60 protein-coding genes and 4 tRNA genes (1 of these 64 running past the window's edge) are annotated in these 57,476 nt (G+C 42.4%); 32 read left to right on the plus strand and 32 right to left on the minus strand.

All coding sequences use genetic code 11. The features are described 5' to 3' along the window. From ACESPU_RS18265 to nusB, 9 genes are all read right to left on the minus strand, one after another. A protein-coding gene (locus ACESPU_RS18265) for a pyruvate formate lyase family protein (protein WP_158532313.1) crosses the window boundary here: on the minus strand, positions 1-363 show its 5' end (the start). It extends 1,917 nt beyond the left edge of the window; the window shows 363 of its 2,280 coding nt (coding positions 1-363); it begins with the start codon at positions 361-363; its stop codon lies off the left edge, out of view. Between the two features lie 65 nt (positions 364-428). Then, a complete protein-coding gene (locus ACESPU_RS18270) occupies positions 429-1,169 on the minus strand; it encodes an N-acetylmannosamine-6-phosphate 2-epimerase (RefSeq protein WP_005854869.1) in 741 nt (246 codons plus the stop codon). An 11-nt stretch (positions 1,170-1,180) separates the two neighbouring features. Further along, complete coding sequence (locus tag ACESPU_RS18275) at positions 1,181-2,146, minus strand: ROK family protein (protein WP_005864930.1); 966 nt, start codon at positions 2,144-2,146, stop codon at positions 1,181-1,183. A gap of 144 nt (positions 2,147-2,290) precedes the next feature. Continuing rightward, positions 2,291-3,115: an alpha/beta hydrolase gene (locus ACESPU_RS18280; protein WP_008780201.1), complete on the minus strand. Its 825-nt coding sequence runs from the start codon at positions 3,113-3,115 to the stop codon at positions 2,291-2,293. Positions 3,116-3,236: 121 nt separating this feature from the next. Then, positions 3,237-3,674 (minus strand): DUF5606 domain-containing protein, encoded by a 438-nt coding sequence (locus ACESPU_RS18285; RefSeq protein WP_005864934.1) that lies wholly within the window; start codon positions 3,672-3,674, stop codon positions 3,237-3,239. A 211-nt stretch (positions 3,675-3,885) separates the two neighbouring features. Next, on the minus strand, positions 3,886-4,467 hold the full coding sequence (coaE, locus tag ACESPU_RS18290) for a dephospho-CoA kinase (RefSeq protein WP_373133584.1): 582 nt from the start codon (positions 4,465-4,467) through the stop codon (positions 3,886-3,888). Further along, positions 4,460-5,473 (minus strand): YbbR-like domain-containing protein, encoded by a 1,014-nt coding sequence (locus ACESPU_RS18295; RefSeq protein WP_005864938.1) that lies wholly within the window; start codon positions 5,471-5,473, stop codon positions 4,460-4,462. The genes coaE and ACESPU_RS18295 overlap by 8 nt, the downstream gene beginning before the upstream one ends. Before the next feature lie 14 nt (positions 5,474-5,487). Continuing rightward, the gene (yajC, locus tag ACESPU_RS18300; protein ID WP_005854879.1) at positions 5,488-5,802 is read right to left on the minus strand and encodes a preprotein translocase subunit YajC; all 315 of its coding nucleotides are present in this window, start codon (positions 5,800-5,802) and stop codon (positions 5,488-5,490) included. Positions 5,803-5,864: 62 nt separating this feature from the next. Next, positions 5,865-6,791: a transcription antitermination factor NusB gene (nusB, locus tag ACESPU_RS18305; protein WP_005864942.1), complete on the minus strand. Its 927-nt coding sequence runs from the start codon at positions 6,789-6,791 to the stop codon at positions 5,865-5,867. A gap of 223 nt (positions 6,792-7,014) precedes the next feature. On the opposite strand from nusB, the gene ACESPU_RS18310 reads away from it, so the two are divergent. Beyond that, on the plus strand, positions 7,015-7,404 hold the full coding sequence (locus ACESPU_RS18310) for a DUF3276 family protein (RefSeq protein WP_048927666.1): 390 nt from the start codon (positions 7,015-7,017) through the stop codon (positions 7,402-7,404). 107 nt (positions 7,405-7,511) lie between these two features. Here ACESPU_RS18310 and ACESPU_RS18315 read toward each other — a convergent pair whose 3' ends face one another. Continuing rightward, positions 7,512-7,682, minus strand: a complete 171-nt coding sequence (locus ACESPU_RS18315) for a DUF362 domain-containing protein (protein ID WP_005854886.1) — start codon at positions 7,680-7,682, stop codon at positions 7,512-7,514. A gap of 153 nt (positions 7,683-7,835) precedes the next feature. On the opposite strand from ACESPU_RS18315, the gene ACESPU_RS18320 reads away from it, so the two are divergent. Then, positions 7,836-8,537, plus strand: coding sequence for a porin family protein (locus tag ACESPU_RS18320; protein WP_008778155.1), 702 nt, complete (start codon positions 7,836-7,838; stop codon positions 8,535-8,537). Here the strand turns inward: ACESPU_RS18320 and ACESPU_RS18325 are convergent. The 3 genes from ACESPU_RS18325 to rsfS form a co-directional block, all read right to left on the minus strand. Next, a complete protein-coding gene (locus ACESPU_RS18325; protein ID WP_005854890.1) occupies positions 8,524-9,357 on the minus strand; it encodes a phosphatidate cytidylyltransferase in 834 nt (277 codons plus the stop codon). The two genes, ACESPU_RS18320 and ACESPU_RS18325, sit on opposite strands and share 14 nt — an antisense overlap. A 142-nt stretch (positions 9,358-9,499) precedes the next feature. Continuing rightward, the gene (gene ftsH, locus ACESPU_RS18330; RefSeq protein ID WP_009018234.1) at positions 9,500-11,554 is read right to left on the minus strand and encodes an ATP-dependent zinc metalloprotease FtsH; all 2,055 of its coding nucleotides are present in this window, start codon (positions 11,552-11,554) and stop codon (positions 9,500-9,502) included. A gap of 30 nt (positions 11,555-11,584) precedes the next feature. Further along, positions 11,585-11,944, minus strand: a complete 360-nt coding sequence (rsfS, locus tag ACESPU_RS18335; RefSeq protein WP_005854895.1) for a ribosome silencing factor — start codon at positions 11,942-11,944, stop codon at positions 11,585-11,587. Between the two features lie 287 nt (positions 11,945-12,231). Here rsfS and ACESPU_RS18340 point away from each other — a divergent pair. Continuing rightward, positions 12,232-12,302, plus strand: a tRNA-Gln gene (locus tag ACESPU_RS18340). 33 nt (positions 12,303-12,335) lie between these two features. Continuing rightward, positions 12,336-12,406, plus strand: a tRNA-Gln gene (locus ACESPU_RS18345). Positions 12,407-12,469: 63 nt separating this feature from the next. Here ACESPU_RS18345 and ACESPU_RS18350 read toward each other — a convergent pair. The 3 genes from ACESPU_RS18350 to dnaG are packed head-to-tail and all read right to left on the minus strand — an operon-like array spanning position 12,470 to position 16,786. Continuing rightward, positions 12,470-13,786, minus strand: a complete 1,317-nt coding sequence (locus tag ACESPU_RS18350; RefSeq protein WP_009018235.1) for an ABC transporter permease — start codon at positions 13,784-13,786, stop codon at positions 12,470-12,472. Beyond that, entirely contained in the window at positions 13,783-14,655 is an 873-nt protein-coding gene (locus tag ACESPU_RS18355) for an ABC transporter ATP-binding protein (protein WP_008780206.1), read from the minus strand. The genes ACESPU_RS18350 and ACESPU_RS18355 overlap by 4 nt, the downstream gene beginning before the upstream one ends. A 13-nt stretch (positions 14,656-14,668) precedes the next feature. Continuing rightward, positions 14,669-16,786: a DNA primase gene (dnaG, locus tag ACESPU_RS18360; RefSeq protein ID WP_057326703.1), complete on the minus strand. Its 2,118-nt coding sequence runs from the start codon at positions 16,784-16,786 to the stop codon at positions 14,669-14,671. Positions 16,787-17,011: 225 nt separating this feature from the next. Between dnaG and ACESPU_RS18365 the strand changes: the two genes are divergently transcribed. From ACESPU_RS18365 to ACESPU_RS18460, 20 genes are all read left to right on the plus strand, one after another. Beyond that, positions 17,012-17,548, plus strand: a complete 537-nt coding sequence (locus ACESPU_RS18365) for a UpxY family transcription antiterminator (RefSeq protein ID WP_122114779.1) — start codon at positions 17,012-17,014, stop codon at positions 17,546-17,548. A 166-nt stretch (positions 17,549-17,714) separates the two neighbouring features. Then, positions 17,715-18,011 (plus strand): nucleotidyltransferase family protein, encoded by a 297-nt coding sequence (locus ACESPU_RS18370; RefSeq protein ID WP_005864960.1) that lies wholly within the window; start codon positions 17,715-17,717, stop codon positions 18,009-18,011. Positions 18,012-18,132: 121 nt separating this feature from the next. Next, positions 18,133-18,387 carry a DUF86 domain-containing protein gene (locus ACESPU_RS18375; protein WP_227154518.1) on the plus strand — a complete coding sequence of 85 codons (255 nt, stop codon included), beginning with the start codon at positions 18,133-18,135 and terminating at the stop codon, positions 18,385-18,387. A 174-nt stretch (positions 18,388-18,561) separates the two neighbouring features. Continuing rightward, positions 18,562-18,891 carry a hypothetical protein gene (locus ACESPU_RS18380; RefSeq protein WP_005864966.1) on the plus strand — a complete coding sequence of 110 codons (330 nt, stop codon included), beginning with the start codon at positions 18,562-18,564 and terminating at the stop codon, positions 18,889-18,891. 481 nt (positions 18,892-19,372) lie between these two features. Continuing rightward, complete coding sequence (locus ACESPU_RS18385; RefSeq protein WP_217799582.1) at positions 19,373-21,307, plus strand: nucleoside-diphosphate sugar epimerase/dehydratase; 1,935 nt, start codon at positions 19,373-19,375, stop codon at positions 21,305-21,307. Between the two features lie 420 nt (positions 21,308-21,727). Then, positions 21,728-22,663 carry a DegT/DnrJ/EryC1/StrS family aminotransferase gene (locus ACESPU_RS18390; protein ID WP_373133586.1) on the plus strand — a complete coding sequence of 312 codons (936 nt, stop codon included), beginning with the start codon at positions 21,728-21,730 and terminating at the stop codon, positions 22,661-22,663. Between the two features lie 11 nt (positions 22,664-22,674). Further along, positions 22,675-23,331 (plus strand): sugar transferase, encoded by a 657-nt coding sequence (locus ACESPU_RS18395; RefSeq protein WP_005864976.1) that lies wholly within the window; start codon positions 22,675-22,677, stop codon positions 23,329-23,331. Between the two features lie 104 nt (positions 23,332-23,435). Further along, positions 23,436-24,401 (plus strand): GNAT family N-acetyltransferase, encoded by a 966-nt coding sequence (locus ACESPU_RS18400; RefSeq protein ID WP_005864979.1) that lies wholly within the window; start codon positions 23,436-23,438, stop codon positions 24,399-24,401. Positions 24,402-24,403: 2 nt separating this feature from the next. Next, positions 24,404-25,315, plus strand: coding sequence for a 1-aminocyclopropane-1-carboxylate deaminase/D-cysteine desulfhydrase (locus ACESPU_RS18405; protein WP_227154456.1), 912 nt, complete (start codon positions 24,404-24,406; stop codon positions 25,313-25,315). Further along, positions 25,296-26,288: an ATP-grasp domain-containing protein gene (locus ACESPU_RS18410; RefSeq protein ID WP_227157568.1), complete on the plus strand. Its 993-nt coding sequence runs from the start codon at positions 25,296-25,298 to the stop codon at positions 26,286-26,288. Before ACESPU_RS18405 ends, ACESPU_RS18410 begins: the two co-directional genes overlap by 20 nt. An 8-nt stretch (positions 26,289-26,296) precedes the next feature. Next, a complete protein-coding gene (locus tag ACESPU_RS18415; RefSeq protein ID WP_227154455.1) occupies positions 26,297-26,875 on the plus strand; it encodes an acyltransferase in 579 nt (192 codons plus the stop codon). 39 nt (positions 26,876-26,914) lie between these two features. Beyond that, on the plus strand, positions 26,915-28,120 hold the full coding sequence (locus ACESPU_RS18420) for an EpsG family protein (RefSeq protein ID WP_057326714.1): 1,206 nt from the start codon (positions 26,915-26,917) through the stop codon (positions 28,118-28,120). 26 nt (positions 28,121-28,146) lie between these two features. Further along, positions 28,147-29,106, plus strand: a complete 960-nt coding sequence (locus ACESPU_RS18425) for a glycosyltransferase family 2 protein (protein WP_005864990.1) — start codon at positions 28,147-28,149, stop codon at positions 29,104-29,106. Beyond that, the gene (locus ACESPU_RS18430) at positions 29,103-30,206 is read left to right on the plus strand and encodes a polysaccharide pyruvyl transferase family protein (protein WP_057326706.1); all 1,104 of its coding nucleotides are present in this window, start codon (positions 29,103-29,105) and stop codon (positions 30,204-30,206) included. Before ACESPU_RS18425 ends, ACESPU_RS18430 begins: the two co-directional genes overlap by 4 nt. Before the next feature lie 15 nt (positions 30,207-30,221). Beyond that, positions 30,222-31,481, plus strand: coding sequence for an oligosaccharide flippase family protein (locus ACESPU_RS18435; RefSeq protein ID WP_005864995.1), 1,260 nt, complete (start codon positions 30,222-30,224; stop codon positions 31,479-31,481). Beyond that, positions 31,453-32,664, plus strand: coding sequence for a Coenzyme F420 hydrogenase/dehydrogenase, beta subunit C-terminal domain (locus ACESPU_RS18440; RefSeq protein ID WP_121963142.1), 1,212 nt, complete (start codon positions 31,453-31,455; stop codon positions 32,662-32,664). The genes ACESPU_RS18435 and ACESPU_RS18440 overlap by 29 nt, the downstream gene beginning before the upstream one ends. Positions 32,665-33,049: 385 nt before the next feature. Continuing rightward, entirely contained in the window at positions 33,050-34,303 is a 1,254-nt protein-coding gene (locus tag ACESPU_RS18445; protein ID WP_008778148.1) for a DegT/DnrJ/EryC1/StrS aminotransferase family protein, read from the plus strand. Between the two features lie 85 nt (positions 34,304-34,388). Next, positions 34,389-34,754, plus strand: coding sequence for a polysaccharide biosynthesis protein (locus ACESPU_RS18450; protein WP_057327321.1), 366 nt, complete (start codon positions 34,389-34,391; stop codon positions 34,752-34,754). 195 nt (positions 34,755-34,949) lie between these two features. Next, positions 34,950-36,662: an SWIM zinc finger domain-containing protein gene (locus tag ACESPU_RS18455; protein ID WP_129984563.1), complete on the plus strand. Its 1,713-nt coding sequence runs from the start codon at positions 34,950-34,952 to the stop codon at positions 36,660-36,662. Between the two features lie 20 nt (positions 36,663-36,682). Then, positions 36,683-39,976, plus strand: a complete 3,294-nt coding sequence (locus tag ACESPU_RS18460; RefSeq protein ID WP_158532992.1) for an AsmA-like C-terminal region-containing protein — start codon at positions 36,683-36,685, stop codon at positions 39,974-39,976. On the opposite strand, the gene rfbB is transcribed toward ACESPU_RS18460, so the two are convergent. Both rfbB and rfbC read right to left on the minus strand, forming a co-directional pair. Then, on the minus strand, positions 39,968-41,107 hold the full coding sequence (gene rfbB / locus ACESPU_RS18465) for a dTDP-glucose 4,6-dehydratase (protein ID WP_373133587.1): 1,140 nt from the start codon (positions 41,105-41,107) through the stop codon (positions 39,968-39,970). The two genes, ACESPU_RS18460 and rfbB, sit on opposite strands and share 9 nt — an antisense overlap. Before the next feature lie 13 nt (positions 41,108-41,120). Next, positions 41,121-41,678 (minus strand): dTDP-4-dehydrorhamnose 3,5-epimerase, encoded by a 558-nt coding sequence (gene rfbC / locus ACESPU_RS18470; protein WP_057317213.1) that lies wholly within the window; start codon positions 41,676-41,678, stop codon positions 41,121-41,123. A 166-nt stretch (positions 41,679-41,844) separates the two neighbouring features. Here rfbC and ACESPU_RS18475 point away from each other — a divergent pair. Then, positions 41,845-41,916: transfer RNA gene (locus ACESPU_RS18475), tRNA-Cys, on the plus strand. 51 nt (positions 41,917-41,967) lie between these two features. Next, positions 41,968-42,039, plus strand: a tRNA-Cys gene (locus ACESPU_RS18480). Between the two features lie 1,010 nt (positions 42,040-43,049). Here the strand turns inward: ACESPU_RS18480 and ACESPU_RS18485 are convergent. From ACESPU_RS18485 to ACESPU_RS18495, 3 genes are read right to left on the minus strand one after another with little or no spacing between them, the layout of a single operon-like run. Further along, positions 43,050-43,295, minus strand: coding sequence for a hypothetical protein (locus ACESPU_RS18485; protein WP_009275884.1), 246 nt, complete (start codon positions 43,293-43,295; stop codon positions 43,050-43,052). Between the two features lie 25 nt (positions 43,296-43,320). Beyond that, entirely contained in the window at positions 43,321-43,632 is a 312-nt protein-coding gene (locus ACESPU_RS18490) for an SH3 beta-barrel fold-containing protein (RefSeq protein ID WP_009275885.1), read from the minus strand. A gap of 31 nt (positions 43,633-43,663) precedes the next feature. Continuing rightward, positions 43,664-43,804, minus strand: coding sequence for a hypothetical protein (locus ACESPU_RS18495; RefSeq protein ID WP_172606896.1), 141 nt, complete (start codon positions 43,802-43,804; stop codon positions 43,664-43,666). A gap of 169 nt (positions 43,805-43,973) precedes the next feature. Here ACESPU_RS18495 and ACESPU_RS18500 point away from each other — a divergent pair, with 169 nt between their 5' ends. Continuing rightward, positions 43,974-44,222: a helix-turn-helix domain-containing protein gene (locus tag ACESPU_RS18500; protein ID WP_008779333.1), complete on the plus strand. Its 249-nt coding sequence runs from the start codon at positions 43,974-43,976 to the stop codon at positions 44,220-44,222. Between the two features lie 2 nt (positions 44,223-44,224). Then, on the plus strand, positions 44,225-44,776 hold the full coding sequence (gene fic, locus ACESPU_RS18505; protein WP_158532990.1) for a protein adenylyltransferase Fic: 552 nt from the start codon (positions 44,225-44,227) through the stop codon (positions 44,774-44,776). 222 nt (positions 44,777-44,998) lie between these two features. Here fic and ACESPU_RS18510 read toward each other — a convergent pair whose 3' ends face one another. The 10 genes from ACESPU_RS18510 to ACESPU_RS18555 all read right to left on the minus strand — a co-directional run bounded on the left by ACESPU_RS18510 (position 44,999) and on the right by ACESPU_RS18555 (position 51,837). Continuing rightward, positions 44,999-45,310 carry a hypothetical protein gene (locus ACESPU_RS18510; protein WP_158532989.1) on the minus strand — a complete coding sequence of 104 codons (312 nt, stop codon included), beginning with the start codon at positions 45,308-45,310 and terminating at the stop codon, positions 44,999-45,001. Continuing rightward, a complete protein-coding gene (locus tag ACESPU_RS18515) occupies positions 45,282-45,854 on the minus strand; it encodes a hypothetical protein (RefSeq protein WP_158532988.1) in 573 nt (190 codons plus the stop codon). The genes ACESPU_RS18510 and ACESPU_RS18515 overlap by 29 nt, the downstream gene beginning before the upstream one ends. 153 nt (positions 45,855-46,007) lie before the next feature. Next, positions 46,008-46,280, minus strand: coding sequence for a hypothetical protein (locus ACESPU_RS18520; RefSeq protein ID WP_009275889.1), 273 nt, complete (start codon positions 46,278-46,280; stop codon positions 46,008-46,010). 10 nt (positions 46,281-46,290) lie between these two features. After that, the gene (locus ACESPU_RS18525) at positions 46,291-46,896 is read right to left on the minus strand and encodes a hypothetical protein (RefSeq protein WP_009275890.1); all 606 of its coding nucleotides are present in this window, start codon (positions 46,894-46,896) and stop codon (positions 46,291-46,293) included. A 25-nt stretch (positions 46,897-46,921) separates the two neighbouring features. Then, positions 46,922-47,200 carry a hypothetical protein gene (locus tag ACESPU_RS18530; RefSeq protein ID WP_009275891.1) on the minus strand — a complete coding sequence of 93 codons (279 nt, stop codon included), beginning with the start codon at positions 47,198-47,200 and terminating at the stop codon, positions 46,922-46,924. 2 nt (positions 47,201-47,202) lie between these two features. Then, a complete protein-coding gene (locus tag ACESPU_RS18535) occupies positions 47,203-48,084 on the minus strand; it encodes a BT4734/BF3469 family protein (RefSeq protein WP_009275892.1) in 882 nt (293 codons plus the stop codon). Between the two features lie 146 nt (positions 48,085-48,230). Next, a complete protein-coding gene (locus ACESPU_RS18540) occupies positions 48,231-49,541 on the minus strand; it encodes a DUF3987 domain-containing protein (RefSeq protein ID WP_010183576.1) in 1,311 nt (436 codons plus the stop codon). After that, positions 49,534-49,875 carry a hypothetical protein gene (locus ACESPU_RS18545; protein WP_009275894.1) on the minus strand — a complete coding sequence of 114 codons (342 nt, stop codon included), beginning with the start codon at positions 49,873-49,875 and terminating at the stop codon, positions 49,534-49,536. Before ACESPU_RS18545 ends, ACESPU_RS18540 begins: the two co-directional genes overlap by 8 nt. 2 nt (positions 49,876-49,877) lie before the next feature. Continuing rightward, positions 49,878-50,177, minus strand: a complete 300-nt coding sequence (locus ACESPU_RS18550) for a helix-turn-helix domain-containing protein (RefSeq protein WP_009275895.1) — start codon at positions 50,175-50,177, stop codon at positions 49,878-49,880. A 337-nt stretch (positions 50,178-50,514) separates the two neighbouring features. Beyond that, complete coding sequence (locus ACESPU_RS18555) at positions 50,515-51,837, minus strand: site-specific integrase (protein WP_009275896.1); 1,323 nt, start codon at positions 51,835-51,837, stop codon at positions 50,515-50,517. A gap of 545 nt (positions 51,838-52,382) precedes the next feature. Between ACESPU_RS18555 and ACESPU_RS18560 the strand changes: the two genes are divergently transcribed. From ACESPU_RS18560 to guaA (ACESPU_RS18575), 4 genes are all read left to right on the plus strand, one after another. After that, complete coding sequence (locus ACESPU_RS18560; protein ID WP_122380896.1) at positions 52,383-52,748, plus strand: type II toxin-antitoxin system RelE/ParE family toxin; 366 nt, start codon at positions 52,383-52,385, stop codon at positions 52,746-52,748. After that, positions 52,745-53,056: a helix-turn-helix domain-containing protein gene (locus ACESPU_RS18565; RefSeq protein WP_158532987.1), complete on the plus strand. Its 312-nt coding sequence runs from the start codon at positions 52,745-52,747 to the stop codon at positions 53,054-53,056. Before ACESPU_RS18560 ends, ACESPU_RS18565 begins: the two co-directional genes overlap by 4 nt. Positions 53,057-53,572: 516 nt before the next feature. After that, positions 53,573-55,093: a glutamine-hydrolyzing GMP synthase gene (gene guaA, locus ACESPU_RS18570; protein ID WP_009275897.1), complete on the plus strand. Its 1,521-nt coding sequence runs from the start codon at positions 53,573-53,575 to the stop codon at positions 55,091-55,093. A gap of 51 nt (positions 55,094-55,144) precedes the next feature. Then, complete coding sequence (gene guaA / locus ACESPU_RS18575; RefSeq protein WP_005854978.1) at positions 55,145-56,452, plus strand: glutamine-hydrolyzing GMP synthase; 1,308 nt, start codon at positions 55,145-55,147, stop codon at positions 56,450-56,452. A gap of 88 nt (positions 56,453-56,540) precedes the next feature. On the opposite strand, the gene ACESPU_RS18580 is transcribed toward guaA (ACESPU_RS18575), so the two are convergent. Next, the gene (locus ACESPU_RS18580) at positions 56,541-57,278 is read right to left on the minus strand and encodes a DUF1080 domain-containing protein (protein WP_057327341.1); all 738 of its coding nucleotides are present in this window, start codon (positions 57,276-57,278) and stop codon (positions 56,541-56,543) included. Positions 57,279-57,476: the final 198 nt, after the last annotated feature.

Here is a 57,476-nt window from a genome sequence, read left to right on the forward strand (position 1 = left end):
ATAATCATATAACGCATCCACCCGTTTTCGTTCAGTTTCATCCAGTTGTAGCTGGAAGGCACGGAGTTTCTTGAATACGCAATAATGCCCGACACCCCCTAAGGAAGTTACGCATCCGAACCCGATCGGTAGGAAATCCGTACGTCCGGCGATCAAGTCTTGATCCGTGATCTTGCGAAATAGCGTGGGGTATAAAACTTTCAGGCATTCCTCTTCACGTATCTCTTTGGGTAGGGCGGCACAGGCTTTATGGACTGCCGTATACCGCTCCATGATCTCCAGTTGTACGATCAGAGGTTTCTCGCAAGGTAATTTCTTGCTGATCTCTACGTTTTGCGCCCCTTCTACATTGAAATTTGCCATATGATTATTGTTGTTAATATTGTGTAGAGACGGGGCATGCCCTATCTCTACAAGCAGATGATTTTTTAATGTTTGCTTCTTTCGGCTTCCCGCCAGTTATTTTGGTAACCGGTTAGTAAGTCCGTAAAACGTTTCGTGATCAAGTGCGGACGGGTGATCGCGCTACCTACTACTACGGAATGAGCTCCGAGGAAGATACATTTCATGGCATCTTCCGGCGAGTAGATATGCCCCTCCATAATGACATAGGCTTTGTCTTTAAAGTCACGGCACATACGGGCGAATTCTCGTAAATCCGGTTGCTCGATATGCTTGGTTGCTTCCGTATATCCATATAAGGTAGGGCCAACGATATCGGCTCCCATTTCTACGGCACGTACAGCTTCCTCATAATTGGATACGTCGGCGAAGATGATCGCTTCCGGTATCTCTTTCTTGACGATTGGTAGCAATTCGTATGCAGGGCGGCCTTCATGGGTTATTTGGCTCGTACAGTCCAAGGCGATAATCTCGGCTCCGGCTTCCCATACGGCTTTAGCGGCCTCTAAGGTTGGGGTGATAAACACATCCGTGTCATCGTGCCAGATTTTCCAAAGCCCGATTACTGGTAAATCCACCTCTTTTTTAATTGCCTTGATCTGCTCTGGGTCGTTGGCACGGATACCCACGGCTCCTCCCCATTGGGCGGCTTTTGCCATTTTTACGACAAAGTCTACTGAAAAAGTCGGATCATCGTGTTGTACTTGACAGGATACGATCAGTCCTCCCTTGAATGAATCTAAAAGTTCTTTCTTATTTGTTTTCATATTTTTTTTCGTTACATCGTTTTCTCTAAAAGCGCGGCGCCGATTATTCCGGCGTCATTTCCTAATTCCGCACGGATGACTTGGGGGATACCTATTTCCTCGGCGGCGAAGGTACAAGTATGTAGTTTCTCGTTTAAAGGTTTCAACAGCAGGTCACCTGCATGTGCGATACCACCCCCTAAGATGATTACTTGCGGACGGAAGATGGTTATGAACGTGGAGATTCCGGCGGCCAGTCTACTGATATAGTCATCGACGATCTGTTTAGCGAGGGAATCCCCTTGTTTAGCGGCCTCGAAAAGAATCTCTCCATTGACTTTATTTTCGTCTTCGCCGCAAAGTTTCCATATCAAGGTGTCCTTATTCTTTTGTAAGGTCTCTTTCATGATACGGATTAATGCGGTGGATGAGCAATAAGCTTCCAAACAACCTTTTTGCCCGCATGTGCAGCGTTCGCCATTGTATACCAATTTGGTATGTCCGAGTTCGGCTCCCATATTATCGGATCCGGAATAAATCTTCTTACCCATGATAATTCCGCCTCCGACTCCCGTTCCTAGCGTTAGCATGATGGCGTCGGTATATTGGCTGGCCGATCCGGCCAAGACCTCTCCATAGGTCGCGCAATTGGCGTCGTTGGCTATATAAGTAGGCAATGAGATATGCTTCTTTAAATAGTCGTAGATGGGGACATTCTTCCATCCGAAACAATTGGCATGTACCAAAAGGTTCGTCTTTGGATTTACGTAACTGGGCATGCCGATGCCCCAAGAAGAGATGTCTTCCATTTGCAAGCCTGCTTTGAGAACCGCTTTTTTGCTGACTTCCGCCATGTCGGTGGTGATCTCCTCGATTGTGCGTCCGGCTTGTGTCGGTATACTCTCCTTTGCGATAATCTGGTGATTCTCATCTACTACGCCAGCGACCATATTGGTACCGCCAACGTCCAGACCGAGATAATACTTGGTGCTTTCCATCTTTGCTCTTTATTTTATGAGGTCAATAGAGTGAATTATTTGTTGGCAAAGATAGAGGAGTTACCCGCCCTAGACAATGTGAGGTTTAGCCTAAAATAATGGACTATTTTTGCATAAGTGTTCTCGCAAGCTTACGAGAGTACTTTAGAGAAGAGGTGTTATCGAGAGGAGACTTCTGTAATAACCTTCAAATATAGTGTGACTGTGTTTCTTTATGTTTAAAGAATCATATCGTAGGTCGATTCTATTATTTTTCTCGATGATGGAGCAAGCCTCTTTTATCATGGGCTTGAAGTCTTCTTCTGTTTTATCTTTGTCTCCGTTGGCTAGGTAGATATATAATTTTTTTTCTCCTTGATAGGTTTCCGTGAACACTCGTAACCTATCAATCATCATATTTTCGCTGTATTTATAGTTCGGTGATATGGCTATAATATAAGGAAATAAGTCTGGGTGTTCCATCATCGCATAAGTGACGAATGTCCCTCCCAACGAATGTCCGACTAAAATCCTGTTATTTCCCGCATGGTATTTTTCTTGGATGAAAGGGATTATTTCATTCGTTAATGACGAGAGCATTTCTTTTCCATGTCCCGGGTTGTCATATCTTTTTACCGATAAGGAATCTGTGAAAGGCGGGGTCAGCTCACTTTGCCTGTTTGAATTAAATATTCCAACAATAATACAGGGTATGTTGGGATGTGTCAACTCGAATGTTGAACAAAATAAATTGAATGTGGGGGGATATTGTGCGTCTAAGACATAAATAGCGAGTAAAGAGTCTCTTTTAAGGCTACCATCTACTCCGCTTAAATAGACTTGCATTTCACGGGTCTCTTCAAAATAGTCTGAGTTGTAGATATATCGACTCCCTAATGCCTGCATCAAGTAGAAATCGGCTTGCGCATGTATCCGGCATATTCCTGAGAATAATACGATAAGAAAGAGAAGAACTGTTTTTGTTTTCATAAATAGTGATATCTAGAATTATGCAAATATAGCGAAAAATAAAGTCTTTAAGTATGTTTAAAAAAAGGACCGGACGATGGGTATCGAACGGTCCTTTCTTTAATCTTTATGTCGTATGCTGTTATTCAGCTTCTTTTTCAGCAGCTTCCTTTTCTGCCGGAGCATCTTCCGGGGTGAAGTCAGTGATACCTGCGTTGATCAAGATGTTATACCAAGAGAGTAGTTTCTTGATGTCGCTTGGATAAACACGCTCACGATCATAGCTAGGCAATACCTCGGCAAAGTACGCACGCAATTGGTCTGTCGTGGCTTTGGAAGGTACCAAAGAGGCGGTTTTTCCCTCTTCCTTGTTCTTTACGCTAGTCAATACCTCATGTAAAGGCACTTCTGTTTCATCCGTATAGATTGCGATATCGCCTAATGAGATTACTTTATCTTTTGCGTATGCGGGTACTCTCTTGTTATCAGTCAGCGATTCAACGATCAACATGTTTTTTCCATGGGAAACCAGTTTATACAGACCGGGTTTTCCCGAAATAGACAAAATAGTCTTCAACATAATGTTTTTTATTTTCTATTAGTGTTAAACTTCGAAGTGACAAAGGTAATAAGAAAAAGTGGAATTCTTCCGTCATGAGGACAGTTAACTTCGTTGGAGAAGTATCTTAGGTGCATCAACGAAGTATCTTAGGTTCGTTGACGAAGTATCTTAAGTTCATTGGATGATGAAGGTAAGATGCTGTAAAAGCCACTCGTCCCGCTATCGGTGATTATTGGGATTGAAGCCAACATAACAGTTTGCCTACTTGCGGTATAAGGGCCTGTCTATTGTCATTATAGATAACATAATCGGAGCGATCTTTCTTTTCCTCGTCCGATATTTGGCTGTTGATTCTGCGTTCGATTTCTTCTCTCGAGGCTGAGTCCCTTCCCAAGGCTCTTTCGATGCGGAGTTCTCTTGGGGCATAGACCATCAAGCTTATGTCTACCACTTTGTAGAAACCGGATTCGAATAATATGGCGGATTCGATGGCGCATAAAGGGGAAGTCTGTCTCTCCACCCAAGCCGAGAAATGACGGTTTACCTCAGGATGAATGATCTGGTTGACCTGTTGTAATTGTTCCGGATTATTAAAGATGTGGGAGGCTAGAAGTTTCTTGTTCAATCCCTCATTCGTATAAATCTCCGGACCGAAAAGGGCTGTTAATTTCTCACGGATAACCGGGGAGTTATTTGTCAGCCATTTACTTTCCTCGTCCGCTATGTATACGGGTACACTGGATAACGTTAATAAAGAGGCTACGACGGATTTGCCGCTCCCGATCCCTCCTGTAATACCTATTTTAATCATGCTTATTGTTGTGTTCCAAAATAAATTCTACCTTATCTGGCAATAAGGTTGCCGTATGTACCCAGTCTGGTTTCTTGGTGAGTTTGACGGGTAGGGTACCAGATACGTTTTGCTCCAGATCCTCAAAAGGTATATGAATCGAGAACATATCTTCCGAAAGTCCTTTGAATCGGGACAAGGGCACACTGCAAGTCACTTTTACGACCGCCGGAAACATACGTACCGTATAATGTGGCGGTATATGACTGCAAGAGACAGGTATTTCCAATGTCTTCTCCGTGTACTCCTCTATCGGAATCGTGATAGATACGTTTTCCGGATCGAAGTTAACGCCGTCTACTTTGATTAGTTGTACGGTTCTCGTAATGTTTTTATTCGCTTTTTTAACTTCAGTGAAAGCCGTCTTGACCGAGGTCAACGTATCTAAGATCGCTGCGGTGGCATAAGCGTTGATCTTTTGGGGATTGATTTGGATATCCCCGGATAATTGAAAGCCGGCTTCCATATGAATATCACCATTAAAAACGACCTGTATTTCCTTATGGACCCGCTGACTGAAATCCATATCTATTTGTTGCGGATCAAAACTTTGTAATGCCGTAGTGGCTATCAATTGTTTTTGAATATCGTTCTCGATCTGCCTTTTACTTACTTGAACCGAACCATTTTTCTCCTTCGTATTCTTCATGTTCACTTCGATCGGAGCAAACGATCTTCCAAAAGTATAGTTGAGTAAAACGCTACCCTTGTCTTTTACCTTTGCGGTAATCGTTTCCACCTCAGGGGCATTAAACGCTATATCGGCAGGTACGTTCTTATACTTAACCGGAAAAACAAGTTCTATCTCATATTCCTGCTGCAAGCTTTGGAGTAGCCAGAAACCGAAAGCCAAAAGGGCGAAAAAGAAAAAGACCAAGACCTCTTTCCATCTGTCTCCGTGGAAAAAAGCCTTAGTCTTTGCTTGGATAGACTTGAAGGAATTTTGTATGTTCTCAAGTCGTGACATATTCTGTAGTTAGATTATTTCTGCTGCTGAGCGTCTTCCGCTGAAGCGAAAATAGAAGTTTTATCTACACGGATACGTACTCCATCCGCTACCTCGATTAGCATATAAGTATCACCGATCTCTTTGATCTTTCCATAGATACCTCCGGCGGTAATCACTTTATCGCCTGTTTTCAACGCCTCACGTGATTTCTGGATTTCTTTTTGTTTCTTTTGTTGCGGACGGATCATGAAGAAATAGAAGATAGCTACGATAACTACCATCATCAAAATACCGGACCACTGACTTCCTCCAGCTGGAGTTTGAAGTAAAATACTGAGTAAGTTCATACTATAATAATCGTTTTACAAGTTAATATCAATAATGATATGCACAAATGTAATGATAATAATTAATCTTTGAGCAATAACTTCTCTTTTTTTAATTCGTTGACTATTGAATCCAGAATTCCGTTAATGAATGTTCCGCTTTTAGGTGTACTATAATACTTTGCGGCATCGATATATTCATTTAAGGTAACGTTGATGGGAATGGTCGGGAACGATAAAATCTCGGCTAAGGCGACTTGCATGATGATCAAGTCCATATTGGCGATACGTTCGGTTTCCCAATTCTTCATATGTTTGTCGATGCGTTCACGATATTCCTTACCTTTCAACAAACTTTGACGAAATAACTTGATTGCGAAAGCCTTGTCTTCCAAATCCTTGAACATTGGCAATAAGGCTTGTTTACTACCTTTCTTCTCCTCGAATTTCTTGATAGTCTTCAAGGCGAAAGTCTCTACGATCTCAATATCGTCGTTCCAGTAGATGCTTTTGTCTTCCAGATATTCCTCTATCATCTCGTTCCCACAGATTACTTTCTTGAAGATCTGGCGCCAGAACTCACGATCCGTCTCGTACGAGTCTTCTTCGTTTTTCAAGTATTCGGCGTAAATTTCAGAGCTTAAGATCGTATCCAATACGTTTTTAACAAACTCCTCGTCGTTACTCCATGAGAGACCTTGCTCGTCCACATACTTTTTCAACGTATCGTTTTCCGCTAATTGAGCGACAAAACGATTGTCTACGAAGCGTGTATTCGGGTTTAACTCCTCATCGGTAGGCATGTATTTGCACTTCCGGGTGTCAAGGATCCTTCTTTGCAGGTTGGTAACTTCGATAATTAGGAGTAAGAAATAATAATATAAGTCATATGACTTCTGAAGGCTGAAAAGCAATTCGTTTTCCGCAACTTTGAGGTCACCGTTTCCGTTTTGATAGTAAGAGTATACTATCTGTAAAACTTTAATGCGGATTAAAATTCTGTTGATCATCGTTTGAAGGAACTTCTTATTATAAATTAGGCTGCAAAGGTAGTCGTTTTTTCCATAAAAGAATCCGGATTTACTTAATTTTATATGTGTTAGATGATATTTTACAAATTTAGCCTCAATGGGCGTATTTTCGATCGTTAAAATAGTTGCTAATTAAAAAAAAATGCACATATTTGAAGCAAGTTATATAAAGTGGGTGGTTTTTTAACGAATGTTAGCTGTCATGGAAGAATCAAGGAATAAAAAACATGTTGAAGGTGGCGACAGGGAGATTCTATACTCTAAAGCCATTAAAGCGGGAAAACGGATTTATTATCTGGATGTGAAGAGGAATTTGAAAGATGACCTATTCGTTGCCGTTACGGAAAGTAAGAAAATTCAATCAAAGGATGGTTTGCAAATCTCATTTGAGAAGCATAAGATTTTCCTTTATAAGGAGGACTTTGAGAAGTTTATGGAGGGAATGCAAGATGTAATCAGTTATATCAAGAACTCAAATCTGAAGAAATCCGCGGAAGACGTGGTGGAACCTGAAGAGGAGGAAACGATTCATGGCGATTCCTCGGAGGAGGATATGGCTTCCGGTGCTATAAAGTTGGATATTGAGTTTTAATGTAACACGAAGAGAAAAAGATAACGGGCTGTTTTACTCATGGAGAGAAACAGCCCGTTATGTGTTAGGAGCTTTCCGCAAAGGAAAATCCTATTCTTTGCTGCGAATTATTCAGCCGGGTGGATAGCCTCTGTAGGACATGCGTCAGCGCAAGTTCCACAATCTGTACACATTTCAGGGTTGATGCTGTATTTATCACCTTCTGAAATTGCTCCTACCGGACACTCATCAATACAAGTTCCGCATGCAATACAATCATCGCTAATTACGTAAGCCATTTTTTTAAACGTTTAAATTGATAACTATTAGTAGGTGCAAAAATATAGCTTTCTTTCTATTTAAAAAATATCTACTGGCTTATTTTCTTCAAAAATCTTCTTTTTTGCAATATCTTTGTCGGGTTTTCGTTATTAAACAAAATAGGTTGAGATTTGAGACGATTATTACTTATATTATATGTGGTAAGCTTGGCTACCATGGGAGCCATGGCTCAAAAGGAAAGGGTGAGGAATCAGCCGTACGCTGATTTGAAATGGCTTCATCTGGGGTTTCATGTGGGTATTCACTCGCAGGATTTGTTATTGACCCATACCGGTGTCATGACCAATGGAGAGACTTGGTTCGCGGAGATTCCTTCTTACTCACCCGGCTTTAGTGTCGGGGTGATCGGAGATATGTATATGAATCCTTATTTCAATTTACGCTTCACGCCTTCTATCCATTTCGGGGATAAGAAATTTAAGTTTCGGGAACAGGCTACGGGAGAGGAATTCATCACGAACGTTCGTTCCAGTTATCTGAATTTCCCCTTAGACGTTAAATATACGGCTTTACGCTTGAATAATTACCGTCCTTATTTGATCGGCGGTATCTATGGCTCCGTGGATATAGGCCGTAAGAAAGGTAATCCGATTCTATTGAAAAGCACGGACTTCGGATTTGAGTTTGGCTTGGGATGTGATATCTATCTACCCTACTTTAAGTTATGCCCGGAGCTGAAATTCTGTTTCGGATTGGTTAACCTATTGGAGAAAGATCGTCCGGACTTGGTAGATCAAGCAAATATCAAATATACGGATGCCTTATCGAAAGCTACATCCCGTATGGTGATCCTGACATTTAATTTCGAATAAATAACTCGATATAGATATAAGCGGCCGGTATAGCCATCATTACGCTATCGAAGCGATCCAGCATGCCTCCGTGTCCGGGTAATACATGCCCGGAATCTTTCACGCCTAACGTACGTTTCATCAAAGATTCGATCAAGTCGCCCCAAGTTCCGAATACTACGATCGTGCCGGCTAATCCAAGCCATGTGTACCAGTTTGTGGCCGGCATGAACCAAGCGAATATTTGGGAGGTTATTAATACGAATGCCAACCCTCCGTAAAAACCTTCCCAGGACTTCTTGGGAGAGATACGTTCGAACAATCTTCTTTTTCCAAGCATAGATCCCACTAGATAAGCTCCCGTATCATTTACCCATACGAAAACGAAAATAGCCAAGGCAAAATAGGGGATATGTACGATCTCGCCCGGCGTATTAGGTACCGATGTAATAAAGTTTAGCAGAGAGAAAGAGCCTGCGCAATAGATTTGACCGAATAAGGTCAATGCCCAGTTATTGATTGGATTACTGGCTTTATCGTAAAGCTCGGTGATCATGGTATACATTAAGAATAAAAGATAGGGGAGAAATATATTGCCTCCAACCAAGCCATTGGCGTAACCGAATGTGGCGGCGAAGAGGTAGGCTCCCCCCAAGGAACTGACAAATCGTTTGATGGCGGCATTCTCATAATGTTTGACCAATCCGTAGAACTCCCATAGAGAAAGTCCGGTAATGAGTCCAAATACCGTAAGAAAATAATAGGAGTGGAAATAGATCGCACCAACCAATACCGCGACGAAAATGATGCCAGTCAATGCACGTGTAATCAGATTTTTCAAAACAATAGTGTTTTTGCTTGTTTGTAATTTTGGCTGCAAATATAACTAATAAATTGATAATACAGCAATAAGGAAGGCTGGATAGTAACTTTTGATCAAAGATACGCCCCAGCCTTACTTGTTATGAATGTCTTGACTTTGGTCAAGCTATTTTCCCTGTCTTGTTTTCTTCGGTAGGAGTATCGGTTACGTTTTCCATTGTTGCGTCCGCTTTCGCCTCCTTATCCGCATTCTCCTTGTTCTTTCCGTTAGCCTTTTCCTGCAACTCCAGAATCTCTTGGGAACGGGAGATCCAGGCGCGTTTCCCGAAGATATGCTCTACATCTTCCGAGTAGATTACCTCACGATCCAATAATACCTGCGCAAGTTTACTATGTCCTTCCTTATTCTCGGATAATATCCGTTTTGCCCTGTCGTATTGCTCATTGATGATCTTCTGTACTTCCGTATCGATCAATTTCGCGGTCTCCTCACTATAAGGCTTGGTGAATCCCCAATCCTGTCCGGTGGAGTCGTAATAGTTCAAGTTTGGAAGTTTATCGCTCATACCGAAGTAAACGACCATCGCATATGCTTGTTTCGTGACACGTTCCAAATCGTTGGATGCGCCTGTGGATATTTTTCCCAAGACTAATTCCTCTGCGGCACGTCCTCCTAAAGTAGCGCACATCTCATCCTGCAATTGCTCGCGGGTGGTGATCTGTCTCTCTTCCGGCAAATACCATGCCGCACCTAATGCCTTACCACGGGGAACGATTGTCACCTTAACCAGCGGATTGGCATGTTCCAACAACCAACTTAACGTAGCGTGACCGGCCTCATGGTTCGCGATACATTTCCGTTCTTCCTCCGTCGTGATCTTCGAACGTTTTTCAAGACCACCGACAATGCGGTCTACCGCATTCATGAAGTCTTCTTTCTGTACGAATTTCTTTCCGTTACGGGCGGCGATCAAAGCGGCCTCATTACAAACATTAGCGATATCAGCACCCGAGAAGCCCGGAGTCTGCCTTGCTAGGAACTCAGCGTCTACGCTTTCATCTATCTTGATCGGACGCAAATGCACCCCGAATATCTCTTTACGTTCATTCAAATCCGGTAATTCAACATGGATTTGTCGGTCAAAACGTCCGGCACGCAACAACGCTTTATCCAAAATGTCCGCACGGTTTGTAGCGGCTAAGATAATAACACCACTGTTAGAGCCGAAACCATCCATTTCGGTCAACAGCTGGTTCAACGTGTTCTCACGCTCATCGTTGCTATTCATATTCGCGTTCTTCCCACGGGCACGGCCTACCGCATCGATCTCATCGATAAAGACGATACAAGGAGATTTTTCCTTCGCTTGGCGGAATAAGTCACGCACACGGGAGGCGCCTACACCGACAAACATCTCCACGAAATCAGAACCAGACAAGGAGAAAAACGGCACATTAGCTTCTCCGGCAACAGCCTTCGCCAATAATGTCTTACCGGTTCCCGGAGGGCCTACCAATAATGCACCTTTGGGTATCTTACCTCCTAATTCGGTATATTTTTCCGGATTCTTTAAGAAAGAGACGATTTCCTCTACCTCTTGTTTCGCTTCCGCCAATCCGGCGACATCCTTGAATGTCACCTTGCGGTCATTATCTTTATCAAAAAGCTGAGCTTTTGCCTTACCAACGCTGAACACGCCACCCGGACCTGCGCCGGTACCACCGGACATACGTCTCATCAAGAACATCCATACACCGATCAATAAGATAATCGGGCCGAATGAAACCAAGAAATTCCAGATAGCGTCATCGCCTTCCTCGAACCGGACTTGTGTATCGATATGACTATCGGCTACCGCTTTGTCATAGAAATCGGAAAACTTGTCGGCCGACGGGATCTTTACGTATACTTTCGGAGAAACCCCGATTTTAGAAACGTCCATATTCCCAAAGACCTGTTCAGTCTTTCCATTTTTCACTGTAGCCTCCACCAAGTTCTTCTTGTTGTAGACTGTCATTTTATCGAATACGTTTTCCTGCGCTAGTTTCTGGAACTCTGTCCAGCCTAGCTCTTTCGTTCCCGAAGAATCATTTGTCATGTATAGGGCAACAAGCATGATGAAGATCAACCCGTACATCCAATACAAATTAAAGCGGAACATCTTAGGTTTCCCGCTCTTCGGTGTTTTATTAAACATGTCGTTTTTATTTTCCATAAGAGATTATCATCAAATATTTAGACCGGCTTAATCAATGTTAGGTACTTGTATAACCTTCGAGTCTGCCCAAAGGTTCTCCAAGTTATAAAATGCACGTTGTTCCGGCAAGAATATATGTACAAGAACCGTGCCATAATCCATGCCGATCCATTGAGCGCCCTGTGTACCGTCAATAGACAAAGGCTTCTCATTTGCATTCTTGCGTGCGAAATCCCATACGGAATCGGATAAAGCAGAAACTTGGGTAGGAGTGTTTCCCTCACAAATAACCATATATTGACAAATGGCACCAGAAGTCTGGCTTAAATCTACTGTTACAATATTTTTGCCTCTTTTTTCTTGAAGGCCTTCAACAATCGTTTTTACTAATTCTTTTGTTTGATCCATTTATTTCTATTGATATAATTTTCCAAGTCGCAAATATACTTCTTAATTCGTTACATACGTCTTTTTCTTTCATTAATATATGTGTAATACCTTGTTTGAGACTATCTCCTCGATCGTTATAAGCTTTTAAAAAAACACGTACGTCTTTTTGAGAAAACATGTACGTGTTTTATCCGAAAGACGTACGTGTTTTTTCTGGACATTTTTTTCGAAGGTTTATTTGCAAATTTTGAAAAAGTATATACCTTTGCATCCGCTAACAAGAGAGTTGGTGATTTGTTAAATATTGTTCTATGGTGTAATGGTAGCACAACAGATTCTGGTCCTGTTTGTCCTGGTTCGAATCCAGGTAGAACAACGTTTAAAGTTTACTTGACAATTTTGTAGAGATTGTTCTATGGTGTAATGGTAGCACAACAGATTCTGGTCCTGTTTGTCCTGGTTCGAATCCAGGTAGAACAACATAAAAAAAAGCCTCGTTATTCTATAAGAGTAGCGAGGCTTTTTGTTGTAGATATCATGTTTTTATTTGTAACGAAGCCATTTGGACATCTCCTTTATACTGGGTTTCTTACCATACATGAGAATGCCTACACGGTATATTTTGGCGGAAAACCAAGTGAAACCGATGGATGATATATACAAAAATCCAATAGAAAGTAGTATTTCCCACAAAGGCACCTCAAATGGCACCCGGACCATCATCACGATCGGAGAGGTGAAGGGGATCATGGAGCACCAGAAAGCTAATGGTCCGTCAGGGTTTTCCATGCTATAGATTCCCGCATAGAGGGCAAAAACCAAAAGAAGCGTGACTGGTAGCATGAATTGTTGCGTGTCTTCTTGGCCGTCTACAGCTGATCCGATAGCGGCGAATAAAGAAGAATATAATAAGTAGCCGCCTATGAAATAAGCGATAAACAAGATGCCTATCTCGGTGAAGTTAATCGTATGAAGCATCTCTATCCATTCATTTCCATGCTGCTGGGCTGCGATAGCCGTCATGTTAGGGGTTGTGTTAAGTGCCATGCTTGATTGCAAGATCTCGCTTTCCATACCTCCTCCCAAAAAGAAAGTTCCCCCGGTGATGAGAATAAAGGTCATAACCGCCCAAAGGAATACTTGCGTAAGCCCGACAAAACCGATTCCTATAATTTTACCCATCATTAAGTCGAAAGGTTTGACGGACGAGATCATAATCTCGATGATCCGGTTCGTCTTTTCTTCCATAACCCCTTGCATGACCATTCCTCCATAGATTAGGATGAACATATAGATAAGCATGGTGAAAATTACTCCGGTTATGGATGCCACTACGGACGAGGATTGCTTTTCGCTTCCGTCATCCCCCCATTTGATCGTTTGTATGTTGAAATCTACTTTACTTTCTTTTATGATCTCTTGTAGATTGGGGATATTGAATGTTGCCAGTTTGTCACTCTCTATCTGCTTCTTTAATGTCATATTGACGAGTCGGCTCAAATCCGCTGGGATTTGTTTCTTGGAATAGAGGGTTGCGTTTTTCGGATTTTTCTGCAAGTCGTCGGAGATGTTGAGAAATGCGAATATCTCCTTTTCCGACATTTGCCTGTACTTATCCATATCTTTGTCGCCGTTGATAAAACGATAGCTTTCCGTATCCTCGAACAACGGGGCGTATTTGCCGGTGGCGTCGAGTATGGCGACTGTATGAACCTCATCTCCCTTGATGGAAGAGAGCCATAGGGGGACGAACGCAAGTGCAGCGAATAGAAACGGTGTGAGGAACGTGAGCAGGATAAATGACTTTTTACTTACTCTCCGGAGATATTCCCGTTTGATGATTAATCCAATTTTGCTCATACCTTTGATGTGTTTGTACCGGAAACGGTGTTGATAAAAATGTCATTCATAGAAGGGATCTCCTCCGTGAAGGAAAGAATCTCATATTGGGACGCCAGCCGGGTAAGCCAATCGGAGTTACTGATATTTTCTTCCTTGCGTATCCTTAACTCCTCAATACCTCCAGTCTCCTTGCGTACATTTAATATATAGGTATTACTCTTAAACCGTTCCCGTACCTCCTTGACATTGCCGGACAGGACGACCTCAGAGCGATTGATTAAAGCAATCTCGTCACAAATCTCCTCAACGGAGGACATGTTGTGAGTTGAGAATATAATGGTATGTCCGGCCGCCTTCAATTCCAATATCTCTTGTTTAAGGCGATCGGCGTTGACCGGATCGAATCCGCTAAATGGCTCGTCAAAGATCAATAGCTCGGGTTCGTGTATCACGGTAATGATGAACTGTACTTTCTGCTGCATACCTTTCGACAGCTCTTCCAGTTTGCGATTCCACCAAGGCATGATGTCAAATTTCTCGAACCAACGGGTCAAACGACTGCGTGCCTCTGGGTAGGAGAGACCTTTCAATTGTGCCAGATAGATCGCCTGCTCCCCGACTTTCATCTTTTTATACAACCCTCTCTCTTCCGGCAAGTAACCGATCTGGTAGATGTCTTCCGGGCTGGATTCATGGCCGTTGAAGCGAACGATTCCGCTATCCGGCGCTGTAATCCGGTTGATGATCCGGATCAAGGTCGTCTTGCCCGCCCCGTTAGGCCCCAGTAATCCAAAGATTGTTCCTTGAGGAACTTGGATACTTACCTTGTTCAGCGCCAGATGCCCGGCGTACTGTTTTACCACGTTTTCTGTCTCAAGGAAATTCATAGATGTTTTTTTATTACATTTTTAATACGATGCGCTCACCCAGCTCTTTGCAGAGCACGTTCTTGATCTCGTTGAGGTGGGCGTTCTGTTTCATTAAATCAAAGATCTGCTCCATGTCTCCCTTGTTTTGAGCCTCTTTGATTTTCGCTTGGATATCCTTTATCTTATGGAGGATATAGGCATCTTTCATGGAATAGATTTCCCGGGGTACCAAGTAATCCAATTTATCTTCTTCTTGCTCTAGTTCCCTGAACTTCGTATGATATTTACTAAGCTGGTACTTATCGCTGATAAGGTTGGCGGCAAGCCGGCTGATGTTCGGGTCCGGATGGGCAAGGAAATAACGACTGGCCATAAAGCCCTCGTTTTGACAATGTTCAGCAGCTTCGTCCAGCATTTGCTTGAAGGCTGGCGTATAAAACGTAAGGTCATCACGTTCCAGATCGAAACGGATATAATCGGCGACCCTCATGATGACATGTTCGTTGGTCTCCTCATCTACGTAGTCATAGAGGACACGTTCGCCATATCGTACGATATAGCGCAGAAGAGCCAACTCATAAGCCTCAAAAGGAGAACGTTTCGGTTGGACCTGTATGTTGGGAGCCGTCGGAACCTCGTAGGGAGGAGTAGGAGGCGGACCCGCTTCCTCTTCCGGAATATAGTCCTCGGGCGGTGGAGGCGGAATATTTTCCGGAGGAAGGGTATTCGCCTCTTCCGGTGTATACGGTTGGTAGCCGGGGAAATCCGGATACTCCGGAATCGTATTGACGGGAGATTGAACGGGCGGTGTATTCCTTACGGATTTAGCCGCTTGGTTCTCTTCCTTGTTGAGACGGATCTTATTGACCTCGTTGAGTAAGACTTGCTCGTCTATCTCCATGGTCGTACTACATTCCCGGATATACACGGAGCGAGCGATATTATCAGGTATGATCGCTACCGTACGGATAATATCCGAGATCAGGGCGGAACGTTTAATCGGATCGCCATCCGCTTCCGCCAATAGTAACTTTGTCTTGAAACGGATGAAATCCGTCTCGTTCTGGCTGATAAACTCGGCGAACTCGCTTGCGCTATGGCTGCGGGCAAACGAGTCCGGATCTTCTCCCGCCGGAAGAAGTACGACCTTAACGTTCATCCCTTCTTCCAATAACATATCGATACCCCGGAGAGCCGCTTTGATTCCGGCGGCGTCTCCATCGTATAATACCGTGATATTATTCGTGAAACGATGTATGAGCCGGATTTGCCCTTGTGTGAGTGCCGTACCCGAGGAGGCAACCACGTTTTCTACGCCCACTTGGTGCATACCGATCACGTCCATATATCCTTCCACCAAGAAACAGCGATCCTGTTTCATGATTGCTTGCTTGGCGAAATAGATGCCGTAAAGCTCGTTGCTTTTATGATAAATCTCGCTTTCGGGAGAGTTTACGTACTTCGCTGTCTTCTCGTCCTTTTTCAATACACGTCCGCCGAATGCCACGACCTTTCCGCTTAACGTATGGACGGGAAAGATGACACGTCCCCGAAAACGATCGTTCACGTTTCCGTTATCATAAGCGATAACTAAACCGGTTTTCTCCAAGAATTCTTTTTTATAGCCTGCTTGGGTAGCGGCCTTGTATAAGGCATCCCGCTGGTCCAAGCTATACCCGAGCTGGAATTTACGGATGATATCTTCCCTCAATCCTCGCTCGGCGAAGTAGCGCATACCTACGCTTTTCCCTTCAACATGCTCATGTAATAAAGTAGAGAAGTATTGCCCCGCCCAACTATTGACGATAAGCATACTTTCCCGGTCGCTACGGATTTGTTTCTCTTTCTCGGTAAGTTCCCGTTCCTGTATCTCTATATTGTATTTTTTCGCCAGAAAGCGTAAAGCGTCGAAATAGCTGAGTTGCTCATGCTTCATGATGAAGTGAACGGCGGTTCCACCTTCTCCGCAAGCGAAACACTTACAGATATTCTTTGAGGGGGATACGTAAAAAGACGGTGATTTGTCCGAATGAAACGGGCATAATCCTACATAGTTGATTCCTCGTTTCCGAAGAGTCACGAATTCAGAGACAACATCCACGATGTTCGCCGCGTCCAATATCCGGTCTATGGTAGGTTGATCGATCATTTTAAATTACTCCTTTTTTAGCGAACACAAATGTAGTGAAAAATAACTAAACACAAACAAGGCTTGATGTTTGCTTGTGTTTGGTTATTTTTTGCTATATTTGCGGCGTGAAACGAATGCTACTCGCCAAGTACGCCTTCCAACTTATAAGACTATATTTTGTAACTGATTGGATATTAATAGAATATACATCCTTTCAGGACTAGAAGAATTATCCATCATCCTGTGGAACATCCTTTGACAGACAATTGGTTCATATTGCGAGACCTGACCCGTCCCAATGCTAAACGCCCGGCCTATAGGTTGCTAGAGGAAAAGGGTATTGAGATTTTCACTCCTATGCGTTGGCGGTTGGTCGAGAGGAAGGGTAAGCGGATTCGTGAGGAGGTTCCTCTTCTGCACGATTTACTTTTTGCCCATACTACCCGTACCTGTATGGATCCAATCGTAGAAGAGATCAGTACCCTCCAATATCGTTATTTGCGTGGTGGCTACCGTAAGCCGATGACGGTAGGCCATGCAGAGATGAACCGTTTTATCCATGCTGTCCATTCCGATGATTCCCCACGTTATTTCTTGGTTGAAGAATTAACCCCTGCGATGTACGGTCGCATGATCCGCATCGAGGGTGGCCCATTGGATGGCTACGAGGGTCGTTTACTTTCTATACGGGGTTCCCGTGTGAAACGTTTGATCGTGGAGATCCCCGGTCTGTTGGTCGCCGCTGTAGAGGTCGATCCTGAATATATTCGATTACTCTAACATAGATCCCCTATATTCTACGGGAACGCATTGGGTGGCGTTTGAGCGGTCTGTTTATCAGCTGTTGCGTTTGTCACCCCAAAATCATAGGGCAATTTCAATTAGTTGACTTGGAGGATTCAATTATTCTTTATATTTTTGTCTTTAGAACAAAAAGAATGAGCCTATGAAGTCTACAGAGGAATACTTAAGTATATTAAGGAGCGAAAAAGAATCGTTGTTTCGTAAATATCAGATAAGTAATCTTGGTTTGTTTGGCTCGGTGGCTCGTCATGAACAAAGGGAAGATAGTGATATTGATATATATTACGAGAGTTCTCATATGAGTTTGTTTACATTATGTCGCCTAAAGTCAGAACTTGAGAAACTTCTAGGTTGTTCTGTTGATTTATTCTGTAAAAGAGAGTCATTTGCAGGAACTCGTATGGAAAAATCCATAAATAAAGATTTGATTTATGTATAAATGGAAAGATTCGGGACGAATTTTGGATTTGATAGACATGATGATTGATTCAATTCATGTTATATAAGTCCGTACATCTCATATTAAGGATGGCAATGATTTCTTATTGACTCCTGATGATATGTTCGTTTTGGATGGTGTTTGTATGAAATTGATTTTTATTGGTGAAAGTGTAAAAACTATAGATAAACTTTCAGAAGGAGAACTTTTCTTTTTATATCCTGTAATTCCTTGGAAGGAGATTATGAAGTTGCGGGATGTGATAGCTCATCATTATCTTAAAATAGATGTTGATATTGTTTATTCAACAATGAAGGAGGACTTACCCCTTTTGCAGGCAACCTTATTATCGATGAAGCAAGCTATTCTATCATAAACCATTCATCAATAATCCGTTCTCCACATGGGTCAGCAGGATACGCTCATTGAGTACTTCTACCCCGCTGGCAATTATGGGAAAGGTCTCTTGTATCATTGTTGTCTAGGTTTAAAAGAGAGAGACACAAGAAGATACACCCAAAGCCATCAAAGCGGCGATTAATGAGGAAAGATGTTTGGAGATTTTTTGAATAGGGGTAAACACGGACAGCTTGACTTTGAGAATATAGATGACTTGGAGGACGGAACTCCGATCGTTGCTAGATATAATAATAGGGAATTTCAGTTTGGTATTTACGGGGAAGGTTATGTTATCTATCAAGATTGCTGGCAGACGAAAGCCGGAGTTCTTGTGTTCAGTTTGGAACAAAGTTCCATTGAAGGGTTTTTCGAGGATTCAACAGTCTATGAATATACGCCCGATTTTGAATTTGATAAAAAGAAAGCGTATTATAATGCAAGACGCAATTTCTCGGAGCCGGGAAATAGTGTATGGGGATGATTTCACGCTCATGTGTATGCTCGACAGCATCGAAACTCATCACTTTCGTCACTTGGTTCTTGCATATGCTTGTTCCTTTGCGGTCTCATGCCTGAAATGATCCGAAAATAACCCCCGAGGAGATGGTCAAAGAGCGTTTCTCCGTACCCGTATCAACGATGCGTGAAGCAGTCGTCTCAGACACCGCTCAACTGGCCGTTTTTGAGAAGATATACTGCATGTGCCCGAGGATATATACTGCGTTAGGCAATTAATATATACTTCACAGGGCAATTAATATATACTTCGTTTTCCATATCTACGGTTGCAATGTGCAGATCCTGCCCAATGCAACCCATGCGATCCAAATCATCCACCAGGGTGATGGTACGATCTTGCGGACGGAAAGCTGTATTACGCCCGCCGCTTCGGGACGCCACGAGTCACAGGCACCGCCGTTGGGAAAAGTTAGGGCATTGAATATAAAACAAACAGAATGCAAATGATGGATTTTCATAAGGGCAGATGGCGATTGGCCTTAGGCCGTCTGGTGAATTTGCGGTATATCAACCGTTGGATCATTTTTAGTGCGGACCTTTTCGTCTCGCTCTCCGTATCGTTGCTGGGCGTACTAGGAATGTTCTCCATTCTGCATATACGTATTGGAGAGTCTGATGTGCTGAAAGTGGGCCTCTCCTCATTTGTGGCCAGTATCGTTTCGTTCTTGCTGTTCAAAGCATATCATGGGGTTATTCGCCATTCCACGCTGCGTGGCTTGTGGCGGATCGGTGGTGCTGCGATCGGCAAGTCGCTCTTGATGTTCCTGCTGCTTTGGCTGTTGAAAGCCCGTTTCAGCCCTTCTATCTATTGGTTGGGTGGAATCATGGACAGTACGTTGACGATCGTGATGTTGGTCACGTTGCGTGTCTTCGTGATCAATGTCTATAACAGCGTCCTTCTGCAACTCGGCAAGAAACGCAAGCGGGTACTGGTCTTTGGCACGGAGGAGGAGAGCGTGATGATCGCCACATCGGCGAACCGTCAGGTATTCATGCAGAATTATAGCATCATGGGCTTCCTTTCCTTTGGCAATTCCAAGAAAAGCATCCGGATCGCGGAGTTACCGGTCTACCAGATCGAGAACGTGGAGGATCTGTATCGCTTGATCCCTCGCAACAGCTTGGATGGCGTTCTCTTCCCGAATATAAAGGTTGCCCATCAGGAGCGTGACCGTTTGATCCGTTATTGCGAGCAGGCCTCCTTGAAGACATTGGTAGTCCCGGAGATGGAGGAGCTACGTGGAGGTGAGGCGAAGCGTTCGGTCCGTGAGATCCGTATCGAGGATTTGTTGGGTCGTGAGGAGATCCATATTAATCTGGATGAGATCGGCAATCTGTTGGAAGGGAAGACCGTGCTTGTCACGGGAGCCGCCGGTAGTATTGGTAGCGAGATCTGTCGCCAGCTGGCTCATTTCCCGATTAAGAAGTTGGTTTGCTTCGACTCCGCTGAGACCCCGATGCATAATCTCCGTCTGGAATTGGAAGAGAAATACAAGGAACTGAACTTTGTCCCGGTGATCGGCGATGTCCGCAGTCCGGACCGTGTGGATTATGTGTTCCGCAACTGGCACCCCCAAGTGGTGTTCCATGCGGCGGCCTATAAGCATGTCCCCTTAATGGAAGAGAACCCCTGCGAGGCGATCCGAACAAACGTGTTCGGTACTCGTGTGATGGCGGATGCCGCTGTAAGCTATGGTGTGGAGAAATTTGTGATGATCAGTACGGATAAGGCGGTGAACCCCACGAACATCATGGGATGTAGCAAGCGCTTGGCCGAAATCTATGTACAGAGCTTGAGCCTTGCGATCGAGCGAGGAGAGGTGAAAGGCGATACGCGTTTCATTACGACCCGCTTTGGCAATGTTCTAGGTAGCAATGGGTCGGTTATCCCCCGTTTCCGTGAACAAATCGCTCAAGGAGGTCCCGTGACGGTCACCCATCCCGATATCATCCGTTACTTCATGACCATCCCGGAGGCTTGTCGTCTGGTATTAGAGGCCGGAACGATGGGTAAGGGCGGTGAGATCTTTATCTTCGACATGGGTGAGCCGGTGAAGATAGCGGATTTGGCGAAGCGCATGATTGAACTGTCCGGATTGCAGGTAGACAAGGATATCGAGATTAAGTACACTGGTCTTCGCCCCGGCGAGAAATTGTATGAAGAGCTACTGAACAACAAGGAGAACACGAAAGAGACCCCTCACGAGAAGATTCGGGTGGCGGCGGTTCGTGAGTATATCTATAAGGATGTAGTAGAACATATTAATGTATTGACCGAAGTATCCCTTCGTGTCCAGATCCTCCCGATGGTGAAGGAAATGAAAGCCTTCGTCCCCGAGTTCAAGAGCCAGAACTCCCGGTTTGAGGAGCTGGATTGAGAAAGGTACCTTTTGTATGAAAAATCTTTAATAGGTGTTGTGACTATGTTAATATGGTACCCGATAGGATTCATTTGGTGACGAGCCAATGTTAAAATCAAATTAAATATTTAACAAAACTCGGTTAGGGCACTGGAAAGGTGCCCTTTAAAAGGGGTGTGCCCTAATTTGAGTGTTTACCGCCATCCGCAGTGTTCCTTGGCTCGAGTCACAATCATAAAGGTAATTTGTTGAAGCGGAATGGCTTCTTAAAATGTGAAATGACGCACGGAAATAATGACTATGCAGACTCTTTTTAAGAGCATACCGTGCATAAAAAGAAGGAAAATCATTTAAGATAAAAACTGATTGTGTGTCCTGCTGGAAATAAGCGGGATAGAAGTACTTGCGCATTTACAAGAAAAAACAATTTTAAAGGATATGAATAAGAGAGAGGATCAAGATGGAATAGTACCATTTGCATCTAAGATATGGCTGAGTTCTCCTACCATGCATGGAGATGAAATCAAATATATAATAGAAGCATACGAGAGTAATTGGATGTCTACCGTGGGCAAGAATATCAATGAGGTAGAACATCTGGCTTGCGAGAAGATCGGTTGCCGATATGCGGTTGCCTTGTCCGCAGGGACAGCCGCTTTGCACATGACAGTTCGATTAGCCGGGGTAAAGCCCGTTGATAAGATCTTTTGTTCGGATATGACTTTTGACGCTACGGTAAACCCTGTTGTCTACGAGGGAGGGGTACCCGTGTTTATCGACACGGAATATGATACTTGGAATATGGATACGGTTGCGTTAGAGAAAGCCTTCGAGATGTATCCGGAAGTGAAGGTCGTTGTAGTCGCTCACCTATACGGAACATCGGGTAAAATCGATGAGATCCGAGCTATTTGTCGGGAGCATCACGCGATTATCATAGAGGATGCAGCGGAATCGTTGGGAGCCTCTTATAAAGGGGTACAAATCGGGACTTTCGGTAGTTATAATGCCATTTCATTTAATGGCAATAAAATTATCACGGGCTCTTCCGGGGGAATGTTATTGACGGATGATTTGGAGGCAGCGAACAAAGTACGTAAATGGTCTACCCAATCTCGTGAGAACGCTCCTTGGTATCAACATGAGGAACTGGGATATAATTATCGGATGAATGGGGTCGTGACCCGGGAGGGCGATGGAAGAGGTAAGATGAATGCCTACTACATAGCCGGTGGCGTGAAAGGTAAGGACGGCAAGCCACTGGATGTAGGAATGGACATCTTCCAGAGAGGACTGTGCCTACCGAGCGATAATAAGATGACGGTGGAAGAGCAGGACACGGTGATTGAGATTGTTAGGGCTTGTTTTGAGTGAGAGGTGTGGAGATGTACGTAAAGTTTTTTAAGAGATTCTTTGACTTCATTTTTTCACTGATTGCTGTGGTTGTTCTATCCCCGGTGCTGCTGGCTCTAATTATTGTTGGTGCGGTTGCAATGAGAGGCAACCCGTTCTTCGTTCAACCTCGTCCTGGTAAAAAAGGCAAGGACGGGCAGGAGAAGATCTTCAAGCTCGTCAAATTCCGAACGATGGATAACCGAAAAGATAAGGATGGAAATCTTCTGCCGGATGATGTGAGACTTAATAAGTATGGAAAGATTATGAGAATCACCAGCTTAGATGAATTACCAGAACTATTCAATATACTGAAAGGCGATATGAGTATTGTTGGACCAAGACCATTACTGGTGTCGTACCTACCTTGGTACACAGAAGAAGAACATCACCGTCATGATGTGCGTCCGGGTTTAACAGGTTTGGCACAGGTGAACGGAAGAAACGCAATTAAATTGTGGGAAAGTGTATTTGCATACGATTTGAAATATGTCAGTAACATTACTTGGATTGGAGACCTAAAGATTATCCTTTCGACCATAAGTAAGGTTTTCAAACGGTCTGATGTAGTGGTTCCAACAGGCGAGGGTGGCTCTGGACGGTTGGATGTAGAGAGAAGAAATAGGCAGAATAATGTAACTACTAGATGAGATACATAATAAATGCACAGAACATCTAATTTCAGCAAATAGCGTTTACTGTTGAATATTCAATTTTTCGAAGAATTTGTTCCGATAAATGGGAGGTTATTGATATGAAAAGTGTATATCGTGAAGCACGCTGGGCAAAGCTTCAGGAGAAAAAAGAAGCCGGAGAACTTGTTTCCTATGATTTTATAGGAAAACAAGGAGAGGTCAGTTACCGTTTTATAAAAAAACAAGCAGGCTTTATAGATGATGTTCAATATTATGATATTTCCTCATATAGAGGTACAGGTGGACCTTGTATTGAATGGTGCAATGACGGACAGGAATTGGAATTAATGAAGTCATTTACCCAAGATTTTCAGCAATATTGTAAAAACAATAATATTATCGCTGAATTTGCGAAATTGGATCCATGGGCTGCAAATGCTTCTGTGATTTCAGAGGTTTTAGGTGCGGAGTTTTATGGATATTTTTACTGCAATGATTTGACTGAAAATTTTTATGAGAAAGCGTATAACAGGAGAAGCAAACGCGCTATAAAGAAAGCAATTGACGCAAATGTATCTGTAAAGTTTGATTTTGACGGGGTAACAATCCCTAAGTTTTTGGAACTGTACCAAAATACGGTAGATAAGTTTCAGGTCTCTGCTTACTATAAATTCACAGCAGAAGAGTTAGAGGAATATTTTGAAGTTTTCAAAGGCGTGTGTTTCTTCTCCAATGCGGTTAAGGATGGTGAAATTATTACATCTGTTTTATCTGTTATGAGCGAAGACATAGTGCACTACCTTTATCTTGGATCAAATCCGGAATTTGCTCATTGCCAAGCCAATAGTTTATTAACATATCAGACTTCCTTGTTAGGAAAACAATATGGAAGAAAACTCATTGACATGGGAGGAGGGAAAAAAGGCGGAAATATTGAACAGTTTAAATTGAATTTTGTGGCGGAAAATGGAGTTATACCATATTACGCAATTAAAAAGATTCATAATCAGACGATTTATGACACGATGGTTCAAAAAGCAGGTGCGATTATAAATCCGGTTTTTTTCCCATTATACAGAGGATGATTATGAGGACATATATATGTGAAATAAGAACGGAACAAAATAATATATATATCAAACGTGATGATCTGTTCCCGTTCTCTTTTGGTGGCAACAAGGCAAGAAAAGCAGTGAATTTCTTCAAAGAGATTGACAACGGAGATTTCGACACGGTTGTCACCTATGGTAGCAGTAGTTCCAATCACTGCCGTGTGATTTCCAATATGGCGACAGTGCGGAACATTCCTTGCTATATCATCAGTCCGGAGGAAGCATCTGAACCGACTTATAACAGCAAGATGATGCAGTTGTTCGGTGCGGAGATCACAACCGTACCTGTGGATGAGGTCAGCAGAACAATTGATGAAAAGTTGGCTGAACTTAGAGAGTGTGGTCGAAAGCCGTACTTTATCCCCGGTGGTGGTCATGGCAATCTCGGAACACAGGCCTATGTTGACTGCTATAACGAGATATGTGCATACGAAAAAGAGAACGAACTCCACTTCGATTACATCTTCTTCGCATCAGGGACAGGCACTACACAGGCGGGTCTTGTGTGCGGTCAGATTATGCATGGAGACGAGAGAGAAATCGTGGGTGTCAGCATTGCCAGAAAGAATCCAAGAGGTCGGCAGGTGGTGCTTGACAGCGTGAAAGAATATTTGTGTGGTGATGTAGCCGATGAACTGATAGAATCCGCAACTATTTTCATTGATGATTACATCGGAGATGGCTACGGCAAACAAAATGAAGCTATAAAAACCACCATAAAGAATATGCTCAGTAACCACGGAATCCCGATGGATTCCACATACACGGCCAAAGCATATACCGGCATGATGGACTATATAGAAAAACAAGAGATAAAAAACAAGAACATATTGTTCATCCACACAGGTGGAACACCGTTGTTCTTTGATGATTTTGGGAGACTTTGAAATGACGAACATATTACTTCTAAGCGTGGGAACGCGCAATAAGGTAATTCAATATTTTAAGAAGGAATTCGCTGGCGTGGGCAATGTGGTTGTTACTGATTTAACCGAGATTGCGCCAGCAATCTATGAGGCGGATAAGCATTATCAAGTGCCTCGTATTATAGAGGATGGCTATATAGATCTGATCCTTAATATCTGTAAGAAAGAACAAATTTCCGGTGTGTTGTCACTGATTGACCCGGAGTTAAGTCTAATTGCAAAAAATAAGGAGAGGTTTGCAGAGATTGGCGTGACAATCATCGGCTCGTCCTACGACCTGTGCGAGATGGCACTGGACAAGATGCAGATGTTTACATGGCTTAAGGAGCATGGGTACAATTGCGCCAAGAGCTATGTGGATAAGGAAGCGTTTTATAAGGATTTGGATGCTGGGGAGATCAGCTTTCCGGTATTTGTAAAGCCTGTCCGTGGCAGTGCATCGATTGCTATCAATAAGGTTAAGGATAAAGAGACGATGGATCTTCTTTGGGCGCATGATGACAATCTGATGATTCAGGAATTTTTGAACGGTCAGGAGATAGGAGGAGACTGCTATATTGATATGATTTCCAGCGAACTCGTTTCAGTGTTCACCAAAAAGAAAATCTTGATGAGAGCCGGAGAGACGGACAAAGCTGTGTCATTCAAAGACGAAAAACTGTTTGCGCTGATCGAGAAGTTTGTAAAGGAATGCGGATGGAGCGGTCAGATTGATATTGATATCTTTGATATAGATGGAGAATATTACATCTCGGAAGTGAATCCAAGGTTCGGAGGTGGGTATCCGCATGCCTATGAATGCGGCTGTAACCACATGAAGCTGATAAAGAATAACCTGATAGGTGTAGCAAACGAGAAGAACATAGGAGCCTATGAAGAAGGCATCTATATGATGAAATATAATGAAGTGATGATTCGGAGGAAGGAGTCATGAGGCTGCGGATGCTGTGGTATCAATTTCGGATGCTGACCATACGGGATGGAGTGAAACGTACCGCATATTTAAAAAAACGGAATGTATATGCAGGTATTGGAGAGAATGTGATGATTCAGTCTCGTAAGATTCCGTTATATCCAGAGTTAATCAGAATCGGAAATAATGTACGCATGGCTTCTAATGTTTTGTTCGTGACGCATGATGTAGTACACAATATGTTGAATAGGATATCTCCAAAAACCGAAAAAATTCTGGTGGGGGGAGTATTCCATGAGAAGGTTGGCTGTATAGAAATAGGAAATAATGTATTTATTGGTACCGGAAGTATTATTTTATATGATACAAAGATAGGCTCAAATGTTATTGTGGCAGCAGGCAGTATAATCACAAAGGATGTTCCGGATAACGTGGTTGTCGCTGGTATTCCGGCGAAAGTAATAGGTACATTTGATACATTTTTGGATAAAAGAATCCAAGAAACGTATTTACAGTATGTCGATGTTTCCCCGACATATTATTGTATGGTAGATGCAAATGCTGAGTGGGAGAAATTTTATTTAAAAAGAGGCAATTTAGATGACTAAACATTGGTTTCGCAGACTAACGGTAAGAAGATGGGTGTTATGTTATTAGGATTGACAATTACATGCTTGCTTTTCCCTGCCTTGACTGTTCCCTTTTCTTTACTTGGTTATATTTCGAAAAATAAGGTACAAAGGGTTTTGGGATTGTTTTTTTTAGCTCTGTTTATGGGGTTGATGGCAATGTGTTTCCGAGATCCCAAAACTGATCCGGATATTGTACGATATATTGCCGCAGTAAAAGATTATGCAAACGTATCTTTCTTTCGAGCATTTAATCATGGCTCATATGAAAATTTATATGTCATTGACATTTGGTTCTGGATCATTGCCAAGACGGGGAATTATCAGTTGATTGCAGGTACGTCAGTATTCTTCACTTATTTAATTAGTTTATATGTATTGCAAGATTATGCGCACAGTAAAAGCTTTAATTTGAGGCAAAGAGTATATACTCTATTTCTTCTTATGGGGCTTATGAATTTCTGTTTTTCTGTTAATGCACTGAGAAGTGAATTGGCATTTGCGATGATTTTGTTGGCGGTTTACAGAGAACTGTATCAAAAAAGGAGAAGTGTATGGACATATTTTCTTTATGTTCTTCCGATTTTTATGCATTTTGCGGCGATATTGCTGGTGTTGATACGATTTATTGTTAGTACAAAAAAACGATATGTTAAAATAATCCTAATGATGTTATTGCTCGCACCGTTGGTTGTTGAAACTCTTGTTGGCATAGTGGATATGCTCCTATCACAGTTAGCAGTGATTTCTTATACACAGGCTTTTTTGAAGCGAACACTTATGTATTTTAATTGGGATACTGGTGGTTGGGCTACGGTCGTGAAAGATAGTGGGTATTACTTGCTAAATAAGGTTTTTTCTTACTCTGTGCTCGTGATGATGGCACTTGCCTTTTGGAACATAAAAAGAAGCAAAAAAAAACTTTGGGATGAAAAGCTCGAAAACTATTTTGCAATTTATTTCTTTGTTATAATAGCTTGCTTTTTTATGCAAACGCCATCATATCAAAGGTTTACTTTTGTGTTCTTTCCGTATGGAGCTGCTTTATTCGGTCAATATGTAAGAGAGAATGCTTCACATAAAGTAACTGCATGGGCATTCAATACGGTTGTATGTTGCTTGGCAATGGTTGGATATTTTTTGAGTTTTTATATGCTTAATACGATGATTCCTGTGGAAAAGTTTGTGATTGATGTATTGACATACAGTCCATTGTTTTCATAAAGAGGAAGCGGAAATGAGGAGTTGAAATGGCAAAAGTATCTGTTATTGTACCGGTTTATAATGTAGAGAAGTATTTGAAACAATGCCTTGATAGTATTGTCGATCAAACATTAGAGGATTTAGAGATTGTTCTGGTGGATGATGGTAGTGTGGATTCTAGTGGGACAATTTGTGATGAATATGCAAAAAAAGATACACGAATACGGGTTATTCATAAGGAGAATGGTGGCCTTTCGGATGCGCGAAATGCCGGGCTAAAATATGTAACATCTCCGTATGTGGGATTTATTGATTCGGATGATTATATTGATTTGGATTTTTATTGTGGTTTATTAAAACAGATGGAAGCCGACAACACTTCTATTGGTGTGGCCGCAATAGCCCATGTCTATCCAAACGGGTCGATGCGTGTTCGTAAACTGGAGAAAAATCAACGGCTGGATCGAAAAGCGGCAATGGGGGAATTGATATATTCACAGAACATCTCCAATTCAGTATGTAATAAGCTTTTTGAAACAGCTCTTTTTGAAGGAGTTGAGTTTCCGAAAGGAAAGCTTTATGAAGATGAGTATGTGACATACATATTGTTTCATCGTTGCAAGGCGGTATCTGTAAGAACAGATGTCTTGTATTATTATCGCTCAAATCCAGATAGTATAACACATGCAAAGTTTTCAGACAGAGAGCTGGATCGGATTTATGCCTCTCTGGAAAAAATTGAGTTTTGCAAAACCGAGTACCCTGAATATTGGAATAGTGCGGTTTGTTACTTGGTTTACGATTGCATTTGTGCACTCGAAAAGATGGAGAGCTATGACAAGCGGTATGATGGTGTGATCCGTAGCAATATTAGAAAAAATATTTTGATATATCTCAAAGGAAAAAATTCATTGAAATCTAGGATTTTTGCACTGCTTGCGGCCATTTCTCCAACTATGGCTGTTACGGCGGCAAATATACGGAAAGAGAAAAACAAAGAAGTATGAAACGGATAGGAATCGTAACTTTTTTTCAATCCTATAACTATGGTGTATGGTTTCAAGCCTACGCTACACAAGCTTTTCTGAGGGGTAGAGGATATGATGCCCAAATCGTAAATTATTCTAATTTGCATGACGATGAAAAGCTGAAGATGGCATTCAAAGGTAAGAATTCGTATATGGGATATTTAATTTCATTTGCGAAGAACATACTATTTGGAGGAATGCACTACTATAGAAAAGGATTCAAGAAACATTTGAATACATTTTATTCTTTATCTAGTGAACATTGCACACAAATAGAGAACCTGTCAGATTTACATTATGATGTATTGGTGGCGGGAAGTGACCAGATATGGAATCCGGAGACCACGGGGGGAACCTTGGATCCTGTATTTTTGCTGCAATTTGGCATCGCTGATAAAAGAATATCTTATGCATCGAGTATAGGGAGTACAGAAATAAGAGAGCAGGACAAAGCTTTAATGAAGAAGGCACTGGAAGAATTTTCATATATCAGCGTTAGGGAAACTTTTGCCAAGCAGCAGTTAGAAAAGATTATGAATCGAAATATTAATGTGGTTTGCGACCCTACATTCCTTTTAACAGGAGAAGAGTGGAGGCTTTTTGCCAAGCAGTATTCAGATTATTTGGTGAATGATCAAAAATACATTCTGACCTATTTTGTATCCTTGGAAAAATACAGCGAACATTGTATAAATCTGGTAAAAACATATTCTGAATCTTTAGGTCTGCCGGTTTGGGCTGTTCAATTCACCAGATACTATAGCAAAAACTGCGACAAGAAAATCTTGGGTGCATCTATTGCAGATATGATACGGCTTATAGAACACGCAGAACTGATTATTACGGATTCCTTTCATGGAGTAGCATTGTCTGTTAATTTAGGAAAGAATTTTGTTGCTGTAGAAAATAGAGGTAATCCATACAGAACGAGGAATCTGTTATCACGATTGAACCTGTTGGATAGAATCGATATGGATATTGAAAATTATTCTAAAGTTGATTATTCTAACGTGACAGTTTTACTGAATGACTTTCGGAAGGAATCAGTAGATTGGTTTTGTGAAGCGATAGAAAACTAAGGAGTATTGATCAAAATGAAGAATCAAGCGAATAGAAAGTTGATCAGTAACACCGTTTTCTTATATTTAATGACAACCTCGATACAGATTTTGAATTTGTTGACAGTTCCGTATTTAAGCAGAGTGTTGGGACCAACTGAATATGGACAGATAGGCTTGGCTTTGGGATATATGGCTTATGTCCAGATTATTTTGGATTTTGGATTTACGTTGTATGCAACAAAGAAAATCAGCGAAAATAAAACCGACAAATGTAAAATTGAGTACATTATTACTGCTGTCACTTTCATAAAGGTAATACTGGCTGTCTGCCTCGGTGTGGTATTTTTGCTATTCCTATATATAAATGTCTTTGATGTCACGTTGATGACGATTTTGCAGGTTTACTTGCTGGGATATTTGATTACTGCATTGTTGCCTGATTTTTATTACAGGGGTATGGAAAATATGAAATCTATAGCCCTACGTACATTAATTGTCCGAGTTCTTTTTACGCTCTTGATTTTTCTTTGTGTAAGGAAGAAGGAAGATATTATGTTTGTCCCAGTGTGTTTTCTGGTTGGTAGCATATTGGCTTTCATTATCACCGCGGCTGATATTCGCTGGAAAAAACAGATCACCTTTAGATGGCCGGGGAGAAAATATGTTATGTCAATGGTACGATCTGCATTTCCGTATTTCACATCCCGTTTTGCATCAACCTTTTATCAGGCCTTGAATGTCATAATTATTGGAAAGATATATGGTACAGCACCCGAGGTGGGTTATTATACATCAAGCGATAAGTGTCTTTCGCTGGTCAAAATGGGATCGTCACCAATTGCGGATAGCTTATATCCGTATATGTTAAATCATAAGAACTACAGGCTTATAAAAAGGCTTCTTGGGTTTGTGATGCCAATTATTACGGTTGGTGTAATTATTATAGGAATTTACGCTGAACCGATTTGTGAGTTTGTTTTTGGAGATGGATATGCTGAATCAGGAGCAATTCTTCGCTTACTTCTTCCTGCGGCCTGGGTTATATTGCCCACATATGTTGTTGCATTTCCGGTCATGAGCCCAATGGGCTTGGCAAAATATGCTAATTATTCTAATGTTATAGGTGTATTTATTCAATTACTCGGATTATTGCTGCTTTTTTTGAGCCACAGAATGAATATATATACCATTTGTGGATTGACGAGTTTTACAGAGGTATCCGTGTTTATGTATCGCTTGAGTGTTGTTTTATTATCAGTTTGTCATGAAAGGAATAAAAACCATGTTAAATAATATTGGGGAAGCGTGTACGGCTTGTCGTGCGTGCGAACAGATTTGTCCGAATTCTGCAATTATATTTGAAAAAGACGAGTATGGCAATATTTACCCGCAGGTTCTCGAGGATAAATGTACTTGGTGTGGATTGTGTAATTCTGTTTGCCATGTGCAAAATACAGTTTCATTACATACGATAACAAAATATTATGCTGGATTTTCCAATGATGAGGATCGTAAAAATAGTGCATCCGGCGGAATTTGCGCAGCAATTTATCAGATGGGACTCAAAGAAGGGTATAAGGTCTTTGGAGTTATACAGGAAGAAAATTTTCAAGCAAAATATATTGAAATTCGGAGTAGTTTGGACATAGTAAATTCCCGCAATTCAAAGTACACCTATAGCGATATGAGAGATTGCTTTTATGCGGTGCTAAAATATTTAAAACAGAACGAAAAGGTAATTTTTATCGGATTACCATGTCAGCTGGCAGCACTAAAGTGCCATGTTAATCGCATCCTTTCAAATTCGAAAAAACTGTTCTTGGTTGAGCTCATGTGTCATGGAATTGCATCGCATCAATATCTTTTGGATCATATGAGGCAGATTGAGAAGCGTACACGCAAACAAGCAAAGACAATTTCTTTCCGGGATCCGGCCTATGGAACAGAAAAGCATATAATTTCTTGCAGAGATGAGAGGAAAAAGCTTATTTACCACAGTTCTGAGAAACAGGGTGATGAGTACCAGATAGGCTATCATAACGGAGTTATATATAGAGAAAATTGCTATTCGTGCCGATATACAGGTATGCATAGGAACGGAGATCTTCTGCTGGCAGACTGGTATAGAGATCGAAGCGCTCCGGAGATAAAATTTCAAGATCACAGCGTGAATAGTATTTTTGTATGCTCTGACTCCGGAGAAGCCTTCTTGGAACATTTGGTTAAGAATGGATATATTCAAGTGTTTGAACGTCCTTTAAGTGAGGCTTTAAAAATACAACGAACCTTACATAAGCCAACAGAAAGGAGCCCATTGAGAGATCAGTTCTTAAGCATATACAAGGAAACAAAGGATTTTGATAAAAGCATCAGACGAGCTTGTCGTGGATTGATAAGGAAAAAGAAAATAAATCATTATCTTAAAGTGAGTTATATTAAGTGTATAGCAGTTAAATTGTTTAATCTGGGAGAATAGAAAAGAAAAAGTTTCTTCCAAAAGGAATGTTGATCTTTCTTTCAAAAATGAGAGCTTTTCGATGGTTTTTATTTTATATGACTATAATTGCACTTGCTTGTTGACTATACCAAGCCTCTTTATGATTTGACTTGCAAATTTATGTTCCAAGAGATTTGCGATTTGCCGGAATCAATGGATGCTTTCTTTGAAAATTTCAATCGTGATGAGGATGCGGTATAATAAAGCCTTGATTTTTTATGGGGAGTAATTGATTGTGCCCTCGTCTTTCTTTCCTTTAGGGAGGAAGAGAAACTCGATTAAAAGAAACTCCTGATTTTTATTCTAACATAAAGTCATCTTGCGAAGCCTCGTGAGATGACTCGTTATATCTGTTTTTTTAATTATGGATCAACGTATTTATTTGTGCCTGGCTCACATGAGTGAGACGGGCAAAGAACAAATGTATATCAAAGAGGCCTTTGATACGAACTGGGTCGTGCCTCTAGGTCCGAACGTGAATGGATTTGAGAAAGATCTGGAGGAATTCGTGGGTGAAGGTAAACATGTGGTGGCTCTGTCTGCCGGTACTGCCGCTGTGCATCTGGCGTTGCTTGCCTGTGGCGTGAAGCCGGGGGATGAGGTGCTGGTACAGAGCTTTACCTTCTGTGCTTCCTCGCATCCGATCACTTATTTGGGGGCTACGCCTGTGTTCGTGGACTCGGAGGTGGATACTTGGAATATGGATCCTGTGTTGTTGGAAGAGGCTATTAAAGATCGTATCGAGAAGACGGGAAAAACACCGAAAGCGATTGTACCGGTGGCCTTATATGGGATGCCTTATAAGGTGGATGAGATTATGGCGGTCGCTGATCGGTATGGGATTCCGGTCATAGAGGATGCGGCGGAGGGTTTTGGTTCTCGCTATGATGGACGTATGTTGGGTACGTTTGGAAAATATGGGGTGCTGTCGTTCAATGGGAATAAGATGATTACGACCAGTGGTGGTGGTGCGTTGATTTGTCCGGACGGGGAGGCTAAGCGGGAGATCATGTTCTACGCTACGCAGGCTCGGGAGGCTTATCCGTATTACCAGCATGAGCGGATCGGGTATAATTACCGGATGTCGAATATTTGTGCGGGTATCGGGCGTGGTCAGATGACGGTGGCTGACGCTCATGTGGCTCATCATAAGCATACGTGTGATTTATATCGGGAGCTGTTGAAGGATGTGAGAGGGATCACCTTGCATGAGAATCCTTCCGGTCGTTTTGATAGTAATTATTGGTTGAATACGATTGTCTTGGATCCTTTATTGAGGGTGAAAGGGCAGGAGAATGCTTATCAAGCAACGGTACAAGGTGCTGTTGGTGGTGCGGGCGGTGTGACTCACGCAGCGGTTAACGCACATACGGATTGCGAGCCGAATGCCAATGTTGAGGCGATGCGTGTGGGACTTGATGCGATGGGTATAGAATCCCGCCCTTTGTGGAAGCCGATGCATAAGCAACCTGTCTATAAAGATTGCCCGGCTTACGTGAATGGGGTGAGCGAATCTTTGTTTAAGGTCGGGTTGTGCTTGCCTTCCGGCCCCTATGTGACGGATGAGGATGTGGCTTATATTGTGGATTGTATAAAGAAGAATATTTGTTACAATTGAGAGCAAATGTACTCTAATATTTTTATCGGAAAAGTTAGTGTTAAGATGATAAATGATTATTTTTATTTTCAGTAAAATAATCATTATGGATATATCTCGTAACTATCATCTGGAAGACAAAGTTGAGTACATCATTGCTTTGGTAAATGAAGAGCGTATGATCCGTCTGAGCGGGGTGAAGGGAATCGAGATCCGGTTCACGGGATTGCGAGACGGGGAGAAGTTGTATGAGGAGGTGCTCAATGAGGATGAGACCTCCAAGCCTACTTTTCATCCGAAGATCAAGATCGCCCAAGTCCGTGCGTATGATTATGCGGACGCCAATCTGCGGATTGATGCCTTGGTACGTGCTTGTGCCGTGGAGGGGGATATGCAGATCGTGAAGCGGATGAAGGAGATCGTTCCCGAGTTCAAGAGCCAGCATTCTAAATATGAGGTTCTGGATGAATAGAGCGAAATAAAAAGTAAATTATTTGAAATGAATGGATGAGCCCGCCTTTCTTTCTTCCCAATGTAGGGAGGCAAGAGAGGCGGGTTTGCTTTTGAGGAGGTTGGGGTATTAATCAAGTTTTGGAAAGTCTATAATGATAGTTTGATTATTTTACATACATTTGTAAGACACAACGTAGATAATATTGCTATGAATATGGATTTATCACTGAGTAATTTTGAGCAGCAAATAGATGGAACGATCCTAAAACGAGGATTCGATTATTTCAAAAAAGGATATGTTACCGAAGTGGAAGACTTGGGCGGTGGAGATTTTGAGGCTACCGTGGAAGGATCGGAAATCTATACGGTTCATTTGCATATAAAGGGGGATAAGGTCATGGAATATGATTGTGACTGTCCGTACGATTGGGGAGTCGTATGTAAGCATGTAGTTGCCGTGTTATTTTATTTGCAAAAAGATTTATTGGATCTGGATAATCTGACAAAGGTAAAGGCCTCTCCCCGGAAAAAGAAAGAGTCGGAAACACTGCAGATGGAACAAATACTTAAGCATTTGACTCATGATGAATTAAGGGCATTCGTACGTGATATGTGTGCTACGGATAAAGGTTTCCGGCATTTGTTCGTGGCGAAGCATATGCCAAATTTGTATCCGGAATCGAAAGAGTTATACGTGAAACAATTGGAAAAACTGGTGAAAACGTATACCGGAAGGCATGGATTTGTTGAATATCGGGAAGCTGGGCAACTGGGTAGTGAAGTGTTAGGGATCATTGATGATGCGTTAGCCGGATTAGAGAAGGGGAAAAAGAGGAAAGTCCTTTATGTGGCGGAAGCTGTTACTGAGGTAATGAGGGAGGTTCTTGATTGTTCCGACGATAGTAACGGGACGATCGGCGGTTGTATCGCTGGTGGATTTGAATTACTGGAGACACTTGTGGAGTCTGATTTGGATGAAGCCTTGCATGATGAATTGTTTGATTGGCTGATGGTGGGGTTTGAGAAAGGATTTTTGAAAGGCTGGGATTGGCATTTCGATTTGATTGATATAGCTATCCGTATGATGAAAACCGAGCCTGAGATAGAACGTATCAAGATGAACCTCTCTCTAGTCAGGCCGACTGGGGATTCGTGGGATTGGGAGTACAGGCAATCCCAAAACTTGATGTTGGAGCTTATTAGAAAGACGGAAGATGAAAAGGCTTGTCTTGGTTTTATGGAAAGTCATCTGGAAAATTCCGATTTTAGAAAAGAGTTGATCGAAAAAGCATTGGCTGGAAAAGAGTACGAGAAGGCGGAAAAGCTGGCAGCTGAAGGTGTCCGGAAAGACGAGAAGGAACTTCCCGGCTTGGCAGATGACTGGCGTAACTATTTATTGAGTCTTTATATGGAAACCAATGACGTGGCACGTATGATCTCGCTTGCTCGGTATTTTTTTGTGACACGATCAGGACGTTACCATCCCCAGAAATATTATTATGATTTGCTGAAATCGCTTACACCTCAAGATCAGTGGCCGTCGTATGTAGATGGGCTTGTGAGCGAAATGAGCAATAAATCGAGATATGGCATCGATTATGCGGGTATTTCGCAGCTGTATGTGTGGGAATCTAGGTGGGCAGATTTCTTTAAATTGCTTCAAGAGAATGCCACGCTAGATCGTGTCGTCGAGGCTGAACAGTATTTGGCTGATTCTTATCCGATGGAGTTGGCCGCGATGTATAGGGATCTGATACTGGGTTATATGGAGCGACAGATGGGACGGGAGCATTATCAGTCGGCTTGCAGATATATACGCCGGATGATAAAATTAGGTGCCCGTCTGATGGCAGTGGGACTGATCGAGCGATTGAGAAAGCTTTATCCTGCCCGAAGGGCTATGCTTGAGGAATTGGCGAAGATATAAAAGGGTAATAAAATTCGAAGATGATGAAGTGGAAGAAAATATTATTGGTTGTTGTGTCTGTGTTGGTCGGGATCTTTTTCATACTTCCCTTGATCGGGGTTGGTATACTGAAATGGGCGGTCTTACCCCCGGAAAAGCTGACACCTCTGGTCGTAGAGAAAACAAACGAATTTATTGAGGCTCACTTGGAATGTGAGCGGGTGGAGTTGACTTATTTCGAGACGTATCCTTATCTGGGAGTGAAGTTGACAAATGGGCGTTTGATCTCACATCAGGCTGAGGATTCTATAGAACATCAGGAGGATTTGATGATTCCTTCGGATTCTTTGTTGTCTTTCAAAAAAGCGATCGTCGTATTTAACCCTACGGATTATTTGTTTAGCGGGAAGGTGACGATTCCTCGGGTTATCATGGATAGTATCCGTTTTTATGGTTATGTGAATGAGGAGGGAAAGGCGAATTGGGAGATTTATCAAAGTGAGATGGATTCGGTAGATGAATCATCGTCATCTCCATTGCCTAAAATAGATTTGCAGCAAGTGCATATTACGAATGGGCACTTTGTCTATGATGACCGGCAGCAGGATTTATATACGGTGATCGATGGTTTCTTTTTACATATAGATGGCCTTTTGACCCAACGAGGAAATAAGTTGGATGTGGAGACCGGTTCTTCCTCGATCGTATTCCGTAGCCCGTCTTATTCTTTGGCGAATAAGTTAGCGTTACGCTTCAAGGGACGTTTGTTGTTGGCTGACGGACTTCGCCGGATTGGGTTGAGGGATGCGGAGTTGCTGGTGAATAACCTGCCTTTTACGGCGGATGGCTTTATGGTGCCGGCTACCGAGGATAATCCGTCACGGATCGATATGACTTTCGGGTTGAAGGTTTCCGATATGAATGATCTCTTACATTTTATTCCGGATGAATATTTTAAGGATCGGGATAAAACACTTGCTGAGGGACGTATTATTTTGGAAGGGGATATCCGTGGAGAATTAGGGGATAGTATCGTTCCGACCGTGAACTTATGCTGCAAGATAGAGGATGGTTCTTATCATGTAAAAGGTATTGAACAGGGGATCGATACCTTGCGCATGGACATGGATTTACATTTGAATGGCGCTTACCCGGATTCTTCTTATGTCTCTTTGGAGGAGCTGACATTGATCGGGTTGAATACCTCGCTGACCATGAGTGGCGAGGTTAGGGATATCTGGAGGAATCCCGCGATTCGGGCGGAGATGAAAGGGCAGGTCGATTTTACCCGTTTGGCTAAAGAGTTCTTGAATCCCGACACACTGCTGCTGGAGGGTACCGTGATGGCTGATTTATCTACGGTGTTTAAGGTGGATGATATCGTGAATAGCCGCTTCGCCAAGGTCAAATCATCCGGCAATTTGACGGTTGATCGCTTCAAGGCGTTTAGTAAGCCGTTAGGCGTGGATATGTATATCGCTGGGGCGAATCTGTTTGTAGGATCTACGGAAAATGAAAGTAAATATCTGAATGCGAAAGGATTGTTGAGCGCTAATCTATCGGTGGATACCTTGAATATAAAGTATAAGGATGAGATCAGTACGAATATCGGTGGATTGAAGATGGTAGCCAATACGACGCCGGTTATTGATACAACGGCTGTTATCCCTATGACTGCAGGGTTGGAATTTGATCATTTGCGCACCAAGTTGCCGGATTCTACCTGGATGGTGGCCGGTAAGACCGTGTTGAAAGGGGGCATCAAGGCTTCTTCTACAGATAAGCGGATCCCTATGGCGGGAGCTACGATCTCGGTGGACACCTTAAAATATATTCTTATCCCTTTACGGACGGGTATGGTTCTGACGGAAAGCCAGTTCTCTTTGGAAGCATTACCTTATCGGCAAGCGATTCGTCAACAACGTGAACGCCGTATCGCCGCCGGTGATACCTTGCGCAGGCGCACGCAGACCACCCGAAGGGCGAATAGACAGCGGTCGCAAGTGGATTCGGTCGCTTCCTCAAACAGTGTCTTACGCCAATGGGAGGCTCGGGGACAAGTGAGGTTTAAGCAATTGAGGGGCTTTAGCCGCTTATTCCCCATTCCGATGTATATTGATGAGACAAGCGTGAATTTCAATACTAACAATATGACGTTGAGTGGTGCCCGCCTGCATTTAGGAAAGAGCGATCTTACTTTGAGCGGAGAGCTTAGCGGCATCCGGCGGGCCATGCTACGGGGAGGAAAGCTGAAAGCGAATTTCGAGTTGGAATCCGATCTGATCGATTGTAACCAGTTGATGCTAGCTATAGGTAAAGGTTTGCAGTTTTCTGATCAATTGGCATCCAACTCGGTTAGGGCCTTCTCGGAAGACAGTATCTCCGTACTGGAGACGGATCATCTATTAGCGAATACCGTGGATAGTGTCGCTACGGATTCGATCTCTCAACTATTTGTCGTTCCGAAATTCTTGGATCTGACGCTTCATACAAATGCTAAAAAAATAGATTTTAAGGATCTGAAGTTGGAGGATGTGAAAGGTGAGGTTGTAATCCGGGATCAAAGTATCAATCTGAGTGATTTATGTATGAGCTCGAATATCGGTTCCGGAGATCTGACGATGGTTTATACGACCAAAACAGATCAAGAGGCGACTATGGGATTTGAGTTGTCCTTAAATGATATTTTAGTGGAACGGTTAATCAGTTTATTCCCGGATATCGACACATTGGTCCCTATGCTTCGTTCGTTCGAAGGCATGGTAGATTGCCAGATGACGGCTACTTGCAAGGCGGATTCTACGATGTCCGTGTTGCTGCCGTCTGTAAATGCCTCTTGCTACCTGAGCGGAAAGAATATGGTGTTGCTGGATGGTGAGACATTTACCGAGATATCGAAGACGCTGATGTTCAAGAATAAAAAACGGAATATGATTGATAGTATAGCGGTAGATTTAGCGATCCATGATAACAAGATCGAGGTATTCCCATTCTTGGTGGAGATGGACCGGTATAAAGTAGCCGTAGGAGGAACGCATAATTTGGATATGACGTTCGATTACCATCTCTCGGTTTTAAAATCGCCGGTACCGTTTAAGTTGGGTATCGATATAAAAGGGAATCTGGATGATTTCAAGTTCAAGATAGTGAAATGTAAATATAAAGATTTCTTGAAACCTGCCAAGCAAGCGGAACTGGATAGTACCCGCAGGAATGTGCGTGAGGAGATACGCGAGACGATCCGGAAACAAATAAGAGAGGCCGCTCCCGAATTAGGAAACAGCCTCTCTGAGATTCATCCACATACACACGGTCACGTTGAGGAATCAACGTGATCCATACATTTGCTCGTAATATTTCATGTAATCTCCACCGGTGATATCCTCTACCCATTTTTGGTTCTCAAGATACCAACGGATGGTTTTTACGATACCGACCTCGAAGCAGGTCTCTGGTGTCCAGCCTAATTCGTTGGTGATCTTCGTCGGGTCGATGGCGTATCGTTGATCATGGCCCAGACGGTCTTTTACGAATGTAATCAAGCTGTCGTTGATCCAGTCGATAGAGATTTGTCCATCGGCACCGATCTCTTTTTTCTTTAATACTTGGCGATATTCCGGTTGTTCGGTCATTAGTTGATGGATCGTCCGGATCGTGAGTTTCACGATCTCGATGTTCTGCTTATCGTTATGACCGCCTACGTTGTAAACCTCTCCCACACGCCCGTGGTGGATTACGGCGTCGATCGCCTTGCAATGATCCTCTACATATAACCAGTCGCGTACGTTTGTGCCGTCACCATATACAGGTAGGGATTTACCTTCCAATATGTTCTTTATGATTAAGGGAATCAATTTTTCCGGGAAATGGTAAGGTCCGTAGTTGTTGGAACAACGGGTAATAGATACCGGCATCTTATATGTCTCGTGATAAGCCTTTACGAATAAGTCCGCGCTTGTCTTGGAGGCGCTGTACGGGCTTCGGGGATCTAAAGGCGTGGTCTCGTGGAAATAACCTTCGGCGCCTAGGCTTCCATAGACCTCATCGGTAGAGACTTGATGGAAACGTACGCCTTCACGCCATACCGGATAACCTGTCTCGGCCTTACCGGCAACCCATGCTTTTCGTGCGGCGTCCAATAGGTTCTGCGTACCAAGGATGTTGGTTTGCAGGAATAGCTGGGGATTTTCGATGCTTCGGTCTACATGACTTTCAGCGGCGAAGTTCACGACATAATTGAAGTTGTATTTCTCGAATAGCTGGTCGGCCAAGGCACGATCGCAAATATCGCCTTTCACGAACTCGCAACGTACTCCATCGATATCCTCGGCGATGGTGCCTAAATTACCTGCGTAAGTCAGCAAGTCTAGGACAACGATCTTGATATCGTCATATTTCGCCAGCATGTGTTTGATGAAATTGGCACCGATAAAACCGGCGGCGCCGGTAACTAGGTAAGTTTTCATATCTGTACAGTGTTTAGTATTTGAAATTAAGCTCAGCGTCTTTCAGCGATGGAGCCTTGGTGTCTTTCTCGGATAGGTTGATCGATTCCGGATCTGTGATGCTCCAATCTACATGGACCGTGGGATCGTCATAGCGGATTCCCCGTTCATGCGTCGGAGTATATGGATTATCTACTTTATAGGTAAAGATAGCCTCGTCACTTAATACATGGAATCCGTGGGCGAATCCCTGTGGAATGAATAACTGGCGTTTATTTTCGTCCGATAACTCTACAGCTATATATTTGCCGAATGTGGGCGAGCCTTCACGTACATCTACGGCTACATCCAATACCCGTCCTTTGATCACCCTGACTAATTTAGATTGAGAATAGGGCGCTAGCTGATAGTGTAATCCTCGTAATACGCCTTTAGAGGAGCAAGATTCGTTGTCTTGCACGAACTGGATTTTTCCGATATGCTCCTCGAATTCCGCTTGCTTAAAAGCTTCCATAAAGTATCCGCGCGCATCTTTCAATACCTTTGGCTCAATGATCCATACGCCCGGTATTACAGTTTCTGTATAAGTCATTTTTTCGTTATTTATCTATTTGATAGGCAAAGGTAAGCTCATTTTCTCTACTTCTATAATATTCGGAGGGAAAAATAAAAAAGAAAGGAAAAGTTTGGTAATTCCAATATTATTATCTTTCTTTGCACTCGCAAAACGAAAGCAGTTGTTTTGTGTTAGAAGTTATGGTTCCTTGGATGAGTGGCTTAGTCAGCGGTCTGCAAAACCGTGTACGGCGGTTCGAATCCGCCAGGAACCTCTAGAGGTTTATTGTATCTTTTACAATAACAAATATACTAAACGTTCGTACGGTGCCTTGGATGAGTGGCTTAGTCAGTGGTCTGCAAAACCATGTACGGCAGTTCGAATCTGCCAGGCACCTCTCTAAAAACAAAATTGGTACTACATTGGTACTGCAATTGAAAAATAGATTCTATTACTTCATTGGTGATAGAGTCTGTTTTTGTTTCTCATCTTCACAATATCAATAAAAAAGGTACTCTCATTCTCACGAACAAAAGCACCTGTAATGTTAACTTTTATATTATAGGGTATTTTGTATACAAATTACAGTGGTTGACAGGTTGACGGTTGACTACATGCTATTGATATGTTAATCAGTTATTTATAATCAAATATTCGTCAACCTCTATGTTTCTCATCCAAATAATTGCACAGGTTACGGGGTTACGGTTACGGTGATACCATACGTGTTATAAATCAATAAGTTAAGCGCATTTATACCGTAACCTCAACATTCGTCCCCGGCATTCCATCAAAGGACAGGCTCAAAGACCGTGCCGGGTGTGGCTGGAGCTACTGAAAGCCTATTTAAACGCGCATAGCGTCACCACATATCCAGTGAAGCCTATGCAATCGAAATAAGACCGCTCTCACGATATTTACCCGAGGTTATCAGGTTATAGGTTATCAGATAGCAAATGTATTGAATTTCAAGTCATATACCCCTTTTAAGGTGATAACCTCTAATATCGATCTGCTTATGCCCTGTATCTTCACCTCCAGCTATGATCGTTGCTGGTTAAGTGTGCATCTGTCCCTTGCCGCAATCTCGCTTTGCGATGTCCGGTCGTTCCGGTCTGCAAGGGTGTCCGGTAGGCAATATTACCTACCGGGCTTCAAACTTCCGATCGCCGTTCCCGTCATGCGGTATTTCCTTTCTCGATATACCTCAAAAAGCCCCTTATACAAAACATATCTCTTATTTTATCTAGCGTGTCTTTTGCCCTACATATCCTACATACCTTACATAGTCGAATCGGCTTTTATGTAGGACATGTAGGTTGAAAAAAACTTTTTTTCTTGCGTCATATCCGGCATATCCGTCATAAGATTTAGGCCCGGCCCTTATTGGCTAGACAGCTCTTCGCCCTATTGCGCTAAAAGATGCGTGTTTAACGATCGAAGGTCGAATCTTCCCGGCTTTGACCTTCCGTTGTTGTACACCGAAACAGTCATGCTTGGCTTGGGGTTGGTCTCTCTAAATCCGCAAGCCCTCTCCAGCTCATCGATCAACCTCTCCATCTTGATGGATTGCCGGTTGAATCGCTCCATCGCTTTCTTATCCTCCCTTGATATCAAGGCTATGTCGCTGAGTATTTTATTTATATCTTTCATTAATTTATCTCTATTTAAGATGCTGTTAATATGTCGTGATTAGATTCTCTACCTTGAATGACCGGAACCCGTTCGCCTCAACGTCGAAGTAACGGACGGTCTTGTAATTTTCCGGACCTGTACCTTTGATGAGGTTCTGAACGTCCTGTAACGTTCCTTTCGCCTTTCTCAAGCTTCCATCCGCTTTCTCGTAAGCGAATGTTACTATTTCCCGGCGCATCCGCTTGGTGAGGCGGTACAACGCCCACGCCTTGGACAGGCATACCGCAAATGCCTTTCCCGTTGCTCTCATAAGCTCATGGGCCTGTTTGAATACTTTAGTCCTAAAATTCTTCATGATCGTATAGTTTTATGTGTTAGTAATCCGTTTACGCTATGTACATCCAATATTCACGAATGTATGTCTCGGCCTCCGCTTTGTAATCCACGTTATAAATCTCGCAAGCCTCTTTCTCTGTCATAGCCTCTAGTTCGGCTAGCTCGTTGTTCATGTAATCCTCGTTTGTCATAGCTTTGTAATGTTTTAATTTTCGATCGTGTCGCAAATGTAGTATAAAACGGTACAATTTGCAAAATAAAAAGTAGTATTTAACACTACTTTAACAAATAAATGTACCCATATGGCATTACAAATAACTTTTATTCGTATATTTGTATCGAAAACTAAAGCATTACAGTATGGATTTAAGAATAAAAGAAGTTATCAAAGAAAAAGGTATGACTATAACAGAGCTTGCCGATAAGATGGGAATTAATAGAGTGAATTTATCAAATATGGTAAATGGAAACCCTACAGTGGAAACTTTAAATAAAATAGCGGACGCAATAGGATGCCCGGTTACAGAACTATTCGAGCAACCGAAGAAAGACGCTTTAACTCTCACGTGCCCTAACTGCGGTAAGGATATCAATATCAAAGTAGAATGAGCATGAATACGAAAGAAATAGACAGATTGAGCCTTGTAAAAGCTCACGCCCTGTTTGATACCGGCGATATAGATCGTATTGAGGTGGGAACCGTGAAGGGCTTATGTGACATACATCGCTATCTTTTTGATGGATTGTACGACTCTGCCGGAAAGGTGCGTAAACTCAACATATCAAAGGGGAATTTCCGCTTTGCCAACTGCTTGTACTTGGACGCGATACTACCCGTGATAGAGAAGATGCCGGCAACTACATTTGACGAGATCATAGCGAAATACGTGGAAATGAACGTGGCGCACCCGTTCATGGAAGGGAACGGGCGATCTACCCGCATTTGGCTTGACATGATCTTGAAAAAACGGCTTTCCGTTGTTATTGACTGGCAAAACGTGGATAAGGTCCTGTATTTGCAAGCGATGGAAAGAAGCCCAATAAACGATCTGGAGTTGCGTACGCTGTTGCGTCAAGCATTGACAGACCGTGTTAATGACCGGGAGGTGATATTCAAAGGTATCAATCGGTCTTACTATTATGAAGGGTATGAACCGGAATAACGCAATTGAGATTGTGTCGAGATGAGAATACCGACAAAAACGGTATTTAAAACGTTGCAAATAGAAGACATGAACTATTTCGTCTGCTTTAAACGTGTGAGAATCCCACATTATAGAATATCGATAATAACAAGATTTAAAAAGACCCGCTCAATTTTGAACGGGTTAACTTTATACGCACGATATGACCGTAGAAAAACCTATAACGGGATTGCCGTTATATTAGTCCAATAAGGCCGCAAATGATATCAACGCTTTTTCCGCTTCCGGAGACAATTCGATCAAATCAATAAAGTTGAAGTCCGATCGTTGGAAGCCTGTACCTTCGAATGAGAGTTTATCAAGTAATTGGTTTTTCGCCTTGCTTGGGGATACATAGAAGGTATCTCGATATTCGATATACTCATCTTTCGTGATAGGCTGTGATATCTGGATATCAGCGGAAGCAAATAGAACCTTGTAGTTATTTTCTTCGGTCTCTTCCGCTTTGATATCCACGGGATATTTAGATACGAGTTTGAATGTCGGTCTCATCCTTCGGTTTCCTCCCTTTGTTCTTGGGTACCAAATATACCTCAAGCAAATCGTTTGCTCTTTTCATTTTATCATACTGTTTCCTTAGCCTTTTGCCGTACGGAGTCAATAGGCCCCTATAAAATTGTTTCCCATATTTACGATCTATATTTTTCCGGTTTAATCCACTGAAGAACCTGCCTATCTTGCTTTCTCTCGATTGATTATAAACGTGGGCGAATGCGTATCGGCTCGCAACGACGTTGCCATCTATAAAAAGCTTCCTGCATTTATGTCCAGTATAGGGACAAAGAAAATACCATACGATGCCATTACCCAAATTGCTAGGTTCTGTTTTTAGCTTTACCTTTACCTTTTTATCCTTATCCTTAAATTTCCATCGAAATACAACATCTTTGCTTTCTATAGATACGGTTATTCTGTACTCGATATTATTCAATGTGATCAGTTGCATTAACTTTTGGTTTGTACCGGTCTGTCTCCGGATCAATTCTTTTATGTCTGATAACTGAATCCTTGGTATGTGATCTATGATTGCTACCATATTTTTACGACCTTAATAGTTAGAGAAAATGTGCTTGTCATTAGCTCACTGGAATAATCCTAAGATAATATCCGGGTAAGCCCGTTCAAAATGGGCCTACCCGGGGTTATCTTTCATTATCCTTTGATGGATCTGGATAATAATACAATCGTCTCATTCGATATCCGGTAAATTCTTACACCATTCTTTAGCTAGCTTCTCGCTTGATATCTTGAAGTCCTCATCCTTATACTCTATACCTAAATGATTACAGATGGCCCGGTTTTCTCGTTGGGTTGTCTGTTTCCATCGCTCAAAGGGATTGTCACATGTTTCATTTGCTGTTTCCTTTGTCCCGTAGTGAGCATAGAATAACATGGCCTTTACAGGATTTTCTTGCAAGTCACGCCGTGTGTTATCAAACCGTTTTCTTTCTTCTTTAGTCATAGGTCTACTTTTAAATAAATTCGTAATTCTCGATTTCCTCATGAAATTCCCCATCCTCATCAATCCAACACAGGCAACGCCGATTATCGGCGAATGATGTTAAGCCTTTGCCAAAAGCGGGGTTATTCGCCACGTAAGCGTTAAGATTGTCAATAGCCTTTTTGAGATCGTCCACTAAGTTTTTCGCCAAGTCTCGTTGTTCGGTTGGTTCGATCGTGTACTCTCTATTTTTCTCGTCAAACCATAAGGGTGATACTATCACCTTGCCATTCTCGATGCAAAATGCGTCTATTTCCAGCGGGTTAATAGTATGATAGCCAAGAACCTTTTTTAATGATGAGGCGCACCTATCTATAAGGGCGTTCAAAGACCCGACCGTTTCCGCATAATCCTTATCTCTCTTGAATGCGATCTTGATACGGAAGGATTCTTTCTTTGCCATATTTTCCGCTTCCCTGTAAAGCAGGGCGCACTTATCCGATAAATCTCTCAACTCGTCCGTCCCAATAGTAAGACCTTCCTTTACCAATTCATCTACGATCGGTTGAATCTTATCCGTGCTAGCATGATGTCTTTTTACAATTCTTTCTAATCCTGTCTTTTTTACAATGTCCATCGTTCTTTTCTTTTAATGTTATTACTTAATTTAATATAGATTTGCTTATTTCTATAAAGTAGAAATGGCCATTAGGATCTACCCTAACCCAACCGGGCACACCGCCAAATATCCCATTGATATCACCTATCGTCGAGGCCACCATATCATCTATTGAATTATATCCATTGGCACGAGCGAAGTATTTATCCGCTTTTATTTCTACAATCTGACTCCCATCTTTCCAATACCGGAAAGTGATAGGCATATTCCTATATTCCCATTGTACTATATCATATCGTACGGTTTGTTCTATTATTCTCATAATTAAGCGTCTTTAAAGGTTATTCCATAGTCCTTGCATACACGAAAGAAAGTACCAATACCTATACGGCTGCAAGTTTTCTTCACGTTATCGAATTTACGATCAGTCTCTGCCTTGCTATACTTGGGGTTCTGTTGGCTGCAAACATGATAGAAAGCCCTTCCGGATTCCCCTAGGGAAGCGAGGGCGCACCCTACCTCAAACCATGTTAGATAATCCCCGGTAATATCGATGCCGTGATTTTGGATAAGATCGCAACATTTAGCCACTTTATCCAGCTCGCCGTCCGTACCGCAATCAATCGGGGTATAAACGGCTACGGGCTCTTTATAATACCCCCTGTACGGATCGGCGTTGAGGTTAATGTATGGTTCCGGGTCATAAGACACGCAACGCATCCTGCACACGTCACCGCACGCCTTGTCGATCACAAGCCCGTACCTTTGGAAGTCCCTTTTCAAGGCTTCGAATTGCTGTTTGTGGTAATACGGATAAAGTATCGGCATGATAGCGAAGTAACCGTTACCGCCAACGGATAGACCGCAATAGGCCACGTATCTAAGATATGACAACTGGTGTTTCACCTCGTCCCAGTTGCTAACCTCTAGGTTATCCTGCCGATCTAAATCCACGCAGATAAGCCCTGAATGTTGTTTAAGATTCTCCGCTTTCCGTGTAGGTTCGAATATGCCGGATATGCAAGCCATCGGCAAACGCTTCTTAACGGCGTTGCGCTCGTCCTTGTTCGTGAGCGTACGCAAACGCTTGATCTCATCGATATATCTCGTATCGTTCAGGAAAGCCCCTATTGTTGAAATAGATCCTTTCGTGTCGGTCACTCCGTTATACACGGATATCCTGCTATCTAAAAATGTCTTTGCCATATTGTTTAATTTTTAATAGTCGTTTTTTGTAGTTGACTAGTTGACGGTTGACTGCATATTTTAACTTTGATTGTCAATTATTTACGGTAATATTTTAGTCAACCTGTAATATTTACATTAAAAAATATCAGAAATATAGAGGTTGACTAATTTTTGTCCGTATCTGACTCTGTATCTGATATTTCACTATCAGTCAACCGACAACCTGTCAACTTGGGATATTTTTTTAAGCATTTAGATACATATTGCTTAGTAATGCCCAGCGCATCCGCTACCGCTCGTTGGCTAACCGGGCTCGTACAATGATAAACATTAGCTATCATTTCCTCTTTTCCCATAGACTTAACCTCGTGCCTGTTTCCTCTACCTTCCAACAGCATCCTATAGACTTTCAGTGCGCACCGCTCGAAATAATCCATGCACCTCACGCTGTATTCCATTTCTTCCGGGGTAATGTCTATAGAGGTGGGGGAATTGCCTAGGATATGAGCGACCCCAGCCCAGCGTATCACATGGATCTGTAGCTTAGAGTAAACAGAGCTAAGGTAATCGTCCGCACTCGCCTTTTTTATCTGGAGACTGTTGTAATAGTCGATGTACACTCTCTTCGCCTCGCCCCTTATGTATATCTTGCCGCCCATGACCGAAAAATCATACATTATAAGGTTGTAAATGAAATCCTTCCAGTCGCTTATGACACTTTGTGGTATGGAGACATCATTATACATCTCGGGCATCCCGGATTCAGGGTAACAAAACAACCAGCGTTGATTGAAACCGTTGTTCATCATGTTGTCATTCCCGAACGTGTCAACCAAAACAGACGGTTGGATAGAACCTATGATAGACATGAACGGGTCTTTGATAAGCAAGGGTTCATCTGATTTACGATTCACCACGATCGTGTCACTGTCGAACATGGAAAGCATCTGGCTAAGCTCCCCGCTTTTGGCGTACCGGCAAAAATCGTCGATCATGCCCTTTAACTCGTCCCTGTACAATAATATCCCGTTGGGGTTGACGGATAATACCTGATTCCGGGCCTCGGGGGTGGAATCGCTGATCACGTACTGCTTAAATACGGGCTTATCGCCCTTGTCATCGCCCGCCTGTCTGTATGCCCTCAATTCCTCCCGGTAAACGCCGTAATTATAGGAGTCACGGTCTTTTAGCGGCTGGAGGAAGAATCTTATAGGCGTAGACTTGTTACTGCCCGAGGGGGCAACCACACAGACCCAAAGGCATGGGTAATTTCGATACTTGCCGTCATCAATGATGACCCGCTTACCCATGGCCACGCCCACGGTCGCAAACATAGCGGATAGAGCGATGTCAACAGGGCATTGCAAAGAACTCGCTACCTTCCTTAGCATCTCGGTCGCATTGGGCGATAGTCCGTCAACGGGTAATATAGCACCGGCATCATCTATCATGTCTTTTATTTTTATCTCAATCATATTTTACGCCCTCCCATTTATCCCAAAATGAAAATTGCTTGTCCTTTGGGAATAGTTCCGGATTTGTCGTTAGAAATTCCACGTTGTCATGTCTCGTCACGGGGCATATGCCCTTATGGTGGACCTTAACCTTGCCATCATTGGCCAGCATGCCTACATAATAGCATACGCTGTTGATTCTTATGCCCGTTAACGTCTCTACTTGCGCCCTTGTACGGGGAACGGTAAATAAACATTGGAAGACCCTTTGCTTATCTCGTGTATAATCTATATCTTTGCCCTCGCAAGAAAGGGAATTGGCGGGCGCTATGTCTGCCTTTTTTTCTACATACATAGTTAACCTCTCCTATATTTAAAGACTGTTTGTTGTTTAATTGCATCATCGATAGATCTTGCGTCGTACAATATTCTTTTACCCACTCTTTTACAATTAACGACTCCATTTTTCGTGAGTTTTGCCAATGTAGGCAATGTTACATGAAGGAGATCTGCCGTTTCTTTTCTGGAATAATATCTAGGTTCCCTATTTGTTGTAGAAAGTACTATTTTAGATACCCTAGCGACAATTTCATCAATGACTGGCTCGAACAAACCTATTATTAAGTCTTGTTTGGATTGTGATATCTCGAAATTCATACCATAATTATTTTAAATTAATTTGTTTCAGAAGATATGCGGCCGCTATACCTTCTGATTTCGAGCACAAATAAATTAAGAAAAAATCTGAAAAGACACGGAAAAGAACGCCGAAACGTAACAATCAATCTATTGTTGTAAAATAAAGGAAAAACCGAACAAAAAAAATGTTGTTTCTTTTTGTTTATTTACTGATTTCTATTATAATAAAGGAAATAGTTCTTTCTCAATGTAAGGTTTAACAGAACAAAAATATAGGTTACGGCACTTTTAAGCACAACATGCAAATATTCAGTGAATTACAAAGACCGTAACCGTAACCCCGTAACCTGTGCGTTTATTTTATAGCTCTTAATTTGGTGAAGTAACTTTCTTTCGCCGCCAACATTGCCTTTTCGGATTCGTCCAGCTTTAAATAAGTCTTCAACTGTTGCTCGCTTGAATGTCCGGTGATAGCCATTATACTGTTTAGGGAAGCTCCGGTTTTATACATATTGGTCGCAAAAGACCTACGGGCCGTATGGGTTTTAAGAAGGTCGCAAAATCTTTTCCTTGCGGTATATTCCATAGCTCCATGTTGTTCCTCCAGTTCCACGATCTCCGTCCATCCTAAAGCCTCACCAATCTCTTTGATATGGTCATTTATCTTTTGATCGTAAACCTTTGGCAGTTCGCCGTTATATTTATTCAGGATATCGTCTACCCGGTAATCCAAAGGGATATAAACAGTATTTCCGGTTTTCTCCTGCTTTAGTTTAATATAGCGGTTCCCGTCGGTAAGGGTAACGATCATCTTGGCGTTAATACGCTTGTAATCGCTTATACGTTGACCGGTCAAACAGCCTACAACAAACACGTCCCTAACCTTTTCCCATGCCGGACGATCGGATAGATCATACTTGTAAAGCTCATTAATCCGTTCATCTGTCAAATAAACATTGTCAACATCCCTATAGATAACCTCAAATCCTGAACGGATATTCCCTGCGTCCAATAGCTTCAATTGTTCGGCTGCGTAACAAATCGTCTTGCATATCTTTATCATCCTTGCTACCGTATTAGGTGAGTAACGCTTATCGGTCAAGAATAGACGGAAATCATTATAGAACTCTATCGTCAGGTCGGCAAAGTGTATTATCCTCAACCTCTCTTCTTGGTACGCCGCTAACTGTGAACGGAACCCCTTATAGCTTTTTATTGTTCCGGATGATACATTGGTAGTTCCCCCTTTCTTCTTGCGCTTGCCTGTCTCGCATTCCCCTATAAAACGGTCTACGAAATTGATGAAAGTAGATGCGTCCTCTTTTATCCTTGTTAATTCAGCCTCCTGCCGCTCCTTTTCCGCCTTGATCTGTTCAGCGAAAACTATTCCATGTATCCGCCCTTTTACGAGATCAGGGGTCAATGTGACACCTTCACTAGTAAGGGAATCTATCGTATACATGATAGCGTCTAATTTTATAAACAGGTCCTTGCCTTTACCGCTTCTGAAAGCGGTCAACGCTTTTGCGCTCGCTAAAGACTTGTTCCACTCTTTTACATCAACCTCCAGCCCTGTAGACACCCTGATATTGATTTTATGAGCCCTGCTTTGTATACGTGCGTATAAGGTCGCATATCCTTCGGTCTTGTCCGTTCTCAAAACGAATTTCGTAGCCATATCCTATCATGTTTTGTAGTACCACAAATATAGAGGTTCTTTTCAAATTGGTACTACATTGGTACTACAAAGTTTTATTTCGTTTAATCTTATTTTATCTCATAAATAAAACAAAGTTTGATTATCAGTAATATAGATAAAATGAGATAATAATAAATATAAAGTTTGAGGTTCGCCAGGAACCTCTAGAAGCAAGAAAGGATTAGAATAAAAATTTCTAATCCTTTTGTTTTTCAACTACTTACGTTCTCTGTGGTGGAAGGATTGGAAGAAGAAATTTCATAGTTTTCAGCTTTTGTTTTACAATTGTTTTACAGTAAAACAACGAAGAATTGTAATGAAAGCTACGATTAAGATTGAGTGACTGGTGCAGAGTGTAAAGAACTGGATATTCCTATAGGATAGTAAATTGTTTTCTAGTTAGTAGAGCAATTCTGAGGAAAAATGAAGAAGCTAAAGTCTACGAAATACTATTCTGCGTTAAAGATTAGCAAAGAATTTATGTTTTTCTTGTTTGTTTGTATCCAATTAGTTACATTTGCATCATGAAAGCAACAGATAAAAAGGATAATGATATACGTGAACTGTATTTCTCAGATGAGTTTGCGGAGTTCTACGGTATGTTGCAAGATAAAGTAAAAGCTAAGTTTGAACATACTATGGATATTATCAAAACAGAGTATGTACTTAGTACGAAGTTCGTGAAACATTTGGAGCATACGGACTTGTATGAAATGAGGGTTTCTGTTAATACGAATGAATATAGAACGATTCTTTTTGCTGTTGATAATGAGAATATCATTCTTTCAAAGAAGATACTACTCTTGAATGGTTTTCTGAAGAAATCCACAAAAGACTATAGTAAGCAAATAAAGATTGCAGAACGGATATTAAAAGACTTTGAGTTATGAGAAAGTTAGATGAACATAAGTTAGCTAAGTTGCATACAGCGGGTGAGTTACTGGACAATAAATATGGAGAGGTGGGTACTGACTCTCGTACTGCTTTCCATGAGAAGTCAATAGCGTGGTATTATGGCGAGATATTGCGTGACCGCCGGAAAGAACTAAAGATAACCCAGCAAGAGTTAGCCGAAAAGGTTGGCACAGCAAGAAGTTATATTGCTCGTGTGGAAAAAGGAGAGACTGATATACAGATTTCGAGTTTCTTTCGTATTGCTCGTGCTTTGGGAATTGAGTTTACTCCTACATTTTTATGACTATTAATAAACGATTTAAACAGAATATTTGTTTTACAATTGTTTTATAGTAGCGGAATTATAGATATTCTAATCAATTGGAAATAAAGAGATTATCTTGGTGGTCTAAAATCCGCCAGGAACCTCGGAGGAAAGCCTCGAAGTTGTTTGTAATGAACGCTTCGAGGCTTTTTTTGTTTTGTCCGTCCGTAACTCTCGCCGGGTTGTCGGGCGGTTCGCTGTTTTCATGGCTTCCCTTGGCCGGATTCTTAGGGGGATTTGTGATTTTCCTCTTGAGGTATTCATCTTCTAATGGCTGTTGCATGATTGTCCACCATCCGTTGCATGATCATGCAACAGTTGGTGGACGATCATGCAACGGATGGTGGATAATGAATGTCTCAGGAGGAAAGGCGTAATAGGACAAGGGAAGATCCTTTAAAAGTATCGTGATAAGGAAGAATATTTGCCCAGTGTGTTTATGCTTCCCGAATTTATTACTACCTTTGCGCCACTCAATTAAATAATCATAATTGCATGCACGAGAAACTTATTATTCTTGATTTCGGCTCGCAAACAACCCAGCTTATCGGCCGTAGGGTCAGAGAGTTGAATATGTATTGTGAGATCGTTCCTTATAACAAATTCCCGCATGACGCTACCGACGTGAAAGGTGTGATCCTTTCCGGAAGTCCTTATTCCGTATACGACGAGAATGCCTTTAAGGCTGATTTGACCGAGATACGGGGGAAGTATCCCGTCTTAGGTATTTGTTATGGAGCGCAGTTTCTAGCTTATACATCCGGAGGTAATGTGGAACCGGCTAATTCACGTGAGTATGGACGTGCTAATTTGTCGCACATTGATGGTGAGGATGAATTACTGAAAGGGATCCATGTGGGTTCACAGATATGGATGTCTCATGGGGATACGATTACCGTATTGCCGGATAATTTCAAGGTGATCGCCAGCACGGACGACGTGAGGGCTGCCGCTTACCATGTGGAAGGTGAGAAAACGTGGGGCGTTCAGTTTCATCCGGAAGTATTCCATTCGACAGACGGTACGAAGTTGCTGGATAACTTCTTGAATATTTGCGGATGCGCCAAGGATTGGACACCGGCTTCCTTTATCGAATCTACCGTAGCTGAGTTGAAGGAGCAATTGGGAGATGATAAAGTGATCTTGGCTCTTTCCGGCGGTGTGGATTCATCTGTTACGGCCGTATTGCTGAATAAGGCGATCGGTAAGAACTTGACTTGCATTTTCGTGGATCATGGTTTGCTGCGCAAGAATGAGTTCGAGAACGTAATGAGGGATTATGAGCATTTAGGATTGAACGTGATCGGCGTAAACGCGAAAGATAAGTTCTATAAAGAACTAGCGGGCGTTACGGAACCGGAGAAGAAACGTAAGATCATCGGCAAAGGATTTATCGATGTCTTCGATGAGGAGGCGCATAAGCTGAAAGATATCAAGTGGCTGGGGCAAGGTACGATTTATCCGGATGTGATCGAGTCGCTGTCTATCACAGGTACGGTTATCAAGAGCCATCATAATGTGGGCGGACTTCCGGATACGATGAACTTGAAACTCGTCGAGCCGCTTCGTCTTCTTTTCAAGGATGAGGTTCGCCGTGTCGGTATGGAGTTGGGTATGCAACCGCATTTGATCAAGCGCCATCCGTTCCCGGGACCGGGATTGGGTATCCGTATCTTGGGTGATATCACGCCGGAAAAGGTACGTATCCTGCAAGACGCTGACGATATCTATATGTCATTGATGCGTGAGTGGGGACTTTACGATAAGATTTGGCAAGCTGGGGTAATCTTACTTCCGATTCAATCCGTAGGTGTAATGGGCGATGAGCGTACCTATGAGAATACGGTAGCTTTACGTGCGGTAACTTCCACGGACGCTATGACCGCCGATTGGGCGCAGCTTCCGTACGAGTTCCTCGCCAAAGTTTCCAACGAGATTATCAATAAGGTGAAAGGCGTAAATAGAGTCGTGTACGACATCAGCTCGAAGCCGCCTGCAACCATCGAGTGGGAGTGACATTTGTCTTAGGTATAACAAAGTGTAAAATCAATAAAATTTAAAAGTCACATGAAGCAAGATATGATTGTTATCTTGGATTTAGGTAGTCATGAGAATACGGTGTTGGCTCGTGCTATTCGTGCGTTAGGCGTTTATAGTGAGATTTATCCGCATGACATCACGGTTGAGGAATTAAAAGCCTTGCCAAACGTGAAAGGTATCATTATCAATGGTGGCCCAAACAATGTTATCGACGGTGTAGCTATCGACGTGAATCCGGGTATTTACGAGATGGGCACTCCTGTAATGGCCGCAGGTCACGATAAGGCGTTGTGCGAGGTTAAATTGCCGGAGTTTACGGATGATGTCGAGGCGATCAAGGGCGCTGTCAAGTCTTTCGTGTTCGATACTTGCAAGGCTGAGGCAAACTGGAATATGACGAATTTTGTCAATGACCAGATTGAATTGGTAAAGCGTCAGGTAGGGGATAAGAAAGTTCTGCTGGCCTTGTCTGGAGGTGTCGATAGCTCTGTAGTAGCCGCTTTGCTTTTGAAAGCGATCGGCGATAAATTGGTTTGCGTGCATGTGAATCATGGTTTGATGCGTAAGGGCGAGTCCGAGGATGTCGTTGAGGTCTTCAAGAACCAGTTGAATGCCAATTTGGTGTATGTAGACGCTACCGATCGTTTCTTGAATAAGCTAGCTGACGTGGAAGATCCGGAGCAAAAGCGTAAGATTATCGGTGGTGAGTTTATCCGTGTATTTGAGGAAGAAGCTCGCAAATTAGATGGAATCGATTTCTTGGCTCAAGGAACGATCTATCCGGATATCGTGGAGAGTGGAACGAAGACGGCTAAGATGGTGAAATCCCATCATAACGTAGGCGGTCTGCCGGAAGATTTGCAATTTGAGTTGGTTGAGCCTTTGCGTCAATTATTCAAGGACGAGGTTCGTGCTTGTGGCGTAGAGTTAGGTTTGCCTTATGACATGGTTTATCGCCAGCCGTTCCCCGGACCGGGTTTGGGCGTACGTTGCTTGGGCGCTATCACTCGTGATAGACTGGAAGCGGTACGTGAGTCGGATGCGATCTTACGGGAGGAGTTCAAGAACGCCGGACTGGATAAAAAGGTATGGCAATACTTTACGGTAGTACCCGACTTTAAGTCGGTTGGCGTACGTGATAACGCCCGTTCTTTCGAATGGCCCGTGATTATCCGTGCCGTCAATACGGTAGATGCCATGACCGCTACGATCGAACCGGTTGATTGGCCAATCTTGATGAAGATTACGGATCGTATCTTGAAAGAGGTGAAGAACGTGAACCGTGTATGCTACGATATGTCTCCGAAACCGAATGCGACAATTGAGTGGGAGTAATTAGGCTTACTTTTTAAACAGATATAAAAAGGCCCGGTGATTTATCAGAATCCCGGGCTTTTTATTTATATACGATAGATTCGAAGAACTATTTTAGTTCACGGATCTTGATATTACGGAACCATATAGGATAGCCATGATCTTGCAGACCTATATAACCTTCTTTAGAGATACCTTCGGTAAAACCCGGGAAGTTCTTGAATTTACTGTTAGCTACCAGATCATCCCACTCTTTGCTCCATAAAGTGTACTCAACTACTTTTTTGCCATTTTGAGTATGCGTTACTTTTCCATCTTTTACACGGATTACGATCGTATTCCACTCGCCGGCAGGATTAACTGTTTTCGGATCTGCGGGAAGCATGTCATATAGAGAACCTGCTAGGTGGTTCGCTAATTTGTTGTCGGTTGCGTCCACGTTATCTAGTACCTGTACTTCGGGAGCCGCATAATAAATAGGTTTGCCGGGTACTTCGCGTACATAATAGAAGATACCGGAGTTGCCCATCTTGCTGGCTTTCCAGTCTACCGAAAGCTCGAAGTTTTTGAACTTTTTGTTCTGGTAAAGGATATCGCCATTAGCGCCTTGTCCCGGTTTCTTGCCTTCGCCGGTAAATACTTTCATTGCATTGTCTTCTATAACCCAGTTCGCGGGCATAGCGGTTCCGTTACATTGACGCCATCCTGAGAAGTCTTTTCCGTTGAATAATAATTCCCAGCCAGCTTTTTTCTCCTTCTTAGTCAATGTATTCGGAGTTTGAGCGATACAGGGGATAGCCATAGCTATGGCTGAAAGAATCAAGAATGATTTGAACAAATTTTTCATGTTACTTAAATTGTTATTAGATTAGATTTGTTAATATCATTACAAATGTAGCAATTTGCTTAATAACCCTTATGAGGATTAACGTATTTTTAATGGAAATAGGATTATTCTATATTAGTGTCATCTTCAATACCCTTTAGAAAGTCGGATAAAGAGATATTTAATGCTCTGGTTATTTTAATTAAGGTTCCGATTTTG

This window comes from Parabacteroides sp. 20_3, assembly GCF_964238835.1.
Classification (GTDB): Bacteria; Bacteroidota; Bacteroidia; order Bacteroidales; family Tannerellaceae; genus Parabacteroides; species Parabacteroides distasonis.

Coding starts and splice junctions, on each gene's coding strand:
- ACESPU_RS18270 (WP_005854869.1), bottom strand. CDS start 1,169: ATGAAAACAAATAAGAAAGAACTTTTAGATTCATTCAAGGGAGGACTG.
- ACESPU_RS18275 (WP_005864930.1), bottom strand. CDS start 2,146: ATGGAAAGCACCAAGTATTATCTCGGTCTGGACGTTGGCGGTACCAAT.
- ACESPU_RS18280 (WP_008780201.1), bottom strand. CDS start 3,115: ATGAAAACAAAAACAGTTCTTCTCTTTCTTATCGTATTATTCTCAGGA.
- ACESPU_RS18285 (WP_005864934.1), bottom strand. CDS start 3,674: ATGTTGAAGACTATTTTGTCTATTTCGGGAAAACCCGGTCTGTATAAA.
- coaE (WP_373133584.1), bottom strand. CDS start 4,467: ATGATTAAAATAGGTATTACAGGAGGGATCGGGAGCGGCAAATCCGTC.
- ACESPU_RS18295 (WP_005864938.1), bottom strand. CDS start 5,473: ATGTCACGACTTGAGAACATACAAAATTCCTTCAAGTCTATCCAAGCA.
- yajC (WP_005854879.1), bottom strand. CDS start 5,802: ATGAACTTACTCAGTATTTTACTTCAAACTCCAGCTGGAGGAAGTCAG.
- nusB (WP_005864942.1), bottom strand. CDS start 6,791: ATGATCAACAGAATTTTAATCCGCATTAAAGTTTTACAGATAGTATAC.
- ACESPU_RS18310 (WP_048927666.1), top strand. CDS start 7,015: ATGGAAGAATCAAGGAATAAAAAACATGTTGAAGGTGGCGACAGGGAG.
- ACESPU_RS18315 (WP_005854886.1), bottom strand. CDS start 7,682: ATGGCTTACGTAATTAGCGATGATTGTATTGCATGCGGAACTTGTATT.
- ftsH (WP_009018234.1), bottom strand. CDS start 11,554: ATGGAAAATAAAAACGACATGTTTAATAAAACACCGAAGAGCGGGAAA.
- rsfS (WP_005854895.1), bottom strand. CDS start 11,944: ATGGATCAAACAAAAGAATTAGTAAAAACGATTGTTGAAGGCCTTCAA.
- ACESPU_RS18350 (WP_009018235.1), bottom strand. CDS start 13,786: ATGAGCAAAATTGGATTAATCATCAAACGGGAATATCTCCGGAGAGTA.
- ACESPU_RS18355 (WP_008780206.1), bottom strand. CDS start 14,655: ATGAATTTCCTTGAGACAGAAAACGTGGTAAAACAGTACGCCGGGCAT.
- dnaG (WP_057326703.1), bottom strand. CDS start 16,786: ATGATCGATCAACCTACCATAGACCGGATATTGGACGCGGCGAACATC.
- ACESPU_RS18370 (WP_005864960.1), top strand. CDS start 17,715: ATGAAGTCTACAGAGGAATACTTAAGTATATTAAGGAGCGAAAAAGAA.
- ACESPU_RS18375 (WP_227154518.1), top strand. CDS start 18,133: ATGTTCGTTTTGGATGGTGTTTGTATGAAATTGATTTTTATTGGTGAA.
- ACESPU_RS18380 (WP_005864966.1), top strand. CDS start 18,562: ATGTTTGGAGATTTTTTGAATAGGGGTAAACACGGACAGCTTGACTTT.
- ACESPU_RS18385 (WP_217799582.1), top strand. CDS start 19,373: ATGATGGATTTTCATAAGGGCAGATGGCGATTGGCCTTAGGCCGTCTG.
- ACESPU_RS18390 (WP_373133586.1), top strand. CDS start 21,728: ATGAATAAGAGAGAGGATCAAGATGGAATAGTACCATTTGCATCTAAG.
- ACESPU_RS18395 (WP_005864976.1), top strand. CDS start 22,675: ATGTACGTAAAGTTTTTTAAGAGATTCTTTGACTTCATTTTTTCACTG.
- ACESPU_RS18400 (WP_005864979.1), top strand. CDS start 23,436: ATGAAAAGTGTATATCGTGAAGCACGCTGGGCAAAGCTTCAGGAGAAA.
- ACESPU_RS18405 (WP_227154456.1), top strand. CDS start 24,404: ATGAGGACATATATATGTGAAATAAGAACGGAACAAAATAATATATAT.
- ACESPU_RS18410 (WP_227157568.1), top strand. CDS start 25,296: ATGATTTTGGGAGACTTTGAAATGACGAACATATTACTTCTAAGCGTG.
- ACESPU_RS18415 (WP_227154455.1), top strand. CDS start 26,297: ATGCTGTGGTATCAATTTCGGATGCTGACCATACGGGATGGAGTGAAA.
- ACESPU_RS18420 (WP_057326714.1), top strand. CDS start 26,915: ATGTTATTAGGATTGACAATTACATGCTTGCTTTTCCCTGCCTTGACT.
- ACESPU_RS18425 (WP_005864990.1), top strand. CDS start 28,147: ATGGCAAAAGTATCTGTTATTGTACCGGTTTATAATGTAGAGAAGTAT.
- ACESPU_RS18430 (WP_057326706.1), top strand. CDS start 29,103: ATGAAACGGATAGGAATCGTAACTTTTTTTCAATCCTATAACTATGGT.
- ACESPU_RS18435 (WP_005864995.1), top strand. CDS start 30,222: ATGAAGAATCAAGCGAATAGAAAGTTGATCAGTAACACCGTTTTCTTA.
- ACESPU_RS18440 (WP_121963142.1), top strand. CDS start 31,453: ATGAAAGGAATAAAAACCATGTTAAATAATATTGGGGAAGCGTGTACG.
- ACESPU_RS18445 (WP_008778148.1), top strand. CDS start 33,050: ATGGATCAACGTATTTATTTGTGCCTGGCTCACATGAGTGAGACGGGC.
- ACESPU_RS18450 (WP_057327321.1), top strand. CDS start 34,389: ATGGATATATCTCGTAACTATCATCTGGAAGACAAAGTTGAGTACATC.
- ACESPU_RS18455 (WP_129984563.1), top strand. CDS start 34,950: ATGGATTTATCACTGAGTAATTTTGAGCAGCAAATAGATGGAACGATC.
- ACESPU_RS18460 (WP_158532992.1), top strand. CDS start 36,683: ATGATGAAGTGGAAGAAAATATTATTGGTTGTTGTGTCTGTGTTGGTC.
- rfbB (WP_373133587.1), bottom strand. CDS start 41,107: ATGAAAACTTACCTAGTTACCGGCGCCGCCGGTTTTATCGGTGCCAAT.
- rfbC (WP_057317213.1), bottom strand. CDS start 41,678: ATGACTTATACAGAAACTGTAATACCGGGCGTATGGATCATTGAGCCA.
- ACESPU_RS18485 (WP_009275884.1), bottom strand. CDS start 43,295: ATGAAAGATATAAATAAAATACTCAGCGACATAGCCTTGATATCAAGG.
- ACESPU_RS18490 (WP_009275885.1), bottom strand. CDS start 43,632: ATGAAGAATTTTAGGACTAAAGTATTCAAACAGGCCCATGAGCTTATG.
- ACESPU_RS18495 (WP_172606896.1), bottom strand. CDS start 43,804: ATGACAAACGAGGATTACATGAACAACGAGCTAGCCGAACTAGAGGCT.
- ACESPU_RS18500 (WP_008779333.1), top strand. CDS start 43,974: ATGGATTTAAGAATAAAAGAAGTTATCAAAGAAAAAGGTATGACTATA.
- fic (WP_158532990.1), top strand. CDS start 44,225: ATGAATACGAAAGAAATAGACAGATTGAGCCTTGTAAAAGCTCACGCC.
- ACESPU_RS18510 (WP_158532989.1), bottom strand. CDS start 45,310: ATGAGACCGACATTCAAACTCGTATCTAAATATCCCGTGGATATCAAA.
- ACESPU_RS18515 (WP_158532988.1), bottom strand. CDS start 45,854: ATGGTAGCAATCATAGATCACATACCAAGGATTCAGTTATCAGACATA.
- ACESPU_RS18520 (WP_009275889.1), bottom strand. CDS start 46,280: ATGACTAAAGAAGAAAGAAAACGGTTTGATAACACACGGCGTGACTTG.
- ACESPU_RS18525 (WP_009275890.1), bottom strand. CDS start 46,896: ATGGACATTGTAAAAAAGACAGGATTAGAAAGAATTGTAAAAAGACAT.
- ACESPU_RS18530 (WP_009275891.1), bottom strand. CDS start 47,200: ATGAGAATAATAGAACAAACCGTACGATATGATATAGTACAATGGGAA.
- ACESPU_RS18535 (WP_009275892.1), bottom strand. CDS start 48,084: ATGGCAAAGACATTTTTAGATAGCAGGATATCCGTGTATAACGGAGTG.
- ACESPU_RS18540 (WP_010183576.1), bottom strand. CDS start 49,541: ATGATTGAGATAAAAATAAAAGACATGATAGATGATGCCGGTGCTATA.
- ACESPU_RS18545 (WP_009275894.1), bottom strand. CDS start 49,875: ATGTATGTAGAAAAAAAGGCAGACATAGCGCCCGCCAATTCCCTTTCT.
- ACESPU_RS18550 (WP_009275895.1), bottom strand. CDS start 50,177: ATGAATTTCGAGATATCACAATCCAAACAAGACTTAATAATAGGTTTG.
- ACESPU_RS18555 (WP_009275896.1), bottom strand. CDS start 51,837: ATGGCTACGAAATTCGTTTTGAGAACGGACAAGACCGAAGGATATGCG.
- ACESPU_RS18560 (WP_122380896.1), top strand. CDS start 52,383: ATGAAAGCAACAGATAAAAAGGATAATGATATACGTGAACTGTATTTC.
- ACESPU_RS18565 (WP_158532987.1), top strand. CDS start 52,745: ATGAGAAAGTTAGATGAACATAAGTTAGCTAAGTTGCATACAGCGGGT.
- guaA (WP_009275897.1), top strand. CDS start 53,573: ATGCACGAGAAACTTATTATTCTTGATTTCGGCTCGCAAACAACCCAG.
- guaA (WP_005854978.1), top strand. CDS start 55,145: ATGAAGCAAGATATGATTGTTATCTTGGATTTAGGTAGTCATGAGAAT.
- ACESPU_RS18580 (WP_057327341.1), bottom strand. CDS start 57,278: ATGAAAAATTTGTTCAAATCATTCTTGATTCTTTCAGCCATAGCTATG.